At 58.0% G+C, this 56,709-nt stretch carries 53 protein-coding genes (2 of these 53 running past the window's edge); 24 read left to right on the top strand and 29 right to left on the bottom strand.

All coding sequences use genetic code 11. The features are described 5' to 3' along the window. Together ACR0NN_RS08610 and ACR0NN_RS08605 are read right to left on the bottom strand one after the other, a co-directional pair. Positions 1 to 208, bottom strand: partial view of a T6SS phospholipase effector Tle1-like catalytic domain-containing protein gene (locus tag ACR0NN_RS08610; RefSeq protein ID WP_170720947.1) — the beginning only. Its footprint begins 869 nt before the window's first position; the window shows 208 of its 1,077 coding nt (coding positions 1-208); it begins with the start codon at positions 206 to 208; its stop codon lies beyond the left edge, outside the window. Further along, positions 186 to 2,477 carry a xanthine dehydrogenase family protein molybdopterin-binding subunit gene (locus ACR0NN_RS08605; RefSeq protein ID WP_170720952.1) on the bottom strand — a complete coding sequence of 764 codons (2,292 nt, stop codon included), beginning with the start codon at positions 2,475 to 2,477 and terminating at the stop codon, positions 186 to 188. The genes ACR0NN_RS08610 and ACR0NN_RS08605 overlap by 23 nt, the downstream gene beginning before the upstream one ends. Positions 2,478 to 2,654: 177 nt before the next feature. Between ACR0NN_RS08605 and ACR0NN_RS08600 the strand changes: the two genes are divergently transcribed. The 4 genes from ACR0NN_RS08600 (at position 2,655) to ACR0NN_RS08585 (ending at position 8,399) form a co-directional block, all read left to right on the top strand. Beyond that, the gene (locus tag ACR0NN_RS08600; RefSeq protein ID WP_170720955.1) at positions 2,655 to 3,554 is read left to right on the top strand and encodes a phytanoyl-CoA dioxygenase family protein; all 900 of its coding nucleotides are present in this window, start codon (positions 2,655 to 2,657) and stop codon (positions 3,552 to 3,554) included. Between the two features lie 93 nt (positions 3,555 to 3,647). Then, positions 3,648 to 6,725: a valine--tRNA ligase gene (locus tag ACR0NN_RS08595; protein ID WP_480684417.1), complete on the top strand. Its 3,078-nt coding sequence runs from the start codon at positions 3,648 to 3,650 to the stop codon at positions 6,723 to 6,725. A 138-nt stretch (positions 6,726 to 6,863) separates the two neighbouring features. Further along, positions 6,864 to 8,027, top strand: a complete 1,164-nt coding sequence (locus ACR0NN_RS08590) for a benzoate/H(+) symporter BenE family transporter (RefSeq protein ID WP_170720973.1) — start codon at positions 6,864 to 6,866, stop codon at positions 8,025 to 8,027. Positions 8,028 to 8,066: 39 nt separating this feature from the next. Continuing rightward, positions 8,067 to 8,399, top strand: a complete 333-nt coding sequence (locus ACR0NN_RS08585; protein WP_170720976.1) for a DnaJ family domain-containing protein — start codon at positions 8,067 to 8,069, stop codon at positions 8,397 to 8,399. On the opposite strand, the gene ACR0NN_RS08580 is transcribed toward ACR0NN_RS08585, so the two are convergent. Further along, positions 8,400 to 9,182, bottom strand: a complete 783-nt coding sequence (locus tag ACR0NN_RS08580) for a crotonase/enoyl-CoA hydratase family protein (protein ID WP_170720979.1) — start codon at positions 9,180 to 9,182, stop codon at positions 8,400 to 8,402. It abuts the gene before it with no gap. Between the two features lie 150 nt (positions 9,183 to 9,332). On the opposite strand from ACR0NN_RS08580, the gene ACR0NN_RS08575 reads away from it, so the two are divergent. Beyond that, positions 9,333 to 10,442: a pyridoxal phosphate-dependent aminotransferase gene (locus ACR0NN_RS08575; protein WP_170720982.1), complete on the top strand. Its 1,110-nt coding sequence runs from the start codon at positions 9,333 to 9,335 to the stop codon at positions 10,440 to 10,442. An 83-nt stretch (positions 10,443 to 10,525) separates the two neighbouring features. Here the strand turns inward: ACR0NN_RS08575 and ACR0NN_RS08570 are convergent, their stop codons facing one another. The 6 genes from ACR0NN_RS08570 to ACR0NN_RS08545 all read right to left on the bottom strand — a co-directional run bounded on the left by ACR0NN_RS08570 (position 10,526) and on the right by ACR0NN_RS08545 (position 19,494). Then, positions 10,526 to 11,716, bottom strand: a complete 1,191-nt coding sequence (locus ACR0NN_RS08570) for an aminotransferase class V-fold PLP-dependent enzyme (protein ID WP_170720989.1) — start codon at positions 11,714 to 11,716, stop codon at positions 10,526 to 10,528. Between the two features lie 51 nt (positions 11,717 to 11,767). Beyond that, positions 11,768 to 12,400, bottom strand: coding sequence for a bifunctional 4-hydroxy-2-oxoglutarate aldolase/2-dehydro-3-deoxy-phosphogluconate aldolase (locus tag ACR0NN_RS08565; protein ID WP_170720992.1), 633 nt, complete (start codon positions 12,398 to 12,400; stop codon positions 11,768 to 11,770). 4 nt (positions 12,401 to 12,404) lie between these two features. Beyond that, positions 12,405 to 14,210: a phosphogluconate dehydratase gene (gene edd / locus ACR0NN_RS08560; protein WP_480684415.1), complete on the bottom strand. Its 1,806-nt coding sequence runs from the start codon at positions 14,208 to 14,210 to the stop codon at positions 12,405 to 12,407. Between the two features lie 2 nt (positions 14,211 to 14,212). Continuing rightward, complete coding sequence (zwf, locus tag ACR0NN_RS08555; RefSeq protein ID WP_170720996.1) at positions 14,213 to 15,658, bottom strand: glucose-6-phosphate dehydrogenase; 1,446 nt, start codon at positions 15,656 to 15,658, stop codon at positions 14,213 to 14,215. A gap of 308 nt (positions 15,659 to 15,966) precedes the next feature. Beyond that, complete coding sequence (gene ptsP, locus ACR0NN_RS08550; protein ID WP_170720999.1) at positions 15,967 to 18,210, bottom strand: phosphoenolpyruvate--protein phosphotransferase; 2,244 nt, start codon at positions 18,208 to 18,210, stop codon at positions 15,967 to 15,969. Between the two features lie 45 nt (positions 18,211 to 18,255). Continuing rightward, positions 18,256 to 19,494 carry an aspartate kinase gene (locus ACR0NN_RS08545; protein WP_170685947.1) on the bottom strand — a complete coding sequence of 413 codons (1,239 nt, stop codon included), beginning with the start codon at positions 19,492 to 19,494 and terminating at the stop codon, positions 18,256 to 18,258. A gap of 155 nt (positions 19,495 to 19,649) precedes the next feature. Between ACR0NN_RS08545 and ACR0NN_RS08540 the strand changes: the two genes are divergently transcribed. Beyond that, on the top strand, positions 19,650 to 20,000 hold the full coding sequence (locus tag ACR0NN_RS08540) for a GTPase domain-containing protein (RefSeq protein WP_170685948.1): 351 nt from the start codon (positions 19,650 to 19,652) through the stop codon (positions 19,998 to 20,000). On the opposite strand, the gene ACR0NN_RS08535 is transcribed toward ACR0NN_RS08540, so the two are convergent. The 5 genes from ACR0NN_RS08535 to ACR0NN_RS08515 all read right to left on the bottom strand — a co-directional run bounded on the left by ACR0NN_RS08535 (position 19,994) and on the right by ACR0NN_RS08515 (position 23,044). Further along, positions 19,994 to 20,632, bottom strand: coding sequence for an SDR family NAD(P)-dependent oxidoreductase (locus ACR0NN_RS08535; protein ID WP_170721003.1), 639 nt, complete (start codon positions 20,630 to 20,632; stop codon positions 19,994 to 19,996). The two genes, ACR0NN_RS08540 and ACR0NN_RS08535, sit on opposite strands and share 7 nt — an antisense overlap. 3 nt (positions 20,633 to 20,635) lie before the next feature. Next, on the bottom strand, positions 20,636 to 21,091 hold the full coding sequence (locus ACR0NN_RS08530) for a DUF1178 family protein (RefSeq protein ID WP_170721005.1): 456 nt from the start codon (positions 21,089 to 21,091) through the stop codon (positions 20,636 to 20,638). Positions 21,092 to 21,162: 71 nt separating this feature from the next. Further along, entirely contained in the window at positions 21,163 to 21,648 is a 486-nt protein-coding gene (locus ACR0NN_RS08525) for an NUDIX hydrolase (RefSeq protein WP_170721008.1), read from the bottom strand. Positions 21,649 to 21,728: 80 nt separating this feature from the next. Continuing rightward, positions 21,729 to 22,496 (bottom strand): EcsC family protein, encoded by a 768-nt coding sequence (locus ACR0NN_RS08520; RefSeq protein WP_170721014.1) that lies wholly within the window; start codon positions 22,494 to 22,496, stop codon positions 21,729 to 21,731. Positions 22,497 to 22,549: 53 nt separating this feature from the next. Next, entirely contained in the window at positions 22,550 to 23,044 is a 495-nt protein-coding gene (locus tag ACR0NN_RS08515; RefSeq protein ID WP_170721017.1) for a GNAT family N-acetyltransferase, read from the bottom strand. Between the two features lie 72 nt (positions 23,045 to 23,116). Here ACR0NN_RS08515 and ACR0NN_RS08510 point away from each other — a divergent pair, with 72 nt between their 5' ends. Then, a complete protein-coding gene (locus tag ACR0NN_RS08510) occupies positions 23,117 to 23,722 on the top strand; it encodes a flavin reductase family protein (protein WP_170721020.1) in 606 nt (201 codons plus the stop codon). A 137-nt stretch (positions 23,723 to 23,859) separates the two neighbouring features. Here ACR0NN_RS08510 and ACR0NN_RS08505 read toward each other — a convergent pair whose 3' ends face one another. Then, complete coding sequence (locus ACR0NN_RS08505) at positions 23,860 to 25,494, bottom strand: SulP family inorganic anion transporter (protein WP_170721025.1); 1,635 nt, start codon at positions 25,492 to 25,494, stop codon at positions 23,860 to 23,862. 205 nt (positions 25,495 to 25,699) lie between these two features. Between ACR0NN_RS08505 and ACR0NN_RS08500 the strand changes: the two genes are divergently transcribed. Next, complete coding sequence (locus ACR0NN_RS08500; RefSeq protein ID WP_170721035.1) at positions 25,700 to 26,572, top strand: S-methyl-5'-thioadenosine phosphorylase; 873 nt, start codon at positions 25,700 to 25,702, stop codon at positions 26,570 to 26,572. A 2-nt stretch (positions 26,573 to 26,574) separates the two neighbouring features. Here the strand turns inward: ACR0NN_RS08500 and ACR0NN_RS08495 are convergent, their stop codons facing one another. After that, positions 26,575 to 27,432, bottom strand: coding sequence for an alpha/beta hydrolase (locus ACR0NN_RS08495; protein WP_480684410.1), 858 nt, complete (start codon positions 27,430 to 27,432; stop codon positions 26,575 to 26,577). 222 nt (positions 27,433 to 27,654) lie between these two features. Between ACR0NN_RS08495 and ACR0NN_RS08490 the strand changes: the two genes are divergently transcribed. Together ACR0NN_RS08490 and ACR0NN_RS08485 are read left to right on the top strand one after the other, a co-directional pair. Then, positions 27,655 to 28,665 carry a DUF418 domain-containing protein gene (locus ACR0NN_RS08490; protein ID WP_170721041.1) on the top strand — a complete coding sequence of 337 codons (1,011 nt, stop codon included), beginning with the start codon at positions 27,655 to 27,657 and terminating at the stop codon, positions 28,663 to 28,665. A 58-nt stretch (positions 28,666 to 28,723) separates the two neighbouring features. Then, entirely contained in the window at positions 28,724 to 29,353 is a 630-nt protein-coding gene (locus tag ACR0NN_RS08485; protein WP_170721044.1) for a LysE family translocator, read from the top strand. A gap of 2 nt (positions 29,354 to 29,355) precedes the next feature. Here the strand turns inward: ACR0NN_RS08485 and ACR0NN_RS08480 are convergent, their stop codons facing one another. Further along, positions 29,356 to 29,529, bottom strand: coding sequence for a hypothetical protein (locus ACR0NN_RS08480; RefSeq protein WP_480684407.1), 174 nt, complete (start codon positions 29,527 to 29,529; stop codon positions 29,356 to 29,358). A 322-nt stretch (positions 29,530 to 29,851) separates the two neighbouring features. Here ACR0NN_RS08480 and ACR0NN_RS08475 point away from each other — a divergent pair, with 322 nt between their 5' ends. Further along, positions 29,852 to 30,391, top strand: a complete 540-nt coding sequence (locus ACR0NN_RS08475; protein ID WP_170721047.1) for an adenine phosphoribosyltransferase — start codon at positions 29,852 to 29,854, stop codon at positions 30,389 to 30,391. 170 nt (positions 30,392 to 30,561) lie between these two features. Then, positions 30,562 to 31,041, top strand: coding sequence for a fasciclin domain-containing protein (locus tag ACR0NN_RS08470; RefSeq protein WP_170721050.1), 480 nt, complete (start codon positions 30,562 to 30,564; stop codon positions 31,039 to 31,041). 36 nt (positions 31,042 to 31,077) lie between these two features. On the opposite strand, the gene ACR0NN_RS08465 is transcribed toward ACR0NN_RS08470, so the two are convergent. The 11 genes from ACR0NN_RS08465 to coxB all read right to left on the bottom strand — a co-directional run bounded on the left by ACR0NN_RS08465 (position 31,078) and on the right by coxB (position 41,026). Further along, the gene (locus ACR0NN_RS08465) at positions 31,078 to 32,493 is read right to left on the bottom strand and encodes an FAD-binding oxidoreductase (RefSeq protein WP_170721053.1); all 1,416 of its coding nucleotides are present in this window, start codon (positions 32,491 to 32,493) and stop codon (positions 31,078 to 31,080) included. A 38-nt stretch (positions 32,494 to 32,531) separates the two neighbouring features. Beyond that, positions 32,532 to 33,350 (bottom strand): MBL fold metallo-hydrolase, encoded by an 819-nt coding sequence (locus tag ACR0NN_RS08460; RefSeq protein ID WP_170685963.1) that lies wholly within the window; start codon positions 33,348 to 33,350, stop codon positions 32,532 to 32,534. 102 nt (positions 33,351 to 33,452) lie between these two features. Continuing rightward, positions 33,453 to 34,037, bottom strand: a complete 585-nt coding sequence (locus tag ACR0NN_RS08455) for a GNAT family N-acetyltransferase (RefSeq protein WP_170685964.1) — start codon at positions 34,035 to 34,037, stop codon at positions 33,453 to 33,455. Next, positions 34,037 to 35,299: a M16 family metallopeptidase gene (locus ACR0NN_RS08450; protein ID WP_170721056.1), complete on the bottom strand. Its 1,263-nt coding sequence runs from the start codon at positions 35,297 to 35,299 to the stop codon at positions 34,037 to 34,039. Before ACR0NN_RS08450 ends, ACR0NN_RS08455 begins: the two co-directional genes overlap by 1 nt. Then, on the bottom strand, positions 35,296 to 36,684 hold the full coding sequence (gene thrC / locus ACR0NN_RS08445) for a threonine synthase (protein ID WP_170721059.1): 1,389 nt from the start codon (positions 36,682 to 36,684) through the stop codon (positions 35,296 to 35,298). Before thrC ends, ACR0NN_RS08450 begins: the two co-directional genes overlap by 4 nt. Further along, a complete protein-coding gene (locus ACR0NN_RS08440; RefSeq protein WP_170721062.1) occupies positions 36,681 to 37,358 on the bottom strand; it encodes an SURF1 family protein in 678 nt (225 codons plus the stop codon). The genes thrC and ACR0NN_RS08440 overlap by 4 nt, the downstream gene beginning before the upstream one ends. 154 nt (positions 37,359 to 37,512) lie before the next feature. Next, entirely contained in the window at positions 37,513 to 38,328 is an 816-nt protein-coding gene (locus ACR0NN_RS08435; RefSeq protein ID WP_170685968.1) for a cytochrome c oxidase subunit 3, read from the bottom strand. A 22-nt stretch (positions 38,329 to 38,350) separates the two neighbouring features. Next, positions 38,351 to 38,926 carry a cytochrome c oxidase assembly protein gene (locus ACR0NN_RS08430; RefSeq protein ID WP_170721064.1) on the bottom strand — a complete coding sequence of 192 codons (576 nt, stop codon included), beginning with the start codon at positions 38,924 to 38,926 and terminating at the stop codon, positions 38,351 to 38,353. Further along, the gene (locus tag ACR0NN_RS08425) at positions 38,926 to 39,087 is read right to left on the bottom strand and encodes a hypothetical protein (RefSeq protein ID WP_170721067.1); all 162 of its coding nucleotides are present in this window, start codon (positions 39,085 to 39,087) and stop codon (positions 38,926 to 38,928) included. Before ACR0NN_RS08425 ends, ACR0NN_RS08430 begins: the two co-directional genes overlap by 1 nt. After that, positions 39,084 to 40,040 (bottom strand): heme o synthase, encoded by a 957-nt coding sequence (gene cyoE, locus ACR0NN_RS08420; RefSeq protein ID WP_170721070.1) that lies wholly within the window; start codon positions 40,038 to 40,040, stop codon positions 39,084 to 39,086. Before cyoE ends, ACR0NN_RS08425 begins: the two co-directional genes overlap by 4 nt. A gap of 74 nt (positions 40,041 to 40,114) precedes the next feature. Then, complete coding sequence (coxB, locus tag ACR0NN_RS08415; protein WP_170721073.1) at positions 40,115 to 41,026, bottom strand: cytochrome c oxidase subunit II; 912 nt, start codon at positions 41,024 to 41,026, stop codon at positions 40,115 to 40,117. A 176-nt stretch (positions 41,027 to 41,202) separates the two neighbouring features. Here coxB and tldD point away from each other — a divergent pair, with 176 nt between their 5' ends. The 5 genes from tldD to ACR0NN_RS08390 all read left to right on the top strand — a co-directional run bounded on the left by tldD (position 41,203) and on the right by ACR0NN_RS08390 (position 48,204). Then, positions 41,203 to 42,624 (top strand): metalloprotease TldD, encoded by a 1,422-nt coding sequence (gene tldD, locus ACR0NN_RS08410; protein WP_170721076.1) that lies wholly within the window; start codon positions 41,203 to 41,205, stop codon positions 42,622 to 42,624. Between the two features lie 240 nt (positions 42,625 to 42,864). After that, positions 42,865 to 43,983, top strand: coding sequence for a DNA-processing protein DprA (gene dprA / locus ACR0NN_RS08405; RefSeq protein WP_480684401.1), 1,119 nt, complete (start codon positions 42,865 to 42,867; stop codon positions 43,981 to 43,983). A 173-nt stretch (positions 43,984 to 44,156) separates the two neighbouring features. Further along, on the top strand, positions 44,157 to 46,781 hold the full coding sequence (gene topA / locus ACR0NN_RS08400) for a type I DNA topoisomerase (RefSeq protein WP_170721087.1): 2,625 nt from the start codon (positions 44,157 to 44,159) through the stop codon (positions 46,779 to 46,781). A gap of 92 nt (positions 46,782 to 46,873) precedes the next feature. Further along, the gene (locus tag ACR0NN_RS08395) at positions 46,874 to 47,578 is read left to right on the top strand and encodes a CoA transferase subunit A (protein ID WP_170721091.1); all 705 of its coding nucleotides are present in this window, start codon (positions 46,874 to 46,876) and stop codon (positions 47,576 to 47,578) included. Continuing rightward, positions 47,578 to 48,204: a 3-oxoacid CoA-transferase subunit B gene (locus tag ACR0NN_RS08390; RefSeq protein ID WP_170721095.1), complete on the top strand. Its 627-nt coding sequence runs from the start codon at positions 47,578 to 47,580 to the stop codon at positions 48,202 to 48,204. Before ACR0NN_RS08395 ends, ACR0NN_RS08390 begins: the two co-directional genes overlap by 1 nt. Positions 48,205 to 48,250: 46 nt before the next feature. Here ACR0NN_RS08390 and ACR0NN_RS08385 read toward each other — a convergent pair whose 3' ends face one another. Next, positions 48,251 to 49,117 carry a lytic transglycosylase domain-containing protein gene (locus ACR0NN_RS08385; RefSeq protein ID WP_170721097.1) on the bottom strand — a complete coding sequence of 289 codons (867 nt, stop codon included), beginning with the start codon at positions 49,115 to 49,117 and terminating at the stop codon, positions 48,251 to 48,253. Between the two features lie 352 nt (positions 49,118 to 49,469). On the opposite strand from ACR0NN_RS08385, the gene ACR0NN_RS08380 reads away from it, so the two are divergent. The 7 genes from ACR0NN_RS08380 to ACR0NN_RS08350 all read left to right on the top strand — a co-directional run. After that, positions 49,470 to 49,670 carry a hypothetical protein gene (locus tag ACR0NN_RS08380; RefSeq protein ID WP_170721109.1) on the top strand — a complete coding sequence of 67 codons (201 nt, stop codon included), beginning with the start codon at positions 49,470 to 49,472 and terminating at the stop codon, positions 49,668 to 49,670. 437 nt (positions 49,671 to 50,107) lie between these two features. Next, a complete protein-coding gene (cpaB, locus tag ACR0NN_RS08375) occupies positions 50,108 to 50,989 on the top strand; it encodes a Flp pilus assembly protein CpaB (protein ID WP_170721128.1) in 882 nt (293 codons plus the stop codon). A 195-nt stretch (positions 50,990 to 51,184) separates the two neighbouring features. Continuing rightward, positions 51,185 to 52,591: a type II and III secretion system protein family protein gene (locus ACR0NN_RS08370; RefSeq protein WP_170721144.1), complete on the top strand. Its 1,407-nt coding sequence runs from the start codon at positions 51,185 to 51,187 to the stop codon at positions 52,589 to 52,591. Positions 52,592 to 52,607: 16 nt separating this feature from the next. After that, positions 52,608 to 53,234: an OmpA family protein gene (locus tag ACR0NN_RS08365; protein ID WP_170721149.1), complete on the top strand. Its 627-nt coding sequence runs from the start codon at positions 52,608 to 52,610 to the stop codon at positions 53,232 to 53,234. Positions 53,235 to 53,435: 201 nt separating this feature from the next. Then, positions 53,436 to 54,668 carry an AAA family ATPase gene (locus tag ACR0NN_RS08360; protein ID WP_170721154.1) on the top strand — a complete coding sequence of 411 codons (1,233 nt, stop codon included), beginning with the start codon at positions 53,436 to 53,438 and terminating at the stop codon, positions 54,666 to 54,668. 17 nt (positions 54,669 to 54,685) lie between these two features. Then, complete coding sequence (locus tag ACR0NN_RS08355) at positions 54,686 to 56,125, top strand: TadA family conjugal transfer-associated ATPase (protein WP_170721157.1); 1,440 nt, start codon at positions 54,686 to 54,688, stop codon at positions 56,123 to 56,125. 12 nt (positions 56,126 to 56,137) lie between these two features. After that, positions 56,138 to 56,709: the 5' portion of a type II secretion system F family protein gene (locus tag ACR0NN_RS08350; protein ID WP_170685983.1), read on the top strand. It continues 397 nt past the right edge of the window; 572 of the gene's 969 nt are visible here — the first part of the coding sequence; the start codon lies at positions 56,138 to 56,140; the stop codon falls past the right edge of the window.

Here is a 56,709-nt window from a genome sequence, read left to right as displayed (position 1 = left end):
ACACCGAGACCTTGCTGCCCATCTCGCAACACAACTGCAGGGTCTGACCGGCATGGGTTTCCCGCCCCGGCTCCAGCGTCGACATGGTGCCGTCGAGGATGATGACATGGCTGATCGGTTCGCGGTGGCGCGCTTCGGCCGAGTGCTCGGACCGCAGCGGCCGCCCGAGCCATCCCAGTACCTTTCTACTCAGCCGCGACAGAACCATGCGTCAGCAATTCCCATACTTTTTGAGGTGTGAAAGGCATATCCGCCTGCCGCACCCCGTGATCCCAGAGCGCATCCTGAACCGCATTTGCCACTGCGGCCAGTGCGCCCACGGTGCCGGCCTCGCCACAGCCTTTCATCCCCATCGGGTTGGCGGTTGACGGAACCGGCGCCGAGGTAAACTCTATCATGGGTATCTCAGCGGCGCGGGGCAAGGCGTAGTCCATGAACGAAGCCGTGAGCAGTTGCCCCTCGGCATCATGAACAACATGCTCGGTCAGTGCTTGGCCGATACCCTGCACTACCCCGCCATGCACCTGCCCCTCGGCCAGCATCGGGTTGATAAGATTGCCGAAATCATCCACCACCGTGTAGCGGTCGACCCATGTTTCACCAGTGAAAGAATCGATAACGACTTCGGCAACATGCGCACCGTTTGGATAGCTGCGTGCATCTAGCGTGGCGCGGGCTTCGTGCTGCAACAGATCGGCGCGCCCGTCTGCACGCGCCATCTCAGCCGCTTCGGTCAGCGTGGGGGTCAGGTTGGACCCGGGTGCGCGGAAGGTTTCATGGTCGAAGGTCACATCGCTTTCCTCGACTCCCATCTTATCGGCAAGATAGGGCGTGAATGCGGCGATCATCGTATCAACTGTGACCAGCGTGGCATTGCTTTGGGTCGTGACCGAGCGTGACCCGCCGGTGCCGCCACCCTGCGCCAGCCTATCCGTGTCGCCTTGCACTACATTGATGAGATGCGCCGGAATGCCCGTCTGATCAGACAGGAACTGGGCATAGACCGTCTCATGTCCCTGCCCATTCGATTGGGTTCCCACGTAGAGGTTCACTGTTCCATCCTCGCAAAACTCGATCTTTGCGCCTTCGGAAGGATCACCCAGAATACTTTCGATGTAGTAGCACAGCCCCTGCCCCCGGATCAGGCCGTTTTCCGCATCCGCCGCCTTGCGGGCCGCGAATCCCGTGGTCTGTTCGGCGGCGCGGCTGAGGACCATGGCGAAATCGCCGACGTCGTAGGTTTCACCCGTTGCCGAGACATATGGGAAAGCCTCTGGCCTGATGAAATTCTTGCGCCGCAGCTCCCACGGGTCAACGCCCAGTTCGCGTGCGGCGCGGTCCATGACGCGTTCTAAAACATAGATCGCCTCGGGCCGACCGGCTCCGCGATAGGCGTCGACCTGCGTTGTGTTGGTGTAAAACCCTTCGACGCGCAGATAGGTGGTTTGCACATCATAGACGCCCATCAGGACCTTGCTGAACAGACTGGTCTGAATGGCCTGTGCAAAGTGGCTGTTATAGGCGCCAAGGTTGATTTTGTTGTGGACCCGATAGGCGGTAATCTTGTGATCGGTGTCAAAAGCCAGTTCCGCCAGCGAGGTCAAATCTCGACCATGGTGATCCGACAACATCGCCTCGGACCGGTCAGACATCCAATGCACGGGCTGGCCCAGCTTCATCGCTGCCACGGCAACCGAGAAATATTCGGGATACGGCATCGCCTTCATCCCAAAACCGCCGCCGACATCCGGCGTGGTGACCCGGATCGCCTCTGGCTCTAGCTTCAGCTTTTGCGCCAATTGCGCCTTCATCCCCCAGACGCCCTGCCCGCCGTAGGAGAAATGCAGGCGACCACCCGACCACTCGGCCTGACAGCCGCGCGGTTCGATCGAGCTGGCGATGACCCGATTATCATGCACATTCAGCGCAACCGTGTGGGCCGCCGCCTGAAACGCCGCGTTGGTCGCCTGTTCATCGCCCAGCCCCCAGTCGAAGGCGCGATTGTCGGGGGCCTGTGGATGCAACGGCTCCCCGCCTGCGGCGACATCCATCTTGACCGGCAGATCCTCGGTTTCCATCCAGATCTGTTCAGCTGCATCGCGGGCTTGCAGAAAGGTGTCAGCGATAACAACCGCAATTGGTTCGCCGACGAAACGCGCGCGGTCCTTGGCCAGCATGTTTCGCTCGGACGCAGCGCCTTGACTGCCGTCGCGGTTGGCGACTGTAGTCGCGTTCATCACCGTATCGATCCCGGCAGCAGTCAGATCTTCCAGCGTCATGACCAAGCGCACCCCATCCGCTGTACGTGCATCTTCAAGGTCCAGCGACGTGATCGTGGCATGCGCCACCGGGCTGCGAAAGAATGCTGCGAACAGCGCATTCTCGGGCACAGAATCGTCCATGTATTGCCCCTGCCCGGTCAGAAACCGCTGGTCCTCGGTCCGTTTGATGGGCTGGCTTTTGCCGAATTTTTCCATGGGATGATCCTCTGGCTGCCTGAATGCGCGACCCTAGCGTGAAGCAGGACCTTGTCCAGTGGCTGAGAAAATTAACTCCGCACGGTCTGAAAGCGACATTCATGTCTGGAAACAGCGTTGCGCGCCGATCTGGGCCGCGCCTAGGCTGAACCTAAATTCAGTCGAGTGGAGGCTTCCATGCCCAAAGAAATCAAGCTGACGAATGGCCGATTGGACAGCCAAAGTGCCGAGGCCTATTGGGATGATGGGTTTATATTTCCGATCCCCGTGTTCTCTGCCGCAGAAGCCGCCGGGTACCGTGCCGAGTTGGAGGATGTCGAGGCCAGCTGGCGCGAGGCTGACCTGCCGCTACCCCTGAACATGTACAAACGCATCAACGCGCATGTGGTGATGCCATTTGCCACTCGCATCGCGTTGGATCCGCGCGTTTTGGACGTTGTCGAAGGCGTTTTGGGCCCAGACCTGCTGCTGTGGTCAGCTGAGCTGTTCATCAAGGAACCGCGCACGACGCAAGTGGTGGGCATGCATCAGGACCTGACATATTGGGGCATGGGCGAAACCTCGGACCAGTTGACCGCCTGGATCGCCCTATCCCCTGCGACGGTTGAGAGTGGCTGCATGGATTTCGTGAAGGCCAGCCACAAGAACCCGATCCTGCCGCATAATGATACGTTTTCCGACAATAACCTGCTGTCGCGGGGTCAAGAAGTTGCTGTGGATGTGGCAGAGGAAGAAAAAACCCATATCGAGCTGCAGCCCGGCCAGATGTCGCTGCATCACGGTCTGACCATTCACGGGTCAGGGCCGAACGTGTCGGATGATCGTCGGATTGGATTGGCTATCCGTTATCTCAACCCCAATGCGCAGCAGAAAGTGGCGGATCGCGACTATGCCATTCTGGCGCGGGGCGAGGATCGGGTTGGGAATTTCATCCATATCCCTGAGCCGACCGCACTGTTTGCGCCCGAGGCGCTGCACCTGCACGCCCAAATCCGCAGCGATCAGGCCAAGGCGATGGGCCAAGGAGCCAGCGAAAAACTCGATCTTTACGCGCCCGCCCCGTCAAATCCCGGCTGATCAGCGCAGGACCGCCGCGCAGGGCCTTCCCCTTCCTGCGTCCATTCGCTATTGCAGGCGCTGACCCAAGATAGACGACGCAGGACGCATCCAATGGCGATGGAAAAGACATTCAACGCGGCCGAGGCCGAGGCCCGCATCTACGAGGCCTGGGAACAGGCCGGAGCCTTCAAGGCCGGCGCGAATAAATCGCGCGACGAAAGCTTTACCATCATGATCCCGCCGCCCAACGTGACGGGGGCGCTGCATGTGGGGCACGCGTTCAACAACACGCTGCAGGATATCCTGATCCGCTGGCACCGCATGCGAGGGTTCGACACACTGTGGCAGCCCGGTCAGGACCACGCAGGTATTGCCACCCAAATGCAGGTGGAAAAGATGCTGGCCGCAACCCAGCAACCCAGCCGGACAGAATTGGGGCGTGAGGCTTTTCTGGACAAAGTCTGGGAGTGGAAAGGCCAATACGGCGGTACAATAATCGAGCAGCTAAAGCGGCTGGGCTCGTCCTGCGACTGGTCGCGCAACGCCTTCACCATGGCGGGCGCGCCGCGCGACCCGCGCACGGGCCACGAAAATTCTGCGAATTTTCACGACGCGGTGATCAAGGTTTTTGTCGATATGTACGAGAAGGGCCTGATCTATCGCGGCAAACGGTTGGTCAACTGGGACCCGCATTTCGAAACCGCGATTTCCGATCTTGAAGTCGAGAACATCGAAGTCGCAGGTCATATGTGGCATTTCAAGTACCCTTTGGCAGGCGGCGAGACATATGAGTATTTGGAAAAAGATGAAGACGGGAATGTGATTTTCCGCGAAGAGCGGGATTATATTTCCATCGCTACGACCCGACCTGAAACCATGCTGGGTGATGGTGCGGTTGCGGTTCATCCGTCGGATGAACGCTATGCGCCCATCGTTGGGAAGCTTTGCGAAATCCCGGTTGGCCCGAAGGAACATCGCCGCCAGATCCCGATCATCACCGATGACTACCCTGATCCCGATTTCGGCTCGGGCGCGGTGAAGATCACGGGTGCGCATGACTTCAATGACAACATGGTGGCCAAGCGTGGCGGCATTCCGATGTACCGCCTGATGGATACCAAAGGCGCGATGCGGGCCGATGGGGCGCCCTATGCGGAGGCGGCTGTTTTGGCGCAGGAGTATGCGCGTGGTCGTGAATTTACTGAGAACGAGATCGACGCGATCAACCTAGTTCCCGATCACCTGCGTGGGCTTGACCGGTTCGAGGCGCGCGCGAAGGTCGTAGAAGAGATCACTGCTGACGGCCTTGCTGTGATGACCCGCGCCGACGATCCGGTTCTGGGCACCAAACTGAGCGAGGATGATGATCCGGCAGCGCTGGTCCCGCTGGTCGAGAGCAAACCGATCATGCAGCCCTTCGGAGATCGTTCGAAAGTCGTCATCGAGCCGATGTTCACCGACCAGTGGTTTGTCGACGCTGAAAAGGTCGTTGGCCCGGCGCTGGATGCGGTCAAGGACGGCATAGTCAAGATCATCCCCGAGTCGGGCGAGAAGACCTATTATCACTGGCTGGAAAACATCGAACCCTGGTGCATCTCACGTCAGTTGTGGTGGGGGCATCAGATTCCGGTTTGGTATGGGCCGGAACTGAAAGAAGGCGCGCTTGACCGAGACTTGGGAGTACCCGGAGAGCATTGGTCTGGTCGCAGCAAATTCTTCTGCGCACCTACCGAAGAAGAAGCACTTAAGCTGGCTCAACAATACTATGGTTCGAATTACGAAATCCGGATACATGACCCTGAAAAAACTTCAGGTATCTACGCATACTCCACACCGTCCGACGGCGAGGGTACTTGGGTAGAGATCGGTCGCGACCCCGACGTCCTCGACACGTGGTTTTCGTCCGGCCTCTGGCCGATCGGCACGCTGGGCTGGCCCGAGCAGACCGAGGAACTGGAACGCTATTTCCCAACCAGCTTATTGATCACCGGCGCGGATATCCTGTTCTTCTGGGTTGCCCGGATGATGATGATGCAACTGGCCGTAGTGAACGAGGTCCCGTTCCACACCGTCTACCTGCACACGCTCGTCCGCGACGAGAAGGGCAAGAAGATGTCCAAGACCACCGGCAACGTGATCGATCCGCTGGAGATCGTTGACGAGTTCGGAGCCGACGCGCTGCGCTTTACCAACGCGTCGATGGCGGCGATTGGTGGGGTTCTGAAACTGTCGCGCGAGCGTATTACCGGCTATCGCAACTTTGGCACCAAGCTTTGGAATGCCGTCCGCTTTGCCGAGATGAATGAGGTTTTCACCGATGCTGTTCCTCAATTGGAAGTCGCCGATCTGAGACCCAAAGCGGCCGTGAACCGCTGGATCATCGGCGAAACCGCCCGCGTGCGGGAAGAGGTCGACGCGGCGCTGGAAAGCTATCGTTTCAACGATGCAGCCAACGGGCTTTACGCCTTTGTTTGGGGCAAAGTCTGCGACTGGTACGTGGAACTGTCGAAACCCCTGCTGCAAGGCGACGATGCCGAGGCACAGGCCGAGACCCGCGCCACCATGCGATGGGTTCTGGACCAGTGCATGGTCCTGCTCCATCCGATCATGCCCTTCATCACCGAAGAGCTATGGGGCTTGACCGGCACCCGCGCGAAGATGGTCGTCCACGCCGACTGGCCGACTTACGGCACCGAACTGGTCGACGCAGATGCGGATCGTGAGATGAACTGGGTGATCTCGGTGATCGAAAACACCCGCTCGGCCCGTGCCCAGATGCGCGTACCTGCAGGCCTCTATGTGCCGATGCTGGTGACTGAGATCGACGCCGACGGACAAGCCGCATGGGACCGCAACGAAGCGCTGATCAAACGTCTGGCGCGGATCGACAGCCTGACCCACGCGGATGAGCTGCCCAAGGGCACAATCTCGATTGCCGCCCCCGGTGCCTCCTTTGGCCTGCCGCTGGCCGATATCATCGATATCGGTGCAGAAAAGGAACGTCTTGAGAAAGCCAAAGGCAAGTTGGCCAAAGAGCTGGGCGGCCTGCGCGGCCGTCTGAACAACCCCAAATTCGTGGCCTCCGCCCCGGAGGAAGTGGTTGCGGAAGCCAAAGCCAACCTCGCCGCGCGCGAGGAAGAAGAGGCGAAGCTGAACGAAGCCCTCGCCCGATTGGCCGAAATCGCCTGATCTTCATCTTTTCCCAAATACTCAAATCCCAAAACCCGCCGCATGTGTGGCGGGTTTTCATTTCGCGCTGACGGTTTTCCCCTTGTTCGCAGCGGCTTGCGATTGCTAGCAAGTTCACAAAACAACCCCGAGGCTGTGATGGCGCGCGCTTTTCCTCCGATGCAGACGATCTCAACCGGTCTGGTTGTGGCTATTGTCGGCTTCTTCAGCTCATTTCCGATTGTCCTGCAGGGGCTGAACGCAATGGCGGCCTCGGCGTCGGAATCCGCATCCGGCCTTATGATGGCAGCGGTGGCGATGGGGCTGGCGGCGATTGTGCTTAGCCTGTGGTACAAGCAACCGATCAGCGTGGCGTGGTCGACACCGGGCGTCGCGCTGCTCGCCGTGTCTGCTGCCCCCGCCGAAGGTTTCTCGGGCGCAATCGGCGCATTCCTCTGCGCCGGGGCGCTGACGGTCATCGCCGGGCTGTGGCGTCCGCTGGGGCGGCTGGCTGCGGCGATCCCAACCACTTTGGCGCAGGCGATGTTGGGGGGCGTTTTGCTGCCGCTGTGTATCGTGCCGTTCAAAGCCGCTGTGGACATCCCCTGGCAAGCACTACCCGTTATCTTGACATGGTTCGTCGCAGGCCGGATCAACCGTCTGGTGGCGGTTCCGGCAGCGGTCGTCGCGGCGGCGATTGTTGTCATTTTGAATGCCGGTGACAGCTCGATCAGGCCCGAGCGTCTTATCGCGGCCCCGGTCTGGACCATGCCGAGCTTTTCTCTGGCCTCTGCCATCGGAATTGGCCTGCCGCTGTTCATCGTGACGATGGCCACGCAGAATATCCCCGGCATCGCCGTTATGCGCAGCTTTGGCTATACACCCAATCCGGGCAAGCTGTTCTCAGCCGTGGGCGGGGCCAGTATGCTATCAGCCCCGTTCGGCGCTCCGGCCACTTGCCTGGCTGCAATCACAGCTGCGATGTGTTCAAACGAGGACAGCCACCCCGATCCTGCGCTGCGCTATTGGTCAGCAATCATGGGCGGTGTGTTTTACTGCCTGTTCGGTATCTTCGCCATCGCGATCACCAGCTTTGCCGCCCATGCTGACCCTCTGTTGATGGGCACTCTGGCAGGTGTCGCGCTGATCGGCGTGATGGCCAATGCCATCTTCGCGGCACTGGAGGTTCCGGCAGAGCGGGAAGCCGCCGTGCTAACCTTTGCCATCACGGCTTCGGGCATCACCGCCTTTGGGCTGGGGGCTGCGGTCTGGGGGCTGGCGGTTGGCGGGTTGGTATTTCTCGTCAGTAACCGGGTGCGCTGAGCGCTTTCGTATCACGCCCCGATCGCGTAAGGTCACCCCATGTTGGGATCATTAGGAAAACTGGTGGAACGCCAGATAAAAAAGGCGCAGGCCGAAGGGCAGCTAGAAGGGCTGGAGGGTGAAGGCCAACCCCTTCCTGACCGCTCGGGCGAGGCACAAAGCGACCCGGCCATTGCCGCAGGTCACCGGATCATGGCTCAGGCCGGAGTGTTGCCCGAAGAGTTCGATATCAAGAAACAGCTTGATGCGGCGCGCAAGGACTATGCAAAGCTGACCGACGCGCAGGCTCGCAAGAACGCGATGGCAAAGATCGCCGATCTGGAGATGCGCTATAACATGGCCCGCGATGCGCGTCGGGCATTCATGCGGTGATCATTTAAACTCGGGCTTGCGGCCCTGCATCTGCGCCATGACAACCTCCATCTGATCGGGTTTGCCAATCAGATCGACTTGTTCCGAGGATTCAGCCAACAGAACATCGGTGCGATCCCGGGTTTCGGCCACATCAATCAGCCGTTTGGCGGCACACATGGCCGAGGGGCTTTTGCCCGCAATGTCCTCGGCCAGCGCAAGTGCCTCGGTCAGCGGATCGTCCGACAACTTGGTCACAAGCCCCCACTCCGCCGCTTGTTGCGCGCCGATGGGGCGGGCGGTGTAGGTCAGCAGGCGCAGCACGTCCGAGCGGACAAGTTCGGGCAACAGAACCATCCCGCCCATATCGGGGATGAGGCCCCATTTCATCTCCATCACTGCCAGCTTGGCTTCGGGATGCGCGATGCGGATATCCGCGCCCAAAGCAATTTGAAGACCCCCACCATAGGCTACGCCCTGGATGGCGCAGATCACCGGGACCGGGACACGCCGCCAGATCAGGGCAATCTCCTGCAACTCATTGGCGTCTTCATGACTGCGGGTCATAAGCCAATCGGTCGGGTCCGTGTGCGCCATGCTGACAAAACTGGCCATATCGAGACCGGCGCAGAAGCTTTTGCCCTCGCCCGACAATACGACGGCTCGGATATCCGCCGCAGCAACCTCTTGACCCGCCGCGAGGATCGCCTTGATCATCGCATCGTCCAGCGCGTTCATCTTGTCGCTCCGGGTCAGCGTGACATGGGCGATGTGGTCTTTGTATTCGACGGATACGCGGGACATGGGGCCTCCGGTGCTTTTTTCGTGTTGCGCCAACCATGCCAGCAACCGCCGGGCAGCGCTACTGCGACGTCAGGGCAGAGTGGTGGCCGATCCGAACAACCCTATCATGCAAGGCTTGCCCCGCTTGAGAGGTTGCGCTTATCTGCGGCCATGACTGGTCCTCGCTATACCCCGCTTGCGCAATCTCTACCTGCAACCGTGCCATTTGTCGGCCCCGAAACGCAGGAGCGCCAGCGCGGCGCGCCTTTTGTTGCCCGGGTCGGTGCGAATGAGAGCATATTTGGCCCATCCCCACGCGCCATTGAGGCCATGCAGCAGGCGGCGGGCGAGATTTGGATGTATGGCGATCCTGAGAATTACGATCTGCGCCATGCGCTGGCGGCGCACCATGGTGTCGCGCCCGAGAATATCGTTGTTGGCGAAGGCATAGATGGGCTGCTGGGATATCTGGTTCGGCTGCTGGTTGGGCCAGGCGATCCGGTTGTGACCTCGGATGGAGCTTATCCCACCTTCAATTATCACGTGGCCGGGTTTGGCGGCGTTTTGCACAAAGTCCCCTATAGGGCCGACCACGAAGACCCAGCGGCACTGTTTGCCAAAGCGGCAGAGGTGGGTGCAAAGCTGGTCTATCTGGCCAACCCAGACAACCCGCTGGGGACCTGGCATTCGGGCGCGGATATCGCAGCCGCGTTGGAAGCGATGCCTGAGGGCTGTGTGCTGCTTCTGGATGAGGCTTACGTGGAATGCGCGCCCGAAGGGACAGCTGCACCGGTATCGGTAGATGATCCGCGCGTGATTCGAATGCGAACCTTTTCCAAGGTTTACGGCATGGCCGGGGCGCGGGTGGGCTATGCGATCGGCGCGCCGGGGTTGATCTCAGCCTTCAACAAGGTGCGCAATCATTTTGGCATGAACCGGGCGGCGCAAGCCGGTGCCTTGGCTGCACTACAAGATCAGGAATGGCTGGCGGAAGTTCAGGCGAAAATCGCGGCATCGCGCGCGCGGATCGAGCAGATTGCGCGATCGAACGGACTTGAACCCCTACCTTCGGCCACAAATTTCGTCGCGATAGACTGCGGGCAGGACGGCGCATTTGCCAAGGCCGTTTTGGATGCGTTGGTCGAACAAGGTGTGTTCGTGCGGATGCCATTCGCGGCCCCTCAGAACCGGTGCATTCGGGTCAGCTGTGGGGGTGACGCTGAGATGGCGGCGTTTGAGGCCGCTTTGCCCAAGGCTTTGGCAATGGCTCGGGCCGTGTAGGGGAGGGGCTGTCTGCCCCACATCGCGCCGAGGCGCGATTCCCCCCGAGGATATTTCTGGCCAGATGAAAAGACGGATCGAGCTTAGCTGGCCAACGTTGCGGCAGCGGCTTCGAGCGCGCCCCAGCCACGCGGGATATCAAGCGCGGCCATAGCGGTTTCCACGCCACCCAACATGGCCATGACCATCTGCGCGTTCACATGCCCCATATGTCCCAAGCGGAAGCAGCCGTCCCAATCCTCCATCCCCAGGCCGATACCCAATGTCAGACCCAGCTGCGTTTCGGTATAGGCGCGCAGCGGAGTGCCGCGCCCTTCGGTCAGGCGCAGGGCAGTGACGGCATGGCTGCGATGGGCCCGGTCACTGACGTTGAGTTGGAGCGCGCCGCCTTCAGCCCAGACATCACATGCGGCCCAGATGGCTTTGGCGAGATGTTCATGACGGGCCCAGACCTGTTCGATGCCTTCGCCATGGATCAGATCCAGTGCGGCGCGCAGGCCGTAGAGATGGTGGGTTGGCGCGGTTCCGTCGAAATACTGGTAGAACAATTCGGGGTTGGCGCGCGGCTGCCAGTCCCAATATTTCGAGACGCGCGGCATGGTGGCGCGTTTGGCTTGCGCATTGTCGTTGAAGAAAACAAATCCGGTGCCTGCCGGAGTCATCAACCCCTTCTGGCAGGCGGTGACGGTGACATCAACGCCCCAGGCATCCATCTCGAACCGATCGCAGCCCATGGACGCGATACAGTCGGCCATCAACAGGGCTGGATGGTCGAGCTCGTCCAGCACAGCGCGCAGCGCCGGAATGTTGTTGCGGATCGAGGTTGACGTGTCGACATGAACCGCAAGCACCGCCTTAATTTCGTGGTTCACATCCGCGCGCAGAGCCTGAGCAATACGGTCGAGATCCCATGGAGAGGACATGCCGAAATCGATCAGTTCAGCTTTGGCACCGAGGCCCTCGGCCATCTCGGCCCAGCCATTTGTGAAGCGACCTGAGGCCGGGGCCAGCACGGTTTCGCCCGGGGCGATCACATTTGACAGCGCGGCCTCCCAAGTGCCGTGGCCATTGGCGATATAGATGGCGACGTTGTGCTGGGTTCGGGCTACGCGCTTCAGGTCGCGGGTGAGCGCGGGCATCATCTCGATCAATTCGCCGTCATAGATATTGGGCGACGGGCGGTGCATGGCCTGCAGCACCGCGTCGGGCATGACCGAAGGGCCGGGAATAGCCAGATACTCGCGCCCATGCGCGAGGGAGATTTGGTTTGTCATGAGGGCAACCTGTTTGAATTGAGGCCTACCCTAGCGTCTTGCCTTGCGACGTCAATCCAAGAGGCTGGCGGCCTCACGCGCAAGTGCCTCGATCCCGGACCAGTCGCCGCTCTGAACCATCTGCTTGGGTGCGACCCAGCTGCCGCCAGCGCAAACCACATTGGAAAGCGACAGGTAATCGAGGGCATTTGACGGCGACACGCCACCCGTGGGGCAGAAGGTGATCTGCGGTAGGGGCGCTCCGATAGCTTTCAGAGCGGGCGCGCCGCCTGAGGCCTCGGCAGGGAAGAATTTCAGCATGTCATAGCCTTTTTCCAGCAGGGCCATGGCTTCGCTGGCTGTGGCCGCGCCGGGCAAAAGGGGCAGACCTTCGGCTTCGCAGGCCGCGATCAGTGTGTCGGTTGCACCAGGTGAGACGCCAAACTGCGCACCGGCCTCTTTGGCGGCGCGGACATCTTCGGGGGTGACCAGAGTGCCTGCACCGACCACACCGCAGGGGACGTCAGCCATGGCGCGGATGGCATCCAGAGCTGCAGGTGTGCGCAATGTCACTTCGAGCGCGGGAAGGCCACCTGCGACCAGAGCTTCGGCAAGCGGGCGAGCATGGGCCGCGTCATCGACCACCAAAACGGGGACGATCGGTGCCAGAGCGCAAATCTCGCGGGTGCGTTGGGTTTTGGACATGGGATTAAACTCCGAAAATGCTGGCGCCTGTGTCGGCTGAGCCGACATTCTGGCGGAATGCGCCGAAAAGATCTCGGCCAACGCCGTGTTGATTTGCTGTGAGGTCTGCGGTGGCTGGAGTACGGTCTAGAACGCCTGGGGTGAGGATTTCAAGCTCACCTTTCACAGCATCGACACGCAGACGGTCTCCATCCTGCAGATAGGCAATTGGGCCGCCATCCAGCGCCTCGGGGCAGACATGGATCGCAGCGGGGACTTTGCCTGACGCGCCCGACATGCGGCCATCCGTGACCAACGCGACCTTCTGGCCTCGGCCCTGCAGGATTGACAGAATGGGTGTCAGCGAGTGCAGCTCAGGCATGCCGTTGGCCTTTGGGCCTTGGAAGCGAACGACCACGATGACGTCACCGGTGAATTCGCCAGCTTTAAAGGCCGCCTTAACGGCGTTTTGGTCGTGGAACACACGCACGGGCGCTTCGACCACTTGGTGTTCCGGCGCAACGGCCGAGACTTTCATGACCCCCGTGCCCAGATTGCCGGTCAGGCGCGACAGGCCGCCGGTTGGCTGGAACGGATCGTTGGCAGGGCGGACGATTTTTTCGTTCAGGCTGTGGCCCGCGCCCTCTTCCCAGACCAACTCGCCGTCTTTCAGTTTCGGTTCCTTGGTGTAGTTGTGCAGCCCCTGCCCGGCAACGGTGAGCGTATCGGGGTGCAGCAAGCCATCATCCAGCAATGTACCGATGGCAAAGCCCAACCCGCCAGCGGCGTGGAAGTGGTTCACGTCGGCCAGACCGTTGGGGTAGACCCGTGCGACCAGAGGGACAACGCCGGAGATGTCAGAGAAGTCCTCCCAATCCAGCACGATCCCACCCGCGCGCGCCATGGCGATCAGGTGGATCAGCAGGTTGGTGGAGCCACCGGTGGCCATCAGGCCGACGATGCCATTGACGAAAGCGCGTTCGTCGAGGATCTGGCAGACCGGTGTGTAGTGATTGCCCAACGCGCTGAGCGACAGGGCGCGGCGCGCGCCTTCCTCGGTCAGCGCATCGCGCAGCGGCGTGTTGGGGTTAACGAAGCTGGAGCCCGGCAGGTGCAGACCCATGAATTCCATCAGCATCTGATTGGTGTTGGCGGTGCCGTAGAAGGTGCAAGTGCCGGGGCCATGATAAGCGGCCATTTCCGCCTTCATGAGTTCATCGCGGCCTACCTCGCCAGCAGCAAATTTCTGGCGGACCTTGGCTTTTTCATCGTTCGGCAAACCGCTGGTCATGGGTCCGGCGGGCAGGAAGACAGCAGGCAGATGCCCGAAAGCCTGCGCGCCAATGATAAGGCCGGGTACGATCTTGTCGCAGACGCCAAGGAACACGGCCGCATCGTATGTGTTGTGGCTCAGCGCCACACCCGTTGCCAACGCGATCACATCGCGCGAGAACAGAGACAATTCCATCCCTGCTTCACCTTGTGTCACGCCATCACACATTGCCGGAACCCCGCCCGCAACCTGCGCGGTGCCACCCGCTGCACGGATCGCATCGCGGATCAGGCCGGGATAGCGTTCAAACGGCTGGTGGGCTGAGAGCATGTCGTTATAGGCGGTGACGATGCCGAGGTTGCCCGCTGTGCCGGTGGCCATGGAATCCTGATCCTCACCAGCCCCCGCATAGGCATGGGCCTGACCACTGCAGGACAGATGCGCGCGCGCTGGGCCCTTGGATTTGGCCTGCTCCATCCGTTCAAGATGTGGGCCACGCAGATCAGCGCTGCGGTCGATAATGCGTTTGGTGACGTCGGATATAACTGTGTTGACCATGATTACCCTCCGATCTGACGCCAGCGGCGCCCATCGCGATGCATCAGCATCAATGCTTCCTCGGGACCCGAACTGCCCTGATCGTATTTCGCGGGTTTATCGCCACGCTCTTCCCAGCCGTGGATGATGGGATCGACCCAGGCCCAGGCGGCCTCGGCCTCGTCCCCGCGCATGAACAAGGTCTGATCACCACGGATTACATCCATGATCAGGCGCTCATAGGCGTCCGGGGATTGCCCATCATCGCCCAGCGCGTCGGCAAAACTCATATCGAGTGCGACGTCTGACAGGCGGAACCCGCCCTGCCCCGGTTCCTTGATAGTGGTGCGCAACGTGATGCCTTCGTCCGGTTGCAAGCGGATCACCAGTACATTCCCGTGCAGCGGGCCGACATTCGGGAAAATTGTGTGCGGCGGGTCGCGGAAGAACACGGCAATTTCAGACTCGCGCGAGCGCAGGCGCTTGCCCGTCCGCAGATAGAACGGCACCCCGGCCCAGCGCCAGTTGCCGATATGCGCCTTAAGTGCGATGAAACTTTCGGTACGGCTGGCTGGATCTCCGACGTGATCAAGATAGCCGTCTCCGCCTTTGTGAGTGCGATATTGACCACGAGCGATGTCTTTCGCGTCCACGGGTTCCAGTGCCTCGATCACCTTAACTTTCTCATCGCGTACCGCGTTAGGCGAGAATTTCGAGGGCGGCTCCATCGCCGTCAGGCACAGCAGCTGCACCAGATGGTTCTGGATCATGTCCCGCATCGCACCGGACTGATCGTAATACGCGCCGCGCCCCTCGACGCCCACGGTTTCGGCCACAGTGATCTGGACGTTATCAACATGCGTGGCGTTCCAGAGTGGCTCAAAAAGCGAGTTGGCAAAGCGCAAGGCCATCAGGTTCTGAACAGTTTCCTTGCCCAGGTAATGGTCAATCCGATAGATCTGCTGTTCTTCGAAACAAGCTCGCAAGCCCGCGTTCAGAGCCTTGGCCGAGGCCAGATCATGGCCAAAGGGCTTTTCGACCACAATGCGACTCTCGGGTGTGGCAAGACCATTATCGTTCAGACGTTGCGCAATTCCCGAGAAAAGGCTGGGACCGACCGACAGGTAGAAAGCCCGCACCACATCTGCGCGCAGCAGTTTGGCCAGTTCAGCCCAACCCGCATCGCCCATGGCATCAACCGGAGCATATTCGACGCGGGACAGGAAACGCTCGAGCGTTTCCTTGTCGAACTTGGGTGCGAACTCCTTCATGGATGCACGCAGTTGATTTCGGAACCCGTCGCTGTCCATATCAGAACGCGCAGTTCCAATGATGCGCGCATCTTCCGGCATCTGGCCGACTTCGAACCGGTGATAGAGGCCAGGAAGGATTTTGCGCTGCGCCAGATCACCTGTCGCGCCGAACAACACCAGGTCGAACGGATCTACCGGAATAACGCGTGAGACCATTGCAAGGCTCCTTCTGAGTTCCCCACCCGTCTGGGCAAGGCATCGACGCGGGACAGAGACACTGATGTGTCACAGGTCATGTTATCGCTAACATTCATCGGGTGGATAAGAAACCCGGCGTTAAAAATCAAGTCTGGATTCGTGAATGAGCAAATAAATCGGCACTGACACTGACCCTCGCGCGATTTCGACTGAATGATCTGGCTATGATCCCGAGCTCAAACATCCAACCCTGCGCTTTGAACCGGCGTACCGGTTTCTTGAAAAGAAACCGAGCCTGAAACTTTGAAAGTTTCAGGTACCAGTGGTCAGGACTGTGTCCGTAACCATTCCATCACGGCTGGACGCACAGATTGTTCACCGCGATGACGGGCGTCGGCGATGATCTTGCGCACATCCTGCAGGTTCGACCGCAGCAGCAAGCTTTTGACCGGCCCGATCGAAGCCGGACGCATCGACAGGGTACGAATGCCCATTGCCGCAAGACACAGAGCTTCGACAGGGCGACCGGCATCTTCGCCACAGAAGCTGAGCGGTGTATCTGAAATCGCGCAGCGTTCCACGATACGTTCGATGAAGCTTAGAAAGCTCACATTCAACGTATCATAGCGTCGCCGCACCAGTTCATTTTCACGGTCAGCGGCGAAGAAGAACTGTTTCAGATCGTTGCCCCCAATCGAGATGAAGCCCACTTCGTCAAAAAACTTCTGCGGTGCGAACCCCAGCGAAGGTGTCTCGAGCATCGCACCCACTTCGAGCGTTTCCGGCAGGACGTGACCCAATCGCCGCTCGCGTTCTATGGTTTTCTTGACCTCCCACCTTGCCTCGCGAAACTCATCCGCCTGCGCCACAAAGGGGAACATGACTGTCAGCGGACGGCCCTCAGCCGCACGGATCAGAGCCTGCAATTGCATCCGCATTACGCCGCGTTTGTCGAGCCCAACACGGATCGCGCGCCAACCCAGCGCCGGGTTTGGCTCTTCCACATGTTTCATGTAGGGCAGAACCTTGTCAGACCCGATATCAAGCGTACGGAATACAACGCGTTTGTCACCCGCAGCATCCAAGACGCGCTTGTATTGTGTCACCAGCTCGGACCGCTTCGGCATCTGGTTGCGGATCAGGAATTGCAACTCGGTCCGGAACAGGCCCACCCCTTCGGCGCCCGAGTTACCCAACGAAGGCAAATCGGCCATCAGCCCAGCGTTCATCACCATATTGATGCGCGCGCCATCTTTCGTCACCGTTGGGGTTTCTCGGATCGAGGCATAGCGCTCCTGCGCTTTGGCCTCCATCGCGATCTTATCGCGAAACGCACTGACAACCGAGTCTTCGGGGCGCAGATGCACGACGCCGCTATCGCCGTCGACCAGAATGTGATCCCCGTTCAGGGCTTCAGTCGTGATGCGGCCCACATGCACAACCAGCGGGATTGCCAATGCGCGGGCGACGATGGTGGCGTGGCTGCCGACCGAGCCTTCCTCCAGAACTATACCTTTGAGCGAGCGGCCATATTCCAGCAAATCGCCGGGGCCTATGTTGCGGGCGATCAAAATTGGATCGGGCGGCAGATCGGCGGCGTTGCCGTTGCCCTGCCCGGTCAAAATCCGCAACAATCGGTTGCTGAGATCGTCCAGATCCGCCAACCGTTCGCGCAGATACGGGTCGGTGACCTGCCCCATGCGGGCCCGAGCCTGCGATTGCTCTTTTTCCACCGCCGCTTCGGCGCTGAGGCCCAGAGCGATGTCTTCCTCCATCCGGCGCATCCAACCCTTGGAGTTGGCGAACATGCGATAGGCTTCCAGCACCTGCAGTTGCTCTTTATCTCCGCCTTGGGAAATTTCGAGCATCTTGTCGACGCCAACGCGGAGTTCCTCAACGGCCTCGTTCAGCCGCTCACGCTCGCGGTGCGGGTCTTCGGCAATGGGGTTGGTGACGACGACCCGGGGTTCATGCAGCCAGACATGGCCTTCGGCAGAACCTTCCTGCGCCGTTCCCCCGGTCAGCTGAACAGATTGTTGGTGCAGCGGCGAAAGGGCGGCACCTTCGCCAACGAACGCACCCAGTTCGGCCATTTCGGCCAGAACCATCGCGACAACTTCCAGCGCATAGACCTCATCCGCGGAAAACTCGCGCGCTTCCCGCGACTGTACCACCAACACGCCTAGTTTTTGGCCCAGGCGTTGAACCGGCACACCAAGGAAGGAGGAATAACGTTCCTCGCCGGTTTCCGGCATATACCGAAAGCCTTTGGCCGAAGGCGCATCAGCGGTGTTCACCACCTTGCCGGATTTGGCGACGCGACCAACCAGCCCCTCGCCCATGCGCATCCGGGTCTGGTGCACCGCTTCGGGCGACAGACCTTCGGTTGCGCAAAGTTCCAGCGTGTCCTCATCCCGGAACAGGTAGATCGAACAGACTTCTCGCGCGGTGCTGTCAGCAATCAGATGCGTAATCCGATCAAGACGCTCTTGACCAGCGGCTTCGCTCGCCATTTCTTCGCGCAGCCGTCCCAGCAGCTTGCGAGATTCTGTTTCCGTGCCTTCCGCCATGGCCCACCCACGTTACGGTTTCAGACAGGACACTTGGCTGAAAGCTCAGGCCGCCTTGTCCAGTTCAAAGGCATCATGCAGTGCCTGAACCGCAAGTTCCATGTATTTCCTGTCGATCAGGACGGAAATTTTTATCTCAGAGGTTGTAATGACCTTAATGTTGATCCCCTCATCCGAGAGAATCTTGAACATCTTGGCCGCAACACCGGATTGCGACCGCATGCCGATCCCCACGACCGAGACCTTGCAGACGTCTTCGTCGGCAACAAGCTCGGCATAGTTCAGCTCGCCCTGCTCCTTGATCGCCAGCAACGCCTTTTCGGCGCGGGTGACCTGATTGGTAGGGCACGAGAAAGTCATATCCGTGCGCCCTTCGTCCGAGATGTTCTGGACGATCATATCAACATTGACGCCTTCCTCGCTGAGCGCGGTAAAGATGATCGAAGCGATACCGGGCCGGTCCGCCACGGAAACGACTGTCATCTTGGCTTCGTCGCGGGAATAGGCCACACCGGCCACAACATTGGATTCCATGATATCCTCCTCGTCGCAGACCAGTGTACCGGCCTCGTCGGATTGTTCCTCAAAGCTTGAAAGAACGCGCAGTTTCACTTTGTAGCGCATCGCCAGCTCGACCGAGCGGGTTTGCAGCACCTTGGCCCCCAATGAGGCCAGTTCGAGCATCTCCTCGAACGAAATCCGATCCAGCTTGCGCGCTTTCTCGCAGATGCGCGGGTCGGTGGTATAAACGCCATCAACGTCTGTGTAGATATCGCAGCGCTCGGCCTCGAACGCGGCGGCAAAGGCCACGGCGGTGGTGTCAGACCCACCCCGGCCCAGCGTGGTGATGCGCCCTTCGGGACTGATGCCCTGAAAGCCAGCGACGACTGCAACACGCATCCCTTCGCCGAATTTCTGAGTGATGTTTTCTGGCGGGATTTCTTCGATCCGGGCGGCGGAATGCGCACCGTTGGTGATCAGCGGGACCTGCCAGCCCTGCCAGCTGCGCGCAGGGATATCCATTTCCTGCAGCGTCAATGCCATCAGACCTGCAGTGACATTCTCGCCCGAAGACACGACCGCATCATACTCACGCGCGTCATAGAGCGGCGAAATCTCATCGACCCAACCCACCAGCTCGTTGGTCTTGCCTGACATGGCCGAGACGATGACGATGACGTCATACCCTTTGGCAACCTCAACGCCCACGCGCTTTGCCGCGCGGCGGATCCGGTCCAGGTTGGCGACCGAAGTGCCGCCGAATTTCATCACGAGTACGGGCATGGGGGCAAAAGTCTCCGCGCCAGGGATTTCTGATCCCGAGCCTCTTATGCGAGGGGGGACGCAAGGGCAAGGGCGCAAAGGCGCTGCAGCGGTGCTTTACTTTGGTCTCGCGTGGTGCAAGCGTGCTGCAAACGCTTTTGACCACGAGGATTTCCATGCTCCGCTTTGCCCTTGCTCTGACCCTAATCTCAACCGCCGCTCAGGCTCAGGTCGCCACCTTGTCAGGGACTGATGGCCAGAATTCCTTGGGCACTGTCCCTTGTGCCGCTTTGGCGGGTGATACACTGGCCAGTTGCCCAGCCGAGTTGCGCAAGCGCGAGGATGGGACGGCCACACTGGCGGTGCAGTTGAACACAGGCGAGGTGCGGCGGATCTACTTCACCAAAGGCGTGCCGGATTCCAGCAGCTCGACATCGAGGCTGACCTACGAGACACGCGGCGACATAATGGTGATTTTCATCGATCCCGGTGAGGTCTACGAAATCCCAAAGGCAGCCCTTCAGTAAGGGTGAGCCAGACCATCCCAGGTTTCGAAACAGCCCGTACTTTCGAGTGATAGAGAGTCAAATCGCTGCATCAAGCCCTCTGCCGCCTGATCCACAGTGATGTCTGCGGCGGTCCCGCCCATATCGGTCTGCACCCAGCCCGGATGATAGATTCCAACTGCGATGCCATCGGCCTGCAGGTCAGTCGCCAGATTGCGCCCCAAGTTCAGCACCGCAGCTTTAGAGGCCCGGTAGATATAACTGCCACCTGGCGCGCGCGTATGTGACGCCATCTGAGATGAGAGGATCGCAATGCGGCCCTGCCCCGCACGCAAGTTCGGCAACAGAGATTGAACTGTCAGGAACACGCCTGTCACATTGGTGGCAAAGCTTTGGGCCCACATCTCGACCGGATAGCCGTCGATATCGTGACCTTTGTCCAGATACACGCCCGCATTGCAGATCAGCAAATCAATGGGCTGGTTCTGCAACTGCTCGGCCATGGCGGCGTGCTGGGTTGGGTCGGTGACATCCAGCACCATGTCCGCGCTGCCGTCACGGGCCGTTCCGGTCACCGAATGGCCTGCAGCACGGTACTGATCCGCAAGCGTTTTTCCGATCCCTCGGTTCGCACCCGTAATGACAATATGCATGGATCAGTTGGTCTTGCGGCTAGGAACAAACGGCAAAGGTGCGACAGGCACACCGTCTTCGATCAGAGACTTCGCCTCTTCCGGCTGGGCCTCGCCATAAATCGCTCGCTCGGGCGCATCGCCGAGATGGATTTTCCGCGCTTCCTTGGCAAAATCCTTGCCGACATAGTCGGAGTTTTCTTCGACCTTGCGACGCAGTTCGCTCAGAACCTCTGCGATCTCAGCCGAAGGAGTGGCCATGCTGATCTCTTCCGCCGGTGGCTGCGCCGGAGCGGCCTCGACAACCGCATTGCGCGCAGGCCGAACTCGCGGAGTCATCACCGCCTTTTCCACATTGTCACAACCGCAGACCGCGCAAGTTACCATTCCGGCCGCCGACAATTTGTCAAACGCGGCTGCGGACTGAAACCAACTGTCAAAGCTGTGACCATTGCTGCATTTCAATGCGTATTGAATCATGTCACGTCCAAAATCCGGTTTGCGAATAGATACCGACCAACATGGCAATATCAAGTCTTGATATTGGCTTGCTACTGCCGTTTCAGCCCGAATCCTCGCAAAAGCGAGGCGAGATCAGGCGAGGCTACCTTTAGCGATGCCTTTTTGGGCGATACCCATTTGCGCCTGCGTTGACTCGCCTCGGGAAAATTTGCCTCCAAGCGCCGTACATGCAGCGGAAAGACATCCACCAAACACAGTGCAGAATCCTTACCGGGCCTGTTTTTGACATAGGCAAACCGGCCAAGAATATCAGTGCCGCAAAGCCCAAGAGCTCCGGCCTCTTCCCAAGCCTCACGGGCGGCTGTTTCTGACGGGGTCAGCCCGTTGATCAACCAGCCCTTGGGGATGATCCAGCGCCGTGACCGGCGCGACGTGATCAGCAATATCTCTGGCTGGCTATCTGTTATGCGATAGCAAAGAGCCGCAGATTGCGTATAAACGGGCAGCGCCCCGGAAAGGGAGAGGTTTTCGGCCGAAAGTCCGGCACTCGCACCAATACTGCGCCCGTCAAACACGGTTCATACCCACTGCTCGCTCCGCTTATGTTGCGGTTTATAAAGTGATATTTACCATATCCTGCGGAGTCTGCCAAGCTTTACGAGAAAGCGCCTTTATTGAGGGCCATTCGCCCTGACAAACGGCGCACCAATTCGTCATGGGGAATATCTGCATCAATCGCTAGCCTGCGCAGCCCGAAATGAACCCGCGCGATTTGCTGATAATACCGAGTATAGACGAAATTCGTACCACCCCCGGCCAGTGCACCAAGCAGTGGCACAGACTGCGCTGCCAGCTTTTGGCCCAGCACAACCGACAAGCGGGGTGCTACCAGCGCGATAAGGCGCTGCATGGTTGGCCCGGTCAGCGTAAGGCGCATTGAGAAAAAGCCCAGATCGGCCCCGTCATCTTCGGCCAACGGGCCTGCGGCGGACAGCACGCGGATCGAGTCGAACTTCACGTTTTCGGCCTTTGGATCGAACCCTTCGCGCGCTGCCGCGCCTTGTATGGCGCGCAGCATCATCGCTGTTGTGGCGGGCAGTTCCACCAATGCGGTCGACACGCCCCCCAGACCTCCGGCGGCGCCCATGGCGGTGGTCAGCGCCGTATTGACCCAGGGTTTCTGATCCGGGACTGCTCGGCGTGAACCTTCGGCGGCATGCATTGCGAGCCACAGCGCCTGTTCGGTAGCTTCGGTCAGGCCTTCGCGCACCGGTTTTGGTAGCTGATCCAACAAAGATTCCGCAGACCCGCCCAGCTTGTTCAGCAGATTAACACCTGCCCCACCTGCGGACCCGTAGAGTTGCGCCAGCCGGTCAAGCTCGGCCTCGGGATCAAGTTTTTCGACAAGAACCACGTCCTGCATCTGTGCCCTCCTGTTCAGAAAACATCGGCACTTTGCAGCGGGTTTTCAATGGGTCAACGCGTCCAACGGGTGACAACCCCTTGGATTCCCGACCAAACTCCGGGTGTCAGCTCTAACCCAAGCACACGATCCGGGTTGGTCGGCGGAGGCATTTCGACACCGGAAAGTCGATTGAAACCAAATCGTGCATAATAGGGCGCATCGCCCACCAGCATGATCCGATCCCACCCTTTGGCGCGCCCGGCTTCAACGCCCTGATGGATCAAATAGCCACCCAGCCCCTCGCCCTGATGGGTTGGATGCACGGCAACCGGACCCAGCAACAGCGCGTCGTGATCGCCCACATGGACAGGCCAAAACCGGATCGCGCCCGCCAGAATTTCCAGCCCGTCACGCGCGACCAGCGACAGTCCGGCAACCGGCGGCACATCATCGCGCAGCCGATAGGACGACAACGCCTCGCGGCCTGGTGCAAAGCACAGGTCATAGAGCGCTTCGACCTCCCACCAATCCTCCGCCTCTTCCGGCCTGATCTTGAATTGCTGCACGCGCGCCCTCTTATCCTTGCTGGAAATCGCCCTAGCACTTCGATAGGCCTTGGGCAAACGCTTGGAGTCCATATGTTCTATCGCCCCGAAGACGGCCACGGCTTGCCGCACAACCCGTTCAACGCCATCATCACGCCGCGCCCCATCGGCTGGATTTCATCGCGCGATGCGGAGGGGATCAACAACCTGGCCCCCTATTCCTTCTTCAACGGCGTCGCTTACACACCGCCCCAGGTGATGTTCGCCACCACCGGCACAAAGCACGATCAGGATGGCGGCAAGGACAGCATCGCCAATATCGAAGCCACCGGGGTGTTCTGCGTGAACGTCGTCGCGCATGCGCATCGCGATGCGATGAATGCAAGCTCAGAGGGTTTGGATAAGCACATCGACGAGTTCACCCATGCCGGGCTGACCCCGATTGAATGCGAAACGATCGCCTGCTCGCGGGTCGCAGGCGCACCCGCAGCGCTGGAATGCAAACTGACGCAGATCGTGACCCTACCTGGTAAGGCCAACCGAGTTGTTTTTGGCGAGGTTACCGGCATACACCTCAATGACGATCACATCCGCGACGGCAAGTTTGACGTAACCTCATTCAACCCTCTCGCGCGGTTGGGATATCGGGATTATTCTGTGGTGACCGAGTTGTTCTCGCTCAACCGTCCCGACGACTGAAGCATTGGCAATGAGGCCCAACCCCCGCCGCCCTTCCGGCGACTCCCCCGAGATATTTTTAGCCAGGTGAAGCACGAGATCCGTTCTTCATCTGGCCTTAAATATTCCGGAGCGCGATGCAAAGCCTCGCATAATATTCAGTGACCGCCCAAAATACCGGTGCGGACCGAATAATCGACGGCCAATTCGTAATCCGGGTCGTCATCGCTATCGACCATCAGATGGCCCGCCTTTTTCAACAGCGTATGGCAGTCGCGGCTCAGGTGCCGCAGCATAACGCGTTTGCCAGCCGCTTCGTATTTGGCGGCGATGTTTTCGATGGCCTGTAGCGCGGATTGGTCAACCACACGGCTGGCGGCAAAATCGATAATCACAGTCTCGGGATCGTTTGGCACGTCGAACAATTCCACAAAACCCTCGGACGAGCCAAAAAACAGTGGGCCTTGGATCTCATAAACCTTTGCACCCTCTTCGGTTTCCGAGTCGCGTGTGACCGCGTGGATGCGTTTGGCGTTGTTCCAGGCGTAAGCCAGTGCCGATACGATCACACCAACCACAACGGCCACAGCAAGGTCTTCCATCACGGTCACGACGGTCACCAGAACGATGACGAAGGCGTCCATCAAAGGCACCTTGCGCATGATCTTCAGCGAGTTCCAGGCAAAGGTTCCGATCACCACCATGAACATCACACCCACCAGCGCGGCCAACGGGATCTGCTCGATCAGGGGCGAGCCCACAAGAATGAAGAACAACAGGAACAGCGCGGCGGCGATGCCTGCGATACGCGTCCGTCCGCCGGATTTCACGTTGATCATCGACTGACCAATCATGGCACAGCCACCCATACCGCCGAAGAAGCCAGTGACCACGTTCGCTGTGCCTTGCGCGATGCACTCCTGCGAGGCGCCGCCGCGTTTGTGGGTGATCTCACCCACAAGGTTCAGGGTCAGCAGAGATTCGATCAGACCAATCGCTGCAAGGATCAGCGCATAGGGCAGGATGATCTCAAAGGTCTCCCACGTCAGCGGCACCATCGGAATGTGGAGGCTGGGCAAACCGCCCTCGATCGAGGCCAGATCGCCGACACGAGGGACATCCAGACCGATACCGATCACCAGCGCGGCCACAACCACGATCCCGGCCAGAGGCGCAGGGATGACACGCGTGATGCGAGGCATGACCCATATCACCGCCATGGTCAGCGCAACCAGACCCAGCATCGTATAGAGTTGTAGGCCTGACAGCCACTCACCGCCGCTCATGCCGTGGCCTGTGTTTTCCATGGTGCCGGGCACTTTGAACTGGCCCATCTGCGCCAGAAAGATCACAATCGCCAGCCCGTTGACAAAACCCAGCATAACCGGGTGCGGCACAAGGCGGATGAAACGGCCCCAATGCATAGCCCCTGCGATGATCTGTAATATCCCCATCAGCACGACGGTTGCGAACAGATATTCAACCCCATGCTGCGCGACCAGAGCGACCATGACCACAGCCAGCGCACCGGTAGCGCCCGAGATCATGCCAGGGCGACCGCCAATCAGCGCTGTGATCAGACCAACCAAAAACGCGGCATACAGCCCGACCAGAGGGTGCACCCCAGCAACAAAGGCAAAGGCCACAGCTTCGGGGACCAGAGCCAAGGCAACGGTGAGGCCAGACAAAAGCTCGATCCGCATGCGGGAAAAGGTCAACCCCTCGTCCGGGACCCAGCGCAAATCGGGTTTGGCTATACGATTGGCAAAGCTTGCCAGCATGGCTCGGGGCATGGATCGGTCCTGTTGGTCGGTTTTGTTCGCGCGAAAGGGGCCTTCTAGCGGTCAAAGGCAGGCTGAGATACCGCGCCAGGTGGGACCCTGATATGCGCCTTGCGCATAGCTGGACGCAGATGCACACAAACCGTTGAACCCACTTGTCAAATGGGGCCGTGGCCCGCAGAACTCTTTGAGCAGGAAATTTCAACGGAGAGCACTCGTGACCCAAACAAAAATCGCCGTCATCGGAGGATCGGGCATTTATGACATCGATGGCCTGGAAAATGCCGAGTGGGTCACGGTGGAGACACCATGGGGTGCGCCATCGGATCAAATTCTGACCGGATCGCTGGACGGGATCGAAATGGCGTTTCTGCCACGTCACGGGCGCGGCCACGTGCATTCACCAACCGACGTCCCCTATCGCGCCAATATCGATGCGCTCAAGCGGCTGAAGGTGACAGATGTGATCTCGGTTTCGGCCTGCGGATCGTTCCGCGAACATATGGCACCGGGTGATTTCGTAATCGTGGATCAGTTCATCGACCGGACTTTTGCCCGCGAGAAAAGCTTCTTCGGCACCGGATGCGTTGCCCATGTCAGTGCGGCGCATCCGACCTGTCCGCGCCTGTCGGATGCTTGTGAGACTGCTGGCAAGGCCGCAGGGATCAATATCCACCGCGGCGGCACCTATCTTGCGATGGAAGGGCCGCAGTTTTCATCGCTGGCGGAGTCGAAGATGTATCGCGAGCAATGGGGCTGCGACGTGATCGGAATGACCAACATGCCCGAGGCGAAACTCGCCCGCGAGGCAGAGCTTTGTTACGCCTCCATCGCCATGGTCACCGATTATGACAGCTGGCACCCGGATCATGGTGAGGTCGACGTGACCGCCATCATCGCCACCCTCACCGGAAACGCCGAAAAGGGCCGCGCGCTCGTCAAAGGTCTGCCTGCTTTGCTGGGGACCGAGCGGGCGCCCTGCCCGCATGGCTGCGACCGCGCACTGGAATATGCCATTCTGACCGCACCTGAAAAACGCGACCCGGCCTTGTTGGCCAAGCTGGATGCAGTGGCTGGGCGGGTGATTTAACCTCAGTTCTGCGTCAAGTTCTTTTGCACCTCGTCCCACAGACCGTGCGACCACAGGTCGTTATGGGTGCCGTCCGGGATCACATAAAGCTGTGCGGCCTCAGACATCTTAGCCAAAGCCTGCCCATGGTGCAGAGGGATAGTTTCATCTTCGGTTCCGTGAAAAATCAATGTCGGCACCGTGATTTGTTTGATCAGGTCACGGGTCGCAAACTGGTCTTTCATCAGGGCGGAGACGGGCAGAAACGGATAACGTTCGGCCGCGACATCGACGGTTGCGGTAAAGGGGGCCTCTAGCACCAGAAGTTCCGCGCTGGGGCGTTCGGCGGCTACTGCGGCGGCGATGCCGGTGCCAAGGCTCTGACCGTGCAGAACGACGGGTTCACCCTCTCCTGCCAGTCTGTCAAAAAGTTGCACTCCATCCGAAATAAGCGCCAGTTCCGATGGCTCACCTTCGCTGCCCGGAAAACCGCGATAGCTGGGGGCAAGTAGCCCGTGGCCCGAGTTGAGGATTTCGCGCAACCGGTCCGCGCGGTCACCCAGATTACCGCTTTGTCCATGAAAGAACAGCACCGTCGGCGCATCCGGTGTCGCAGCGGGCGCGGTCCAGACCGTCAGGACTGTACCGTCGGTCATCGGTATTTGCAGTGCATCAACATCTGCCAGCCCGACGCTGGCCGGATCGGGCAAATCGCCTTCGGGTTTATACAGTAGGGATTGCTGGTTGATGAACATGTAACCGACAATGCCTGCATAAATGATCGCCCCAGCCAACAAGAGACCGACCAGGATGCTTTTTACGCGTTCGACACCAGAACGGCCGATATCTGCATTCGCATTTGCGTGTTGGGTCTGAACCATTGCGCCCTCCTGTTGTCACATTGCGAGTGTGGGAAGTCTTGGCCGTGATTCAAGACACATAAGCCAAGCTTCATTCAATCTTTAACCTGTTACCGCAATGCCAGATCGCGCAGCATTCGGGCCCACAGATGGTTGAAAAGCACCAACACCTTGCCATGTTGGCGCTGATTAACAGCGGCGGGGCAACACCTTAGCCCGTTCGCAATTCGGATGAGAGGCCCAATGAAACGATTGGACGCGCTGGACGCTACCCGCTTTTTGGCCTTTTGCGGCATGGTTCTGGTTAATTTCCGCATCGCGGCCGAGGTTGCGCCAGGTACGGATTGGGCCACAGTCCTAGTTGATGCGCTGGAAGGGCGCGCGGCGGCTTTGTTTGTTGTTTTGGCCGGAATTGGTATCGGATTGTCACGCATCTCAGCCGGATTGCTGCTGCGCCGGGCGGCGTTTCTGTTTGTGATCGGCCTGATCAACATGACCATATTTGACGCCGATATACTGCATTTCTATGCGCTTTACTTCGTGGTTGGGGCCGCGTTTCTGAAAACACCGGCGCGCGGATTGTGGTTGGGTGCGCTGGGTATTCTGATCCTCTCGGTGATCGCCCATTTGTTTTTCAATTATGATCAAGGCTGGGATTGGGATGCGCTGGTTTATACCGATCTCTGGACCCTGCCAGGATTTCTACGCAATACGCTGTTCAATGGTTGGCATCCGGTCCTGCCCTGGGCGGCTTTCCTGCTGATCGGTATGGCAATCGGACGATCTGAGCTTCACACACTTTGCGTTCAGCACCGTTTGATCATGTGGGGATTTGGCGCGGCGGTGCTGGCGATACTTCCGCACATGATGACTTCGGACCCAGAGTTGGTGGCTTATCTGGGAACCGAGTCGATCCCTCCGGGGCCGTTTTACATTATGGCTGGAACTGGGACCGCGTGCGTAGTGATCGGATTGCTGCTGAAACTGTGGCCCACAATTGAGCGCAGCAGGATTGCGCCGGTTCTGACCGCGCCAGGACGCCAGAGCCTGACGCTGTACATGGCGCATATCCTGATTGGCATGGGGCTTTTGGAAGAACTTGGATTGCTCAATGGGTCGCTGAGCGCGTCACAGATTGTTCTGTACGCGCTATTGTTCTGCGCGCTGTCTTCCGTATTCGCCCTGCTTTGGTTCCGCAAATTCAAGCGCGGACCGTTAGAGTACGTGATGCGCCGCGTGACTGAACGCACATAGGCTTGACCTCGCCGTTTTTGCGAGGCTTGGTGTGGGAAACGTATCAATAGGAACTCCCATGTCGCTTGAACTCTGGCTGGCCTTTGTGGCCGCATCGACCGCTCTGCTGCTGATCCCTGGGCCAACCGTGCTGCTGGTGCTGAGCTATGCGCTGTCGAAAGGGCGCAGCGTAGCGGTTGCCTCGGCCACCGGAGTTGCTTTGGGGGATCTGGTAGCGATGACCGCATCGCTGCTGGGTTTGGGCGCGCTGGTGCTCGCCTCAGCGACGCTGTTCACCGTACTGAAATGGGTGGGCGCAGTGTATCTGGTGTGGCTGGGTATAAAGCTGCTGCGCAGCGCCCCCTCGGGTGGTTTGCAAGCCATTGAGACCGAACGAAATGTCACAGCGCGCGGCGTCTTTGCCCATGCTGCTGCGGTCACGGCGCTGAACCCGAAATCCATCGCGTTCTTCATCGCTTTCGTACCGCAGTTCATACGCCCGGCAGAGCCGCTGGGTCCGCAATTCGTGATCCTGATTGCCACATTCGTTGGCCTCGCCGGGCTGAACGCATTGGCCTATGCGCTGCTCGCCGACAGGCTGCGCCGCATGATCGGACGCGCAAGCGTCATTACAGCCATAACGCGGTTTGGCGGGCTGACCCTCATTGGAATGGGCGTTGCCACAGCGATCTTGCGCCGCCCGGCCTGAGGTCAGCTTTCGGCATTTTCTTTCATGAAACCCCGGATGAACCGGCGGATTTCTCGCGCGGCGGACGTGTCCAGCTCCTTGCACAGCTCGACAAACGCATCGCGTTCATCCTTGTCGAGGCGCAGCACCAACTGACTGTTTTTCTTTGTGGATTTCTTCACGTCTTTCTTAGCCACGCGACCTGACCCCATTCAATCTTGATTCATATCGCGATGCATTGTATATACATAGGATATAAGTTGTAGATATCGGGCACATAACAACAAAAGAGAGATTAAAGCAATGAACCTTCATGTCGCGCAGGCCTTTTTACTTCGAGATCAACGCAATTGGCGTAAACCGCACCTTTCGTGGTTGCCGAACGCTTTGTATCGTTACTATGGCCTGCCCAACGCCATCAGCCGTCGCCGCAAATAGCCGCAAGGGCCAGAGTTTTCTTGCATGACCCACCCTGATGGGCCAAACACCCCCGCGTGTTTGATGCCAAAGGGGTGGCCCATGTCCAGAAACAAAACGGTCAAGGATTACATTCGGACCATCGTCGATTTCCCGCATGAGGGGATCATGTTCCGCGATGTGACAACGCTGTTTGCCGACCCGCGCGGCTTTCGTATGGCAATTGACCAGATGCTGCACCCCTATGCGGGTGAACGGATCGACAAGGTCGTGGGCCTTGAGGCGCGCGGTTTTATTCTGGGTGGCGCCATTGCCCACCAACTGAGCGTTGGTTTCGTACCGATCCGCAAGAAGGGCAAACTGCCCGGTACCACGATCAGCCAAGACTATAAGCTGGAATATGGCGAGGCCATCGTTGAGATTCACGATGATGCGATACAGCCGGGCGAAAAGATCCTGGTGGTTGATGATCTGCTGGCGACCGGCGGCACAGCAGCCGCTGGCATCAAACTGATCGAACGGTTGGGCGGCCAGATCATTTCCTGCGCCTTCATCATCGATCTGCCAGAGCTGGGTGGTCGCAAGGCGTTGGAAGATATGGGCATGGATGTGCACGTGTTGTGCGAGTTTGAGGGGCTCTGAACGACGCATATTTCACAAATTTGTGATTGGATGTCGTGCAATGCACCAGCTTAGCGCGGGGCTTGCCGATGTCCAGTAACAGCGAGCCTGAATATCTGTGATCTCATAGCAATTTGGAAGCGTAACCGGGGTGATGCCGCTTAGGGCATTCTCAACAAGGGAAGCTTATCATGTTGCGCAAAATCGCTGTTGCCGGAGTCGCAAGTATTCTGTTCACCACCTCTGCCATCGCGGGCGGCAAGAAAGACATCGTCGCTACCGCCGTTGGTGCGGGTAGTTTTGAGACGCTTGTTGCTGCCGTTCAGGCCGCCGAATTGGTTGACACCTTGAAAGGTGACGGCCCTTTCACAGTCTTCGCCCCAACAGATGAGGCATTTGCAGCCCTGCCAGAAGGTACAGTGGAGAACCTGCTGAAACCCGAGAACAAGGATCAGTTGGTCGCGATCCTGACCTATCACGTGGTGCCGGGCAAGGTGATGTCAGGCGATCTGTCGGACGACATGACTACCGCCACAGTTCAGGGCGGTAACATCACCGTTGATCTGGATAATGGCGTGATGATCAACGACGCCAGTGTCGTGCAGGCCGATATTGAGGCCGAGAACGGCGTGATTCATGTGATTGACAAGGTGATCCTGCCTGCATCGTAAAACTATGGCGCGATCCGGTCTCAACCCGGGTCGCGCTTACTGTCGCAAGACCGCACCAGGGTTCATAATCCCATTCGGATCAAGCGCGGCCTTGATGGCGCGCATTGCCTGCAGCCTGACCGGGTCACCGTATGTTTCAAGGTCGCTTGCCTTGAGCCGCCCGATACCGTGTTCCGCGCTGACCGAGCCTCCAAACTCGTGCACGAGATCATGCACAGCACTCTGAACCGCGCTGCGTTGCGCAATAAATTCTGCTTTGTCGTGTCCGGCGGGGGGGAACACGTTATAGTGCAGATTGCCGTCCCCAAGGTGCCCAAAACAGTTGATCCTGAATGGCCCTTGTTCCGCCACCACATCCGCTCCGCGCTGAATGAATTCGGGAATGCGCGAGATCGGGATCGAGATATCATGGCTTGAGACAGAACCAATAAGCCGGTTCGCCTCGGGGATCTGTTCGCGCACGGCCCAAAGCTCGGCCCTCTGGGCTTCGCTCTGAGCAATAACTGCGTCACTTACCAAACCACGTTCATCAGCAGCAACATAGATCACCTCAAGCGTGTCCGAAGGGTCTTGCCCAGCAGACAGACCCAACTCGATCAAGACACTCCATTCCGGCTTCGTCGCAAAGGGTTGCCGGATATCGGGCAATACTTCGGTCAGGAACTCAAGACCTTGCCGATGGATCAGCTCAAATGTGCTGACCGCCTCGCCCACCTGATCGCGCGCCAGCGACAAGAGATCGATGGCCGCCTCGGGTGAGGTAACTTCCAACATCGCGGTCCCAACCCCTTTGGGCCTTGGAAACAGCTTTAACGCAGCTGCCGTAATGATCCCCAGAGTTCCTTCGGACCCGATCATCAGATTGCGCAGGTCATATCCGGTATTGTCCTTTCGCAACCGGCTGAGCCCGTGCCATACCTCACCGTTCGGCAGAACCACCTCAAGCCCCAGGCACAGATCGCGCGCATTGCCATAGCGCAGCACATTCACGCCACCTGCATTGGTGGCCAGATTGCCCCCGATCCGGCAGGACCCCTGCGCCGCCAGCGACAAGGGAAATAGACGATCGGCCTCTTCGGCTGCGGCCTGTACGTCGGCCAGAATAGCACCGGCTTCAGCCACCAGAATATTCTCGGCCGGATAAATCGCACGGATAGCCGTCATTCGCTCAAGCGATAGGATCAGCGGCGTCGGCCCATCCGGGGCGACCTGACCGCCGACCAGCCCCGTGCCGCCGCCATAGGGGATGACGGGCACACTCGCTTGATCAGCCAGCCGTACAAGCGTGGCAACCTCTTCCACGGTCCGAGGCAAAGCCAACACCCCGGCTTGTCCCACATACCGCTGACGGGGCTCTTCAAGATAACGGTCTGCAATCGGACGCAAGACATCCTTACCCAACTGGGCGTGGATAGCTTCAACAAGGCGGTCATCGGCAGGGTTCAATCTCATGGCTCTTCCCTGCCAAAGGCGGCGGGCTGCGGCAAGCCCTATTCCTGCTCAATCAGGTACTGAGGCTCCAACACGACAACCGTCGGTCGATCAGGCAGCGTGCGCAATGAGACGACGATTTCGGAAACACCCTGCCGCTCCACCGGAAATTCGTCGCGGATGTCCACCAGAAACCTCTGCAGCGAGAAATCCGAGAACCAGTGCATCGGGATGATGACCGAGCTTTTCAGCCGTTTCAAAACCGCGATCATCTCGGGCAATGGCATTGTCGTGCCCCCATCCACCGCCGCCATAACCACATCAAGCCGCCCAAGGGCCGCAAACTGTTCATCCGATGGGATATGATGCAGATGCCCGAGGTGGCCGATACACAAGCCTTCAATCTCAAACACAAAGATCGAGTTTCCGCGTTCCTCGACGCCACCGTAGATCGATCGAATATCCGTCGACACATTGCGTACCAGCATTTCGCCAAGATCGAGATGATGATCTATGCCTTGGCCAAACTCGCCCCACCCCGGCAGCACATATGGGATGGCAGGATCGGGATGGGCTGTCCAATGGGTGCTGTGGGCATGGTTCATCGTGACCACATCAGGGATCAGATCGGCACCGCCGATGAAACCGGTGAAATCAGTCACCGCGTTCAAGCCACCCTGTGTCTGGATCAGAAACGAAGCATGTGCGACATAGCTTATCCGAACCGAAAATTCAGGAACCGGATCCTGCCACGCCGCCTTGTGTAAATACTCAATCCCCGGCGCTGCATCCGCAATCGCGATGCAATGGCTTGGCCGCCGCTCTTGCGCCAACGCCCCGCTTGAGATCAAAATCAGTCCCGCAACAATCCACCGCATGAGGGGAGTGTAGCGCAGAACGCCAACAAGTCATGCCCCTTGTTCATCTGGCCAGAAATATCCCGGGGGAGTCGCGGCTTGCCGCGGCGGGGGCAGAGCCCCCTAGCCCGCGTCGGTCTTGCCGCGTCGATCCGATCTTAAGCTTGCATAGAGAACATGCGTCCGCCAGCGCCCGTTAATCTGAAGATAAGACTGCGCCACGCCTTCGTATTTGAAGCCCGAGCTTTCCAGCAACCCGCGCGAGGCTTTGTTTTCTGGCAAACAGGCAGCCTCGATCCGGCTTAGATCAAGCCGGGTAAAGGCGTGATGCACCACTGCCCCAATTGCTTCGCGCATGAAACCCTGACGGGCATAGGCCTGGCCCGTCCAATAGCCCAGCGTTCCTGCTTGAGCCGGGCCACGCCGTATATTGTCCAGCGTGATCGCCCCCAGCAGCACATTATCCGTACGGCGAAACAGAAAAAGCGGGATCGCCGTACCGCTCGCGACTGAGCGCTGCGCCCAGTACACCCGGTTGGTGAATGACTTGCGGCTCAGGTGATCCTTGGCCCAGATCGGCTCCCACGGGGTTAGGTATTCTTTTGAGGCACGCCGTAGGGCTGCCCAGTCGTTAAAGTCAGAATGGATCGGCGGGCGCAGGCTCAGGCGCTCGGTTTCGAGTTTCAGCTTGCGTCTGCCTAACAGCATCACGCCGCACGCCTCTCCTGCAGGTCAGCCAGTGACGGTGCACCCGAGACCGGGCCATAAAGCGCCAGCGCGGCCGGGGCTTTCACCGCCATGTCCTCGGCAAAAGCTCGGACATCCTCGGTGCTGACCGCATCAATCTTGGCAACGGTATCTTCAAGTGAGGGTACCCGGCCCCAAATCTGCACCAGCCGGGCCAAACGTTCGGCCCGGTTCGACGGGCTTTCCAGTCCCATCAGCATCCCGGCCTTCATCTGGGCACGCGCACGCGCAACCTCTTCGGCGCTCATGTCATCAGCCGCGCGCTTCATCTCATCGATCGTAATCCCTGCCAGTTCCGCGACCTGATCGGCGGAAGTTCCGGCATAGATCGTGGTTGTACCTGTATCCGCATAAGCGCCGGTCTGGGCAAAGATCGTATAGCAGAGCCCGCGCGTCTCGCGGACCTCCTGAAACAGGCGCGAGGACATGCCGCCGCCCAAAGCGGTGGAATAAATCTGCGCCGTATAAATCGCATCATCGCGATAACCGGGGCTTTCCAGCGCCAGTGCGAAATGCGCTTGCTCCAACTCTTTCTCTTGCCGCGCCTCTCCGCCGGTGAACCGCGCCGCCTCAGGGATTAGTCCCGTGCGCGGTTTCAGGTGGCCGAACATCTTTTCGGCCAGTTTCATCAGCGCGTCATGATCTACGGCTCCTGCGGCAGACAGGATCATCTGCTCTGGCCCGTAATGTTCCGCCACGAAACCCGACAGATCGTCACGCGAAAATGCGCTGACCCGTTCGGACGGCCCCAGAATGGTCCGGCCCAAGGGTTGATCGTGATAGCTCTGCTCTTGCAGCCAATCGAAAATCACATCGTCGGGCGTATCATAGGCCTGGCCGATTTCCTGCAGGATCACGCCACGCTCAACCTCGATCTCACGCGGATCAAATACCGGGTTCAGAACGATATCGCCAATGACATCCATCGCCAGCGCCACATCGTCTTTCAGCACCCGCGCGTAATAGGCCGTCACCTCGCGCGACGTATAGGCGTTGATATAGCCACCAACATCCTCGATCGCCTCGGCGATCCGCAGCGCGGAACGGCGCTCGGTTCCCTTGAACGCCATATGCTCAAGGAAATGTGCGATGCCGTTCTGTTCGATCCGCTCATGCCGCCCACCGGCGGTTACCCAGATGCCTATCGAGGCTGATTGCAGCCCAGGCATATTTTCACTGACGATACGAAATCCGTTCTTCAGTTGGTCTTGTCTGACAGTCACTCAGCGATATGCCTTCTGATATGATCCTCAAGGGCACCCAGATCATTGGCGATGCGGGTCACCCGTTCCGGACGTTCATACAGATCAGACATGCGGGATGGAAGAGGCGGATGTTCGCCGCTTGCCTTCTCGACCGCCGCAGGGAATTTCGCCGGATGTGCGGTGGCCAGAGTGATCATCGGAACGTCGGCGGTGCGATGCTCTTCGGCGACCTTGATACCGACGGCAGTGTGCGGACAAACCAGTTCGGCACTATGGGCCAGCGTTTGCTTGATCGTCTCTAGCGTTTCATCCTCGGACACACGACCCGAGTCGAAGCTTTCCAGCAGCGCTTCCATCGCGCCTTGGCTGACGTTGAAGCCGCCGGTCTTCAGCTCATCCATCAGCTGCGCGACGGCGCTGCCGTCCTCGCCATAGGCATAGTACAGCGCGCGTTCAAAGTTCGAGCTGACCTGAATATCCATCGACGGGCTGATCGATGGGATAGTTTCGCCCTTGAAATACCCTTCACCCGACAAGCACCGATGCAGGATGTCGTTCTGGTTCGTCGCCACAACCAGCCGATCAATCGGCAAGCCCATGCGTTTGGCCAGATAGCCCGCGAAGATGTCACCGAAATTGCCTGTTGGCACCGTGAAGCTTACCTTGCGATGTGGCGCGCCAAGGCTGACGGCGGCAGAGAAGTAATAGACGATCTGCGCCAGAACGCGCGCGAAGTTGATCGAGTTCACACCGGCCAGTTTCACACCATCACGGAAGTCGAAATCGTTGAACATATCCTTCAGCGCGGCCTGGCAATCGTCGAAATCTCCGTCAACAGCCAGCGCATGCACGTTACTGTCCACTGGCGTCGTCATTTGGCGGCGCTGCACCTCGGACACGCGGCCATGGGGGAACAGTATGAACACGTCCACCGCGTCCAGCCCCCGAAACGCCTCGATCGCGGCTGATCCCGTATCACCGCTGGTCGCGCCAACAATGGTCACGCGATCATTGCGCCGTTTCAGAGCCACCTGGAACAGTTGGCCAATCAGCTGCATCGCAAAGTCTTTGAAGGCCAAAGTGGGGCCGTGGAACAGCTCCAACAAGAAGTGATTTTCGTTCAGTTGCTTTAGCGGCGCGCGGGCGTCATGGCCAAAGCCTGCATAAGCGCGGGCGATGATTTCTTTGAACTCATCCTCGGCGAAAGAGCCGCTGACATAAGGCCACATCACGCGAAACGCGATCTCTTCATAGGGCAAACCGGCCAGCGCAGCGATCTCATCCTGCGTCATCACCGGGATCTCGGCGGGGAGGTACAAGCCACCATCACGGGCCAGCCCGGTCAGCATAGCCTCTTCAAACGTCAGTTCGGGCGCCTGCCCGCGGGTCGAGATGTATTTCATTGCTCTTCACTTTCAGACGGGGCGCGATTGCGCCACAGGAAGTACCCGGTCATCGCGGCCCAGACCAGAGCCAGACCAAACCAGGTGATTGCGTATTGCAGGTGATCATTGGGAATGCCCGCCGTGTCTACAGGCAGGGGTGTCACATTCGGATCGGTTTCGGACCGGGCAATCAGTAACACGGGCTCGGCCCCCAGTGCCGCCGCCAGTTCAGGAACATCCCGCGCGAACCAAATGTTGGCGTCGATATCGGGCTCTGGCGTGTAGCTATCGATCTCATCCGGCCAGTGCAGATTTCCGGTGATCTCCATGGGGCCGGTCTGGCGTTCGGTTTGCTTCGCCGTTGTAGGCACAAATCCGCGATCCACTAGAATGGTTCGGCCTTCAGTGTTGAAGGGCTGAATGATCCGATACCCTGCCCCAACCTGCTTGACCGAGACCAGAACGTGGATTTCGCCTGGCTCCATCTCACCTGAGATGGTCACGGGCAGGTATTTGTCTTCGTCTTCGGAAACTTGCTGCGGCAAGGAAACCGGGGCTGCTGAGATGCGGTCTTCGATCTCGGCCAGCACATCCTGCTTCCAGCCTAGTCGTTGCACCTGCCAGATGCCAAGCGACAGCAGCACGCCCAGACCGGCGAGGCCGAAGATCAGCAGAAACAAAATGCGGCGCATGGCGGGATCAAACCTAATTGCGGAAATCGGCGTCTTGTTAAGGGGCGCGTGCACCGAAATGCAACCACGCAATTGTACGGGGCGCAATCTTGCGCCCCAGATAGAGAAAAAGCCGCCCCATGGGGCGGCTTTTGCAATTGGATCACGTTCTGTCTCAGAACAGTGGAGCTTGGCCCCAGATGTAAACGGCAAAGAACAGGAACAGCCAGACAACGTCGACGAAGTGCCAGTACCAGGCCGCAGCCTCAAAGCCCACGTGTTTCTCGGGTGTGAAATCCCCTTTGAGCGCTCGGATCAGGCAGACCGAAAGGAAGATCGTACCGATGATCACATGCGCACCGTGGAAACCGGTTGCCATGAAGAAATTCGAGTAGAACTGGTCGCCACCGAATTCCCAGCCCTCATGCGCCAGCAGTTCGTAATATTCGAACGCCTGCAGCGCCGTAAAGGCGATGCCAAGGACGATGCCGATGGCCAAACCGTTGATCAGCGCTTTGCGATCATTGTCATGCACCAGCGCGTGGTGCGCCCAAGTGATCGCACAGCCAGAAAGCAGCAGCACCAGCGTGTTGATCAGCGGCAGGTGGAACGGGTCAACCGCGTGGATATCCGGTTGGATGTACTCGGTGCCGGCATAGTCGTACATCGGATACATGCGATGTTTGAAGAACGACCAGAACCAGGCGAAGAAGAACATCACCTCGGACATTACGAACAGGATAAAGCCATAGCGCAGGCCAATACGCACGACTGGCGTATGATCGCCCTGACGGCTTTCAACCACAACTTCGGACCACCAGGCGAACATGGTGTACAGAACACCGACCATACCCATCCAGAAGATCCACGGGGTGACCCCGTGCATCCACAGAACGGCCCCAAACAGCATCACAAAGCCAGAGACCGCGCCGACCAGTGGCCAGATCGACGGGTTCAGAATGTGATAATCATGGTCTTTTGCGTGTGCCATCAGCGTCCCTCACCTACAGGCGTTAGTTCTTGTTTGTTTCTGCCTGCACGTCCAGGGCGGCATAGCCCTCGGGCAGGTCAATTTCATAGAATGTATACGACAGAGTGATCGTATGCACATACTTGGCTTCCAGATCTTCGACCATCTCCGGGTCAACGAAGAACGTCACCGGCATCTCAACCCGCTCACCGGGCTGCAGAACCTGCTCTTCAAAGCAGAAACAGGCGATTTTCTGGAAATATCCACCAGCCGAATACGGCGCCACGTTATAGGACGCTTGTCCTGCAATCGGGCGATCGGTTGGGTTGTAAGCTTCATAGAAGGCCAGACCGGTCTCACCGATGCGAACTTCCATCTCGCGCTCGACCGGCTTGAAATCCCACCCCATGCCTTTGGCTTTCGAAGCATCAAAGCGCACTGTGATGGTCCGATCTAGAATCTCATCGGGGGCGGCTTCGGCCACGCCAGTTGTGCCGCCAAATCCCGTGACCCGGCAGAACCAGTCATAAAAAGGCACAGCCGCCCATGCGAGGCTGCCCATCAAAATGACAACGCCCACGGTCTGGACGACCGTTTTCTGAGGACCCGTAAGCGCCATCAGTTCTGCACCTCTTGCGTCGCCATGTTGAAATCGGTTCCCGATACTTTGACGACGGTCAGGCCGAAAATGATTACGATAAACGCAGCCAGAGTAAGACCGACACCAAGGTTGCGGCTGAAGCGGCGTTGATGCAGTTCATGGCTTTTGCGCAGGCTCATGACCAGCCTCCCAAACCATAGGGTTTCAGCAGAGCCTCGGCCAGAATCGCGCCAAAATGCAGGAAGAGGTACAGGAGCGACAGTTTGAAAAAGCTCCGCTCGACCTTGAAATTGTCAGCCTCTGAATCGTCTTCGGTCCGGCGTGAAATCTTCCACGCGCCCCGCAGGAACAATCCGTTCAGAACCAGCGCAACAACCAGATAGATCGGACCGCCGATATCCGAGAACGCAGTACCCACGGCCAGCAGAGCCAGCAGTGCAGTATAAACCAGAATGTGCCAGCGCGTTGCCCGACGACCGTGTGTGACGGTCAGCATGGGCACGCCCGCATCGTCGTAGTCCGAGCGCATGAACAGAGCCAGCGCCCAGAAGTGAGGTGGGGTCCACATGAAGGTCAGCGCGAACATCAGCCATGGCTCGATCGACATCGTCCCCGTAGCCGCAACCCAGCCGATGACAGGTGGGAACGCCCCGGCAGCCCCGCCAATCACGATGTTCTGCGGTGTCGAGCGCTTCAGCCACATCGTGTAGACAACGACATAGAAAAATATGGTGAAGGCCAGAAACGCCCCGGCGAACCAATTGGTGGCAAGCCCAAGCATGATCACCGACAGACCGGACAGCGCCAGCCCCAATGCCAGTGCCTCACCCTCTTCAACCTTGCCGGACGGGATCGGACGCCCCTTGGTACGCTTCATCACACGGTCGATATCCGCATCCCACCACATGTTCAGGGCACCGGATGCCCCACCGCCGATTGCAATGAACAGGATGGCGCAGAAGCCGACAAAGGGATGTACGGGGACAGGAGCTGCAAGCAAGCCAACCAAAGCCGTGAAAACGACCAGCGACATCACGCGCGGCTTCAGCAGGGCGAAGTAATCGCCAAAGCTGGCCTCGTCCGCGCGGGTCTGCGCGGAAACGGTGCTGGCATTGAAGCTTGCGTCGCTCATCTTTGGTCCTTTTCGGGGCAAAAGCTGCGCGATACCCGCGCAGCCCGCATGTGTTTACCTAGGCCGAGAACGGCTTAGTTCGAGGCCACCTGATAGGTTGCAGGCTGACCTGCATATTCTTCCAGAGCGCCCTGCAGCCACTGCTCATAGGCTTCTTCGCTGACCACTTTGACGGTGATCGGCATATAAGCGTGGTCCTTGCCACACAGTTCCGAGCACTGGCCGAAATAGACGCCTTCCTTTTCGGCTTCGAACCACAGCTCGGCCAAACGGCCGGGCACGCCGTCCTGCTTCACGCCGAACGAAGGAATGGTCCAGGAGTGGATCACGTCAGATGCGGTAACTTGCATCACGATGACTTTTCCAACCGGAACAACTACGGCGGTGTCAGTGGCCAGCAGCCATTCATCTTCGCTATAGCCCGCGTCAGCCAGCTTGGCACGCATCGCATCGTCCAGAACAAACGGCGTGACATCGGCATCAGCCGGGCGCGTGCCCTCGTCCAAGGTGGCGGGGTGGCCTAGCAGATAGCTGTCAAAGGCAAAGTCGTGATCGACATATTCGTATGTCCAGTACCATTGGTTGCCGACAACTTTGATCGTGATATCGCCTTCGGGAATTTCCTGCTGATTGAACAGCACCGGCAGCGAGAATGCCCCGATGAAGACCAGAATCAGGATCGGGCCCAAAGTCCACGCAATTTCAACTGGAGTATAATGCGAGAATCGCGCCGGCGTCGGATTGGCGCGCTGATTGTAGCGTACGATGCAATAGACCAGCAGACCGGCGACCAGCAGACAGATCACTGTGATGATCACCAGAATCATGTTGTCCAGGCGTTGAATCCCATCTGCAAGCTCAGTCGCCGCGGGCTGAAAGCCAACACCACCGGGAACCGGCTTGCCAATAATCTCAAGCTCCTGAGCCATGGCGGGAAGGCTGGAGAGGGCCGTAGCAAGCCCGGAAAGCATCAAAGCATTCTTCATTTTCTGTCCTGATCGTTTGATCTTTGCGTCTCTGGCGAAAAGGTGTGAATCGGTCGCACCTCTCCCGTTGTCTTTGGCCGCGTTAAAAACCATATTCCGTCGGGTAGATAAAGCAAAATGCTTGCGTCAAACAGACGCTATTTTTGATCTGGATCAAACCCGAAAGGTCACGACCTATGACTCAAGCCCCGTTTCGCCCCTTTGAAAGCGTTCTTCCCAAGGACGAAGCGCTTGCCGTGCTGCAGGCTGCAACCAATGGCGCCGAGGACGGAGAGCTGTTTGTCGAGCGGCGAAAATCCGAGTCACTGGTATTCGATGACGGGCGTCTGCGTACGGCTTCTTACGATGCCTCCGAGGGATTCGGTTTGCGCGCGGTTCAAGGTGAAGTGGCCGGGTATGCCCATTCAACGGATGTTTCGATTCCCTCTTTGAAACGCGCCGCCGAAACCGCTCGGCTGGCTGTGGGCGACGGCGGCGGGGTGCTGGCCGGGCCACCGCAGGCCACCAACACGCGGCTATATACGGATGAAGACCCAATCGAATCCGCCAGTTTCCCGGTCAAGATTGAAACTCTGCGCGAGATAGATGCCTTTGCCCGTGACCTCGACCCTCGGGTTGTGCAGGTCAGCGCCACAATCGCCGCAGCCGTACAAGAGGTCGAAATTCTGCGCCCTGATGGTGTGCAGGTGCGCGATGTACGCCCGATGACACGCCTGAATATTTCGGTCATCGTCGAGCAGAACGGGCGGCGCGAAAGCGGATCAGCCGGAGGCGGAGGCCGCGTGGGGCTGGACGGGTTGATAGACCCCGCCGATTGGCAGGACAAGGCGCGCGAGGCGCTACGGATTGCGCTGGTCAATCTGGATGCCATCCCTGCCCCTGCGGGCGTGATGGAAGTTGCACTAGGTCCGGGATGGCCAGGAATTCTTCTGCACGAGGCTATTGGCCACGGGCTTGAAGGTGATTTCAACCGCAAAGGAAGCTCGGCATTTGCGGGGCTGATGGGGCAGCAGATCGCCTCGAAAGGTGTGACAGTTGTGGATGACGGCACGATTGCAGATCGTCGCGGCTCGATTTCGGTAGATGACGAAGGAACGCCCAGTTCGCGCACCGTTTTGATCGAGGATGGCGTCCTCACCGGCTATATGCAGGACCGTCAGAATGCGCGGCTGATGGGTGTTGCGCCCACCGGGAACGGACGCAGGCAGAGCTATGCTCATAAGCCAATGCCGCGCATGACCAATACGATCATGCTGGGGGGTGAGGCCGACCCGGCCTCGCTGGTCGCCGATATCAAAGACGGTATCTGGGCTGTGGGTTTCGGCGGTGGTCAAGTCGATATCACCAACGGCAAATTCGTATTCTCCTGCACCGAGGCCTATAGGGTTGTGAACGGCGCGATCGGCGCACCCGTCAAAGGCGCGACGCTGATCGGAGATGGCCCGTCGGCGCTGAAGCGCATCCGGGGGTTGGGCAATGACATGGCGCTGGATCCAGGCATGGGCACTTGCGGCAAGGACGGTCAGTGGGTGCCAGTGGGCGTAGGTCAACCTACCGTTTTGATGGATGGGCTAACTGTTGGTGGTTCTGCCACTTGAGTCGCCCCGCTAGGAAAAAGCAGGTGCACAAAGTTAACAATGCACCCTTCAGGTGGTGCCGATTGCTCGACTTTGGAATTGCAGGCCAAGAAAATTCATACGGATTTTCTCGTTATTTTTCTGAGGCATACCCTTTCAGCTGCAACAAGGGAAGGACAAATACACATCTAATTTTCTGAGATTCACAGGCTGTTAACCCGCTGCACCGTAAACCAGTTTTGCAATCAGGCGGAGCATCGGATGACCGAAGAGCAGCTTTCTTCCTATCACCCCCCACTCCCACCCACCACGGAAGAGGACCGGTTTTCGTGGCTCCGTCTGTTGCGCTCGCGCAAAGTTGGCCCGGCAACGTTTCGGCGCCTGCTGCGCGAGTATGGCTCGGCGCAGAACGCGCTGGCCGCGCTGCCTGAAATGGCGCGCGCTGCCGGGATCGAAGGGTATGAAACCTGTCCTCCTGGTGTGATTGAGGCGGAGCTCAAGGCCGCAAAAGCCGCCAAAGCGCGGCTTTTGTGCCTTGGGGCCGCTGACTATCCCGAAGCACTATGTGACCTTTCAGATGCCCCCCCGATGCTTTGGGCGATCGGAGATCCAACCATTTTGAAGCGCCGGATGATTGCCATGGTCGGTGCGCGCAACTGCTCTTCGCTGGGCGCGCGCATGGCGCGGGCACTGGCCAGCGATCTGGGCAAGCAGGAGTTTGTTGTAGTCTCAGGGCTTGCGCGTGGCATCGACACGTCAGCACATCTGGCCGCGCTGGCGACGGGAACGGTTGCAGTGATGGCAGGTGGGGCCGAGAATACCGATCTGGCGCGCAATATTGCCGAAACCGGCCTTCGCCTGTCCGAGCAGCCAATGGGTACGACACCACAAGCGCGGCATTTCCCGCGCCGCAATCGCATTATCTCGGGCCTGGCGCAGGCTGTGGTCGTTGTCGAAGCCGCAGCAAAATCCGGCAGCCTGATCACCGCCCGGGACGCATTGGATCAAGGGCGAGAGGTTTTGGCGGTTCCTGGGCATCCTTTTGACGCGCGGGCTGCTGGATGCAATTTGCTGATCCGGGACGGAGCGACACTGGTTCGAAATGCCGAAGACGTGATTGCTGCTTTGCCAAAACAACAACCAATGTTTGTCGCCCAAGAGGCGATGTCACTTGAGCGCTCAACAGGATCGGTCGAACAAACACCGCAGGCCTTGCATGAAGCGATTCTGACGCGTCTTGGCCCCTCTCCGATCGCCGAAGATCAGTTGATCAGGGATATCGCCGCCACTGCCGGTGAAATCGGCCCTGTGCTGGTTGATCTGGAACTTGACGGAAAAATTCAGCGGCAGCCAGGAGGGTTATTGTCGCTTTGTGCCTGACCTACCGAAGGTCTGGTGCGTTCACTCCGACATCCGATCCTTTGGTTCGAATCTGGACCGAAGTCAGCACATTTAAAGCTGCCAAAAGGAACGCATTGACAATTCGATCTTGCCCCACACATTTTGCACGGTCATATAAAGCGCGAAATACGTCGAGCGAGGATTCCTCTTAAATGCCTGTAGTTGTTGTAGAATCTCCGGCCAAAGCAAAAACAATCAATAAGTATCTTGGGCCCGACTACACTGTTTTGGCCTCGTATGGCCACGTGCGGGACCTGCCGCCAAAGGACGGTTCGGTCGATCCCGAGCATGAATTCTCGATGAAATGGGAGGTCGGGAATGACAGCCGCAAGCATGTCAAAGCCATTGCCGACGCACTGAAAGAAGACAACGCGCTGATCCTCGCAACCGACCCCGATCGCGAAGGCGAGGCGATCAGTTGGCACTTGCAGGAGGCGCTGACCAAGCGCCGTTCGATCAAGAAAGACACGCCGGTCAGCCGCGTGACCTTCAACGCGATCACCAAAGATGCCGTGACCGAGGCAATGCAGAACCCGCGCGAGGTCGACATGCCACTGGTCGAAGCCTACCTGGCCCGCCGCGCGCTGGACTATCTGGTGGGGTTCAATCTGTCGCCGGTTTTGTGGCGTAAGCTGCCGGGCGCCAAGTCCGCAGGTCGTGTGCAATCGGTCTGCCTTCGCCTGATCGTGGAGCGCGAGATGGAGATCGAAGCGTTCAAACCAGTAGAGTACTGGTCGGTCAAGGCGGTGTTTGAAACGCCGCGCGGGCAAACCTACGAAGCGCGTCTAATCACTCTGGCCGGCAAGAAACTGGACAAGCACGATCTGGCCAACGCAACGCAGGCTGAGCTGGCAGTTCAGGCAATCACCAGCCGTGATCTGAGCGTGTCATCGGTCGAGGCAAAGCCCGCCGCACGCAACCCCTCCGCCCCGTTCATGACGTCGACCCTACAGCAAGAAGCCAGCCGCAAGTTCGGCATGGGTGCACGCCATGCGATGCAGGTGGCCCAGCGGCTCTATGAGGCGGGATACATTACTTATATGCGAACAGATGGCATCGACATGGCACCCGAGGCTGTGGCCGCCACCCGTGATGCGATCGCAGATCGCTATGGTTCGGAATATGTACCTGACAGTCCTCGCATCTATAAAAACAAGGCCAAGAACGCGCAGGAAGCACATGAATGTATCCGCCCGACGGATATGTCGCGCGATGCCAAAGCACTGAAAGTCACGGATGAGGATCAGCGCAAGCTCTATGATCTGATCTGGAAACGCACCATCGCCTGCCAGATGGCCGCCGCGCGGCTCGAGCGGACGACGGTTGACATCACCAGCACGGACGGTCAGGTCGGTTTGCGTGCCACCGGTCAGGTTGTGTTGTTCGATGGCTTCATGCGCGTCTACGAAGAAGGCCGCGATGACGTGGTTGACGATGATGACAAGCGTTTGCCACAGATCATGCAGGGCGACCCGGCACGCTTTGCCAAAACATCGCTGCGCGATCAGTACGCGAAGGCCACCTGTGACTCGGACAAGGCCGCGATCCTGTCTGACAACGAATCCGTTCTGGCGCTGCAGCATCACACCCAACCACCGCCGCGTTATACCGAAGCCACTCTGGTCAAGCGGATGGAAGAGCTGGGGATCGGGCGGCCCTCGACCTATGCCTCGATCGTGACCACGATTCAGGACCGCGAATATGTGCGCAAAGACAAGAATCGGTTGATCCCCGAGGAAAAGGGTCGAATCGTCACGATCTTCCTGCTGAATTTCTTCCGCCAATATGTGGGTTATGAGTTCACCGCCAATCTGGAAGAAGAGCTTGACGACGTCAGCGCAGGCGATCGTGACTACAAGGACCTGCTGGGCAAATTCTGGCGTGATTTCTCTGCCGCGATTGGAGAGACGTCCGAGCTGCGCATTTCTGAAGTGCTGGACAAGCTGGACGAGGCGCTGGCGCCTCAACTCTATCCTCCGCGTGAGGATGGGTCAGATCCGCGGGTTTGCCCAAAATGTGGCGTAGGTCAGTTGCACCTGAAAACCTCGCGCACGGGTGGATTCGTGGGCTGCGGCAACTATCCAGAATGCACTTATACCCGGCCCATCGCGGGCGAAGGCGCAGAAGGTGATGAACGCCTGTTGGGCGAAGATGCGGGTGATGAGATCTGGCTGAAATCCGGCCGCTTTGGCCCTTATGTTCAGCGGGGCGAGCCGACGCCTGAGAACAAGAAACCCCCGCGCGCATCCTTGCCACGCGGCTGGAGCAAGGATGACATGGATCTGGACAAGGCTTTGACGCTGCTGTCCTTGCCCCGCCAAATCGGAGAGCATCCTGAGGGCGGTATGATCACATCGAACTTTGGTCGCTTTGGACCATATCTGATGCATCAATTGGCTGACGAGGCCAAGCCGGTCTATGCCAATCTCAAAGACCCGAACGATGTGTTTGAAATCGGCATGAACCGCGCCGTCGAACTGCTGGCCGAAAAGCGCGCCAATCCAGGGCGCGGGCGGCGCGCGGCAGCAAAACCGCTCAAAGAGCTGGGTGAGCATCCCGATGGCGGTGCAATGCAAGTCCTGGACGGGCGCTATGGGCCCTATGTCAAATGGGAGAAGGTAAACGCAACCATCCCCAAGGATATCAAGCCCGAGGACGTGACGCAGGAAATGGCCATTGAACTGGTCAACGAACGCGCGGCCAAGAAAGGCACAAAGAAAAAGGCAGCCCCTAAGAAGAAAGCCGCTGCCAAGAAAACCACTAATAAGGCGGGTTAGGTAGAAATACCACCTGCTCCTTGGATTCGTTGACTTCCCCGTGACGTGGCGGCACAACTCGGCCCAACACCATGTCATTGGGGGAGTTTTCCATGAAGAAAATCTATGCCAATGCCGAAGAGGCGCTCGATGGAGTGATCTCGGATGGCATGTTGATTGCCGCCGGCGGCTTTGGGCTGTGCGGTATTCCGGAGATGTTGCTTGAGGCGATCAAAGCGTCGGGCGCCAAGGACCTGACTTTTGCATCGAACAATGCAGGCGTTGATGATTTCGGCATCGGTATCCTGTTGCAGACCAAGCAGGTGAAAAAGATGATCAGCTCATATGTCGGTGAGAACGCAGAATTCATGCGGCAGTATCTGAGCGGTGAGCTTGAGCTGGAATTCAATCCGCAAGGCACTCTGGCTGAACGGATGCGCGCAGGCGGTGCTGGCATTCCCGGCTTTTACACCAAAACCGGAGTTGGCACGGTCATCGCGGAAGGCAAAGAGCACAAAGACTTCAACGGCGAGACATATATCATGGAGGAAGGCATCTTCGCCGACCTCGCGATCGTGAAGGCGTGGAAAGCGGATGACACCGGGAACCTCATGTTCCGCAAGACCGCCCGCAATTTCAACGTGCCCGCTGCGACCTGCGGTAAAATCTGTGTGGCCGAGGTGGAAGAGATCGTTCCTCGCGGTTCCCTAGACCCAGATTCGATCCATCTGCCCGGCATCTATGTGCACCGCCTCATTGAAGGCAGCCACGAAAAGCGCATCGAACAGCGCACCACCCGCAAGAAGGAGGACGCATAATGCCCTGGGACCGCAATCAGATGGCTGCACGCGCGGCGGAAGAGCTGGAAGACGGTATGTATGTGAACCTCGGCATCGGTATTCCGACGCTGGTGGCGAACTATGTGGGCGACAAGGACATCACACTGCAGTCCGAGAATGGAATGCTGGGCATGGGCCCCTTCCCGTTTGAGGGTGAAGAGGATGCAGACCTGATAAATGCCGGCAAGCAGACGATCACCGAATTGTCTCGAACGTCTTACTTCGATAGCGCAACTTCGTTTGCCATGATCCGGGGAGGCAAAATCGCGGCTGCTATCCTGGGTGCAATGGAAGTTGATGAGAAAGGCGATCTGGCCAACTGGATGATTCCCGGCAAGCTGGTCAAAGGCATGGGCGGCGCGATGGATTTGGTCGCCGGTGTCGGTCGCGTAATCGTCGTCATGGATCACACCAACAAGCATGGCGATTCGAAAGTGCTGAAGGAATGTACGCTGCCACTAACCGGTCAAGGTGTGGTCGATCGCATCATCACAAATCTGGGCGTTCTTGATGTTGTCCAAGGCGGCCTGAAGATTGTTGAACTGGCCGAGGGCGTCAGCGAAGACGAGATGCGGACTGCAACTCAGGCCACGATCGTCGCTTGATCTGGAGCCGATGAACCAGAAGGCCCGCTGTGACGCGGGCCTTTTTTCAGTTCGATGTCTGGAAGATGCAGGGGTCCGAAACGAACTGGGGCGTTGTCGTGCACAAGGCGCTGGCGACCTGAAATGCTGCAAGAACCTTTGGCACATAGTCTCGGGTCTCAGCATAAGGTGGCACACCGCTGTGTTTATGCACGGCCCCCTCACCCGCATTATAACCCGCCAATACGAGAATCGGGTCGTTGTCGAATTCCTCCATCAGCCAATGCAGGTATTTGACGCCACCTTCGATGTTCTGCTCGGGTTTGAGGCTATCTTTGACTCCGAACCGCTCGGCCGTCGCCGGCATCAGCTGCATCAATCCTTGTGCACCGGCAGAGCTTACCGCTTCGGTGCGCCCAGCCGACTCGACTGAAATGACGGCCAGCACCAAGGCCGGTGAGACATTGGTACCCACAGTCGAACGCAGAATATCCACGCCACGCTTCTCGGCAATGTCTTGAAGCGCCTGAAGACGGGGCGCAGCGATCCCCGTTGCGGTCAGTGCTTGAACCGCTTCTCTGAGCCGCCCCGCGCTTGCCTGCGCCAGATCAGGTGACACTCTGTTCCAAAATGCCTTGTAAGTCCCCACCGGCTTCGTTGCCCCAGCGATCTTGGGGGGCACCGGTGCAGGTACCTTTGCAGGCGCCGTAACCTCGGGCACCTCCAGCTTGGCACCTGTGCTGGGTGCCGAAGGCGATGCCGCGTGTTGTTCGGGCGTGATTTGAATCGTCACCCTTGGGCGCGTACCCGGTTTGGGCGCTTTGATACGCTTATAGACGCCTCGCGGCTCTGGCTCATTCGCGGATACCGGAATCACACCCGCAAACAGAAACGCCACCGCACCGGCGCAAAGAATTGCGTCCCGGAAATACATTTGCCTGCCTCGATTTCTTATCTTTTGAAGCATTTTGAACATCATAGCACCCGACAACACCAGAAAAACCAATCGAATTGGGGCAATTTCGCCTCATTTGCCGCTATTTTGCATCGCTTAAGCAAAGCGGTAGAGAAAAAGTGACATATTTTTTCTTTTGTTTTCTGTATGTTAAGAAAATTACCTACAAAAAATTAAGCTTTGCGCCAAAAAAAATTGGTTTGGCCCAATTCCTGCCACGCACAGGGGTCAAACATATATCCATACCGAGACGATCGGGAGCGGACTGAGAGAGAAAGCTCTGAAAGACGCCGAGGTTAATTACTTTTTGATCCTTTAGGAGGGACATAACATGATCAAGTTCATCAAGAACTTCCGCAATGACGAAGACGGCGCCGTAACTGTAGACTGGGTCGTTCTGACCGCAGCCGTTGTTGGCCTTGCAGCCGTTGCATACAACCAGATTTACAGCGGCGCCAGCGACCTGGCGGGCGACATCGACACTGCTCTGTCCGGCGTGACCATCACAACTCCGGATCCGTCCGGCAACTAAGCCTTCATCGGTCTAGTATCGCAATTAGGGCCATGTCTTTGTTCAAAGGCGTGGCCCTTTTGTTTTCAGTCGAGAATGCCGTGGTGTAATCCAATGTTGAACAAAATAAAGAGTTTCAATGACGATGAGACCGGTGCAGTTACAGTGGACTGGGTCGTTCTGACTGCTGTGGTCATTGGTCTGTCGGCATTAATGTACAGTGTTCTGAGTCAATCTCATTCGACTTCGGGACAGCCTATCGTGAATGTTGAAGTCGAAGAGATAGGTTTGTAGCGAGGTCGCCCTTGCTCCGGTTATCCAAAACCGTATTCCCCCAAACTTTGTCATTTTTTGTCGAATGCACTGGAATTGTCCGCTTTTTCGACACAATTGAAAACTATCTTGGACGCTGAATCACCGTGACGTCGTGTGTCGCGGTCTGAAAAAAAGAGGAACAAATGCGAGCTGTTTTTGGACTTGTTCTTATCATCGGGGTCGCCCTGGCCGGCGGTGCTGTCTATATGGCACGCGAGTATATCACGGAAAATCAAACCAAACTTGCGCAGGAACGTAAGCTGCGTGAAGAGGCATTGGCGAACGCAAAGGCAGGTATTGTCCCGACCGTCGGTGTTTTGGTTTCAAACCGCACGCTCAAATACGGTGAACGTTTGAACGAGGAAGACATTCGTATTGTTCAATGGCCGGAAAATGCGATTCCGGAGGGCGCCTTCTTAGAGATGGCGACCTTGTTCCCCGAAATTAAGAATAATGAACGTTTCGTCCTCCGCGCGATGGAGAAAGACGAAGCTATAATGGAAGTCAAAGTCACAGATCCGGGCGAGACGGCTGGCCTCAGGTCACAATTGTCCAAAGGGATGCGCGCCTTCGCGATCAGCGTTGATGTGGCCTCAGGCGTATCGGGTTTCCTGAGACCCGGAGATACTGTTGATGTGTATTGGACTGGTTCGTTGCGTGGAACCAGCGACTCTGATCGTGGCGAAATTACCCGCCTTGTGTTGACGAATATTGAACTGGTCGCTGTAGATCAGACCGCAGGCGCGGATGTGACTGGTACAACAATCGCCCGCACAGTTACAGTTGCCGCGACTCCGCAACAAATCGCCGCCTTAGCTCAAGCCCAGAATACAGGCCGTATGTCTCTGGCATTGGTCGGTGCGCAAGATGACAAGGTGGCGGAAGTGATCGAGGTCGATCAACAGTCGCTGCTGGGAATCGAAGAACAAGCTCCCGCCCCTGTGGTCGCCGAGAAGAAAGTCTGTACTATTCGGACACGTCGGGGTGGCGAAACGGTCGAAACCCCAATTCCTTGTACAAACTAACGTTAATTCAAACCCTTACCCGCCAAAGACCGTGCATTTCGCGCGGTCTTTTTCATTGTGTTGTTGCGAATAACCCACATAAGGAAAATTCCAGAAACCATTGATTATTGCAATAAATCTGGTTTTGCCGCAGGGTTTTACACCATAGGGCATTAGACCCATAAAAATCGAGTGGTGATCGGAGAGGCAGGTCACATGACAATACGTTCCTGGATCAGCGCAACCCTGCTGGGGTTGTCGCTTGTTGTGAGCCCAATCGGCGGTGCCGCTTGGGCTGAAAATCTTCGCGTGGTAAAAAAGGGTACGGCAGAATCGCTGGATGTGCCCGTGAACCGCGCAATCGTGGTGGAGAGCGAACAACCGTTTGCTGACATCAGTATTGCCAACGCAGGCATCGCGGATATTTCGACATTGTCGGACCGCACAATTTATGTACTCGGTCGAGCACCTGGAATGACGACCCTGACGCTGTTCGATGGCGCAGGTAATCTGATTACCAATGTTCGTGTGCGTGTTTCACCGGATGTCACGGAATTCAAAGAGCGGCTGCGCCAGATTCTGCCGAATGAGCGAATCGAAGTTCGGACCGCAAATGACGGTATCGTTTTGTCTGGCACGGTTTCCAGCAGCGCTAGGCTGGCGCGTGCTCTTGAACTGGCAGAACGCTATGCGCCTGAACGCGTCTCAAACCTCATGAATGTCGGTGGCGTTCAGCAGGTGATGCTGAAAGTGCGCTTTGCGGAAATGAACCGCTCCGTTGCAAAGAACCTGTCGGCATCTCTGGGGTTTGGCGGGGGTGACACCACCGCTGGCTTCAATACGCTGAACAACCAAGGTGCTCTAAACAACGCCTTGGGGAACAACATCCCGTTTGTTCAAACAAATTCTGGAGCCATCCTGTTTGGCTTCGGGGCGGGTTCGACACAGGTTCGGCTACTGTTGGAAGCGCTTGAAACCAAAGGGCTTGTGCGCAGCCTCGCGGAACCGAATCTTTCAGCCCTGTCTGGTCAAGAAGCTGAGTTCCTCGCAGGTGGCGAAGTGCCAATCCCCGTACCGCAAGGTGACGGTGTTGTTGGGATCGAATATCGTCAGTTTGGTGTACAACTTCTATTTGTCCCGCGCGTTGTGGATGGCGACCTGATCAACCTGGAACTTGGCGCATCAGTATCGAGTATTGACCAGAGTCAAAGTTTCTCGATCAATGGCGACGACGTTCCCAGCTTCATTACTCGCCAAACCCGTACGACCATCGAACTGCGGGATGGTGAGAGCTTTGCGATTGCTGGACTGATCCAAGACGACTTTACGGATCTGAACAGCCAGGTTCCATGGCTCGGTGATGTCCCTGTGCTTGGTGCCTTATTCAGAAGTGCCCAATATCAACGTGAGCAGAGCGAATTGATCATCATCATCACTGCGCATCTGGTTTCACCGACACGCGGCGAAGCGCTCGCCTTGCCGACCGATCGAGTTAAGCCTCCCAGCGAGTTCGATCTGTTCGTCAATGGTAGGGTCGCTCGAACCGAACGTGCCGGGAATGGTGCAGCCTCAGAAGTCGCCAGACAAGATTTTGGCACCTCTTACGGCTACGTCCTGGATTGATAGAGAGGATAGACCAATGGATAAGTGGATCATAACACTGGGTCTTTCGGTTGCTGTCGCCGGCTGTACACGCGAGGCCGGTTACGAAATCGATCAAGGAACTTTCGGGAACGCCACCCTCAACAACATTCAGGTTATGAATGGCGAGTTGACCTACGGTCAAATTCTCGCGAGGCGTTTCGCCGCTGAGGTGCCTTCGCAGATCAACTTTGCCTTTGATAGCGCCCAGTTGGACACATCAGCGCAACGTATTCTGCTGCAGCAAGCGGCCTGGATCAAACAGTTCCCTGAGGCGCGATTCCGCGTGTACGGCCATACGGATGCTGTCGGATCGGAAGCATACAACAAGCGATTGGGTCAGCGCCGCGCAAATGCTGCCGTCGCCTTCCTAACGCGGCAGGGTATATCCCGTTCGCGGCTTGAAGCTGTTGTTTCCTTTGGAAAATCCCGGCCTCTGGTCGCCACTCAAGATCGCGACCGGCGCAACCGTCGGACAGTGACAGAGGTATCCGGCTTTGTTGATCGGCATCCCAATTTGCTGGATGGTAAATACGCTGAGGTGATTTATCGCGAATATATCGCCAGCGCGGTCCCGATCAGCGATATCCAGCGCCAGGAAGATGCTGGCGACACCGGAGAATAATAATTAGGTCATGGGCGGCATTGTCGCCCATTTCCCTACAATTGGTTCTTTTGCGCCCAATTCTCGCCCAACTTTCGAGCGACCTTGCGAACAATTGGGTGACCTGCGGCCAAAATTGACCGCATCGGGCGACAGCATACCAGAACTGACTCTTCAAGCGTTCTAACGGTTTGCTCAGCCCTCTCGACGAGGATTGTGTTAATGACCAGCGCGACGCCGCAAGACGATAACAATGCCATTCTGGCCTGCACCATCAGCCGGGATGTCCAGAACTTTGATCTTCTGATCGAAGACATGGAAGCCGCGCTGGGTGAGCGCTGGGGTGATCTTGGGTTTGCCGAAGCGCTTGCATTCTTCAGTCAACCCGAGGCCCAGACGCTTCAATTTGTTGCCTTGGCACTGGATGGTGATGACGAAGATAACCTGACCCTGATGGGTGAAATCATCACTCAAGCCAAGGAAAAAGGCATCAAGGTCGTACTGATTGCGGAAGACGTAACCCCAGCCGCTCTGCATCAGTTGTTGCGCAAAGGCGCGGATGAGTTTGTCCCCTATCCGCTTCCGGAAAATGAGCTACAAGAAGCGATTGATCGGATGAACAAACCTGATCCGGTTGTCGCGCCTCAAGCTACTCCGAGCCCAACTGGCGGCGCTTCGAAAGAAGGGGCGCTGTTTGTCGTTCAGGGTCTCGCAGGTGGTGTCGGTTCGACCACCATGGCGGTCAATCTGGCATGGGAGCTGGCAACGGTGTCGGCCAAGGAAGCGCCCAAAGTGTGCCTGATCGATCTGGACCTGCAATACGGTACAGTCTCGACCTATTTGGATTTGCCGCGCCATGAAGCTGTATTCGAGATGCTTTCGGACACCGATTCAATGGACGAAGACTCTTTCAGCCAAGCATTGCAGACATTTGACGAAAAACTGCAGGTGCTGACCGCACCTTCCGACATGGTACCGCTGGATATTATCACTCCCGAAGACATCCAGCGCGTGATCGACACCGCGCGAGCAAAATTCGATTATGTCATTGTCGACATGCCGAAAACGCTCGTTCACTGGTCAGAAACAGTCCTGCAAGCAGCGCATGTTTACTTTGCACTGATCGAACTGGATATGCGCTCGGCTCAGAACGCGCTGCGCCTCAAGCGAGCACTGCAGGCCGAAGAATTACCGTTCAACAAGTTACGTTTCGCGATGAACAAGGCACCGAAATTTACGGATCTCAACGGCAAAAGCCGGGTCAAGCGCATGGGCGAAAGCCTCGGTATCTCGATTGATCTGCTTCTGCCCGATGGAGGCAAGCCTGTCATGCAAGCCGGTGATCATGGTTTACCGCTCGCCAATTCGGCAGCCAAGAACCCCCTACGCCGGGAAATCGCCAAACTGGCCCAATCGCTTCACAGCTTGGGCAGTAGCGACGCTGAAGCCGCATAAAACGAAGGGGAGCTGCCATGTTTTCTAGATACAAAAAACAGCCTTCTGCGCAACCGGTTGAAGCCGAAGCGCCTAAATCAGAAGCTCCGGCAGCACCTGCAGCAGCGCCTACTGAAAATGCGATTGCCAGGCGGCCGGTCAAGAAAAAGGCAGCAGAAATTGTTGGAAACGACAAAGAACGCAAGCGCAAGGAAAGGCTGGGGGAGATCAAGCTAGAGCTTCACCGCGAACTGCTTGAGAATCTGAACCTCGCAGCGCTGGAAAAGGCCGAAGAAGCCGAGCTGCGCAATGAGATCAGCGCGATTGCCAGCGAAGTGCTAGAAGCGCGTAACATCGTTCTGAATCGTGAAGATCGCAGCCAGCTGAACAAAGAGCTTTATGACGAGGTAACCGGCCTCGGCCCTCTCGAAACGCTTCTGCAGGACGATTCAGTCAACGATATTCTAGTCAACGGCCCTCAGCAGATTTTCGTAGAACGAGCCGGTAAGCTTGAGCTTAGCGACATCACGTTCAAAGACGAAAAGCACCTGATGCGAATCATCGACAAGATCGTCTCCGCCGTGGGTCGTCGCGTCGATGAATCCAACCCTTATGTTGACGCTCGCCTGGCTGATGGCTCGCGTTTCAACGCCATGGTGCCGCCGATTGCGGTGGACGGTTCGCTTGTTTCCATTCGTAAGTTTAAAAAAGACAAGCTGGGCATCGACGATCTGGTCAATTTTGGTGCGTTTACCGAAGAGATGGCGGCCTATTTGCAGGCCGCAGTTTCGACGCGTTTGAACATCATCGTTTCGGGCGGTACGGGTTCTGGTAAAACGACGACGTTGAACGCGCTGTCCAGTTTTATTGATGATGCCGAGAGGATCCTGACCATTGAGGATACGGCGGAACTTCAGCTGCAACAGACCCATGTGGGCCGGATGGAAAGCCGCCCACCCAACGTCGAAGGCAAAGGTGAGGTCAGCCCGCGCGATTGTTTGAAGAACGCCCTGCGTATGCGCCCCGACCGCATCATCGTGGGTGAGACGCGTGGCGCCGAAGTAATCGACATGCTTCAGGCCATGAACACAGGCCACGATGGTTCGATGACCACGATCCACGCCAACTCGGCCCGTGATGGCATCTCGCGTCTGGAAAACATGATCGCCATGGCCGGGATCGAGATGCCGATCAAGGCCGTCCGCAGCCAGATCTCGTCCGCTGTGAACCTGATCGTTCAGGCCAGCCGTTTGCAGGACGGCTCGCGCCGGATGACGTCGATCACCGAAATTACCGGGATGGAAGGTGATGTCATATCAATGCAGGAAATCTTTAGATTTCAACGTGTTGGCCTAACGCCAGACAACAAGATCATTGGCCATTTCACGGCAACAGGCGTTCGCAGCCACTATTCCGAGCGCTTCCGCCTGTGGGGCTTTGACTTGCCCGCCTCGATCTACGACCCCACCACGATGTAGGAGAACCAAGATATGCAACTGCCTATTGAGGCGATCATCTATATCGTGATTTTCGTCGGGGTATTTGCCCTTGTCGAAGGTATCTATCTGGTCGCATTCGGAAAATCGATCAGCCTGAACAGCCGCGTAAACCGCCGACTGGACATGATCGACAAGGGTGTTGGACGCGAACAAGTGTTGGAGCAGCTGCGCAAAGAAATGCAGCAGCACATGAAATCGCAGAGCATTCCACTCTATTCACTTCTGGCCGATAAAGCGCAGAAGGCCGCGATCGCCTTTTCTCCGCGGCAGTTGATCATGATTATGGCATTGGTCTCAGGTTTGGCCTTTATGGTCCTGAGCATTGCCACCGCCACCGAAGTCACGCTTCGTGCAGCACTCTCTGTCGCTATTGGTGTTGGTGCCGTTTATACATGGGTAAACAACAAAGCCAAAAAACGCATGGCAATGATCGAAGAGCAACTGCCCGATGCGGTGGAACTCATGGTGCGATCCCTGCGAGTTGGTAACCCTTTTGTGTCTTCAATTCAGATTGTTGCAAACGAGGTCGAAGATCCTATCGCCACCGAATTTGGCGTTATCTC

It is taken from the genome of Ruegeria sp. BA2 (assembly GCF_056539605.1).
This window is presented reverse-complemented; position numbering and strand designations above follow the sequence as displayed.

What these genes read in the sequence shown, in the direction of transcription:
- ACR0NN_RS08605 (WP_170720952.1), bottom strand. Translation starts at nt 2,477, where the DNA reads ATGGAAAAATTCGGCAAAAGCCAGCCCATCAAACGGACCGAGGACCAG.
- ACR0NN_RS08600 (WP_170720955.1), top strand. Translation starts at nt 2,655, where the DNA reads ATGCCCAAAGAAATCAAGCTGACGAATGGCCGATTGGACAGCCAAAGT.
- ACR0NN_RS08595 (WP_480684417.1), top strand. Translation starts at nt 3,648, where the DNA reads ATGGCGATGGAAAAGACATTCAACGCGGCCGAGGCCGAGGCCCGCATC.
- ACR0NN_RS08590 (WP_170720973.1), top strand. Translation starts at nt 6,864, where the DNA reads ATGGCGCGCGCTTTTCCTCCGATGCAGACGATCTCAACCGGTCTGGTT.
- ACR0NN_RS08585 (WP_170720976.1), top strand. Translation starts at nt 8,067, where the DNA reads ATGTTGGGATCATTAGGAAAACTGGTGGAACGCCAGATAAAAAAGGCG.
- ACR0NN_RS08580 (WP_170720979.1), bottom strand. Translation starts at nt 9,182, where the DNA reads ATGTCCCGCGTATCCGTCGAATACAAAGACCACATCGCCCATGTCACG.
- ACR0NN_RS08575 (WP_170720982.1), top strand. Translation starts at nt 9,333, where the DNA reads ATGACTGGTCCTCGCTATACCCCGCTTGCGCAATCTCTACCTGCAACC.
- ACR0NN_RS08570 (WP_170720989.1), bottom strand. Translation starts at nt 11,716, where the DNA reads ATGACAAACCAAATCTCCCTCGCGCATGGGCGCGAGTATCTGGCTATT.
- ACR0NN_RS08565 (WP_170720992.1), bottom strand. Translation starts at nt 12,400, where the DNA reads ATGTCCAAAACCCAACGCACCCGCGAGATTTGCGCTCTGGCACCGATC.
- edd (WP_480684415.1), bottom strand. Translation starts at nt 14,210, where the DNA reads ATGGTCAACACAGTTATATCCGACGTCACCAAACGCATTATCGACCGC.
- zwf (WP_170720996.1), bottom strand. Translation starts at nt 15,658, where the DNA reads ATGGTCTCACGCGTTATTCCGGTAGATCCGTTCGACCTGGTGTTGTTC.
- ptsP (WP_170720999.1), bottom strand. Translation starts at nt 18,210, where the DNA reads ATGGCGGAAGGCACGGAAACAGAATCTCGCAAGCTGCTGGGACGGCTG.
- ACR0NN_RS08545 (WP_170685947.1), bottom strand. Translation starts at nt 19,494, where the DNA reads ATGCCCGTACTCGTGATGAAATTCGGCGGCACTTCGGTCGCCAACCTG.
- ACR0NN_RS08540 (WP_170685948.1), top strand. Translation starts at nt 19,650, where the DNA reads ATGCTCCGCTTTGCCCTTGCTCTGACCCTAATCTCAACCGCCGCTCAG.
- ACR0NN_RS08535 (WP_170721003.1), bottom strand. Translation starts at nt 20,632, where the DNA reads ATGCATATTGTCATTACGGGTGCGAACCGAGGGATCGGAAAAACGCTT.
- ACR0NN_RS08530 (WP_170721005.1), bottom strand. Translation starts at nt 21,091, where the DNA reads ATGATTCAATACGCATTGAAATGCAGCAATGGTCACAGCTTTGACAGT.
- ACR0NN_RS08520 (WP_170721014.1), bottom strand. Translation starts at nt 22,496, where the DNA reads ATGCAGGACGTGGTTCTTGTCGAAAAACTTGATCCCGAGGCCGAGCTT.
- ACR0NN_RS08510 (WP_170721020.1), top strand. Translation starts at nt 23,117, where the DNA reads ATGTTCTATCGCCCCGAAGACGGCCACGGCTTGCCGCACAACCCGTTC.
- ACR0NN_RS08505 (WP_170721025.1), bottom strand. Translation starts at nt 25,494, where the DNA reads ATGCCCCGAGCCATGCTGGCAAGCTTTGCCAATCGTATAGCCAAACCC.
- ACR0NN_RS08495 (WP_480684410.1), bottom strand. Translation starts at nt 27,432, where the DNA reads ATGGTTCAGACCCAACACGCAAATGCGAATGCAGATATCGGCCGTTCT.
- ACR0NN_RS08490 (WP_170721041.1), top strand. Translation starts at nt 27,655, where the DNA reads ATGAAACGATTGGACGCGCTGGACGCTACCCGCTTTTTGGCCTTTTGC.
- ACR0NN_RS08485 (WP_170721044.1), top strand. Translation starts at nt 28,724, where the DNA reads ATGTCGCTTGAACTCTGGCTGGCCTTTGTGGCCGCATCGACCGCTCTG.
- ACR0NN_RS08475 (WP_170721047.1), top strand. Translation starts at nt 29,852, where the DNA reads ATGTCCAGAAACAAAACGGTCAAGGATTACATTCGGACCATCGTCGAT.
- ACR0NN_RS08470 (WP_170721050.1), top strand. Translation starts at nt 30,562, where the DNA reads ATGTTGCGCAAAATCGCTGTTGCCGGAGTCGCAAGTATTCTGTTCACC.
- ACR0NN_RS08465 (WP_170721053.1), bottom strand. Translation starts at nt 32,493, where the DNA reads ATGAGATTGAACCCTGCCGATGACCGCCTTGTTGAAGCTATCCACGCC.
- ACR0NN_RS08460 (WP_170685963.1), bottom strand. Translation starts at nt 33,350, where the DNA reads ATGCGGTGGATTGTTGCGGGACTGATTTTGATCTCAAGCGGGGCGTTG.
- ACR0NN_RS08455 (WP_170685964.1), bottom strand. Translation starts at nt 34,037, where the DNA reads ATGCTGTTAGGCAGACGCAAGCTGAAACTCGAAACCGAGCGCCTGAGC.
- thrC (WP_170721059.1), bottom strand. Translation starts at nt 36,684, where the DNA reads ATGAAATACATCTCGACCCGCGGGCAGGCGCCCGAACTGACGTTTGAA.
- ACR0NN_RS08440 (WP_170721062.1), bottom strand. Translation starts at nt 37,358, where the DNA reads ATGCGCCGCATTTTGTTTCTGCTGATCTTCGGCCTCGCCGGTCTGGGC.
- ACR0NN_RS08435 (WP_170685968.1), bottom strand. Translation starts at nt 38,328, where the DNA reads ATGGCACACGCAAAAGACCATGATTATCACATTCTGAACCCGTCGATC.
- ACR0NN_RS08430 (WP_170721064.1), bottom strand. Translation starts at nt 38,926, where the DNA reads ATGGCGCTTACGGGTCCTCAGAAAACGGTCGTCCAGACCGTGGGCGTT.
- ACR0NN_RS08425 (WP_170721067.1), bottom strand. Translation starts at nt 39,087, where the DNA reads ATGAGCCTGCGCAAAAGCCATGAACTGCATCAACGCCGCTTCAGCCGC.
- cyoE (WP_170721070.1), bottom strand. Translation starts at nt 40,040, where the DNA reads ATGAGCGACGCAAGCTTCAATGCCAGCACCGTTTCCGCGCAGACCCGC.
- coxB (WP_170721073.1), bottom strand. Translation starts at nt 41,026, where the DNA reads ATGAAGAATGCTTTGATGCTTTCCGGGCTTGCTACGGCCCTCTCCAGC.
- tldD (WP_170721076.1), top strand. Translation starts at nt 41,203, where the DNA reads ATGACTCAAGCCCCGTTTCGCCCCTTTGAAAGCGTTCTTCCCAAGGAC.
- dprA (WP_480684401.1), top strand. Translation starts at nt 42,865, where the DNA reads ATGACCGAAGAGCAGCTTTCTTCCTATCACCCCCCACTCCCACCCACC.
- topA (WP_170721087.1), top strand. Translation starts at nt 44,157, where the DNA reads ATGCCTGTAGTTGTTGTAGAATCTCCGGCCAAAGCAAAAACAATCAAT.
- ACR0NN_RS08395 (WP_170721091.1), top strand. Translation starts at nt 46,874, where the DNA reads ATGAAGAAAATCTATGCCAATGCCGAAGAGGCGCTCGATGGAGTGATC.
- ACR0NN_RS08390 (WP_170721095.1), top strand. Translation starts at nt 47,578, where the DNA reads ATGCCCTGGGACCGCAATCAGATGGCTGCACGCGCGGCGGAAGAGCTG.
- ACR0NN_RS08385 (WP_170721097.1), bottom strand. Translation starts at nt 49,117, where the DNA reads ATGTATTTCCGGGACGCAATTCTTTGCGCCGGTGCGGTGGCGTTTCTG.
- ACR0NN_RS08380 (WP_170721109.1), top strand. Translation starts at nt 49,470, where the DNA reads ATGATCAAGTTCATCAAGAACTTCCGCAATGACGAAGACGGCGCCGTA.
- cpaB (WP_170721128.1), top strand. Translation starts at nt 50,108, where the DNA reads ATGCGAGCTGTTTTTGGACTTGTTCTTATCATCGGGGTCGCCCTGGCC.
- ACR0NN_RS08370 (WP_170721144.1), top strand. Translation starts at nt 51,185, where the DNA reads ATGACAATACGTTCCTGGATCAGCGCAACCCTGCTGGGGTTGTCGCTT.
- ACR0NN_RS08365 (WP_170721149.1), top strand. Translation starts at nt 52,608, where the DNA reads ATGGATAAGTGGATCATAACACTGGGTCTTTCGGTTGCTGTCGCCGGC.
- ACR0NN_RS08360 (WP_170721154.1), top strand. Translation starts at nt 53,436, where the DNA reads ATGACCAGCGCGACGCCGCAAGACGATAACAATGCCATTCTGGCCTGC.
- ACR0NN_RS08355 (WP_170721157.1), top strand. Translation starts at nt 54,686, where the DNA reads ATGTTTTCTAGATACAAAAAACAGCCTTCTGCGCAACCGGTTGAAGCC.